Below are 57,671 nucleotides of genomic sequence, written 5' to 3' on the forward strand. Positions count from 1 at the left end.
AAAAGAGGGTGGTTTTTTCGCTGCTTACTTCGAGCAGCCGATTATTTTGTTTCGGTGTCAGCGTCTGTATCTGCGTCCTCAGTGGAGCTAGAAGATTCGTCCTTTTTGTTATCTTCATCTGCTGCCTGCAGGTCGTCGATAATCACGATTTTTCCTTCTTCTTGCCAGTTTACATTGGCTTTCAGTTGCTCACTGATAAAGCGCAGTGGAAGGAAAACGCGGCCATTTTTCAAGACCGGTGCGATGTCCAGTGCCACAGTCTTGCCGTCTACGGTTGCTTCTTTTTTATCCAGGTACAGCGTAATGGACTGTTCGCCACGAATGATGACAACTGTGCGAGAGCCTGCATCCCATTTCACATCCGCTTTCAATGCAGCGCTAATGGCGCGTACAGGTACCAAAGCACGGCCGCCTTGGAGGAAAGGAGCTACATCCGTTTGCACCAAATTTCCATCAACAAAAGCTTTGATCTCTTTTTCGCCCGTAGCTTCCAGCAATTCGCCGAGCTTTTTGAACGGAGCATGATCACCTTTTTGATAGGTGCGCTGGAGAAGCTCCAATTGCACTTCCAGAGCTGAGTGCTTGTACGAAGTCTTTTCCAGATCGGCAACCAACTGCTCATACTCCGCTTTTTGCTCGTCCGTGATGTCCGGCGTATGCTTCAGCTCTTGGCGAAGGTCGATCAACTGCTTTTTCAGTTTCACGTCTTTAATGGCGATGTCTATCGCAGTGTCTTCGGAATCATCCGTTTGGGTGTCAGAGGATTCAGTTGTTTCAGAATCTGTAGTTGCCTTTGCTTCTGCTTTTACCTCTGCCTTGGTATGTCCTTTTCCTTTTGTCTCCGTGTCAGCTGCAAATGCAGCCGGGATGCTGGCAGCAAGAATAGTAGCGACCAGTGTAGTGGATACGAGCTTTTTCATCCCCGATTCCTCTCCTTCTAGGTGCGTATGTATGCGTTTTGTGCATATACCAGACGGGGGAAGAGAGGGAAAGGTTGCATCGGTGGTTGTCGAATTTGGAAGATTTTTTTCACCTGCTAATACTCGCAAACTTCCAGACGATTTCCGTCAAGGTCGTAGAAGGCAAAGTACTTGGCCCCGTATTCGCTGATCTCTTCTACTTTCACGCCATGAGAGACCAAGTGGCGATAGGAGGCTTCGGCACTCGGCGCGTAAAAGTTGAAGGAGCAATGTCTGGGCTGGTACTCATTTGGATCATGGGTCAAGAAAAGCGTGATGGACGTATCGGAAAAAGTAACGCTTTGATACTCGCCCTTTTCGCTTCGCCATCCCGGTGTACCTCCCAGAACGGTGATATACCAGTCTAGCGCTTTGTCGACATCGCGGGTAGGGACAAAAACCGTATCGATGCGTTTGAATAGAACAGACATTGCCATCGCTCCTTTCGTTGTTTGGGGAAGGTGATTTTTGCACAACCCTACTCTTCTATATACGGAGCAGTGAGGTAGTTTCCTTTTTTATGTGTTGTCACAATGGAAGTTTCTGTTAAAGTAAGACTGCTTGGGAAAATCGGTAAAGGAAAAGGAGAATTTCGATGCAGCTACATCCGCTGACAGAAGCAGAGGCGAAAGAAATCGTGACCTGGGTGTACCCCGAGCCGTATTCCTTTTACAATGTTGAAGAAAGCGAAGAAGTCATGCGGGAGTTCCTCGATGGTACGTATTTTTCGCTGCGGGACGGGGAGGATCAGCTGATGGGCTTTTTCTGTTATGGAAAAAACGCGCAGGTACCGGCGGGGAGAACGGCAGGCATGTACGAAGGGGAAGACGTGTGGGACATTGGTCTCGGGATGAAGCCGGAATTAACAGGCCGAGGCTTTGGCCGGTCCTTTCTGCAGAAGGGGATCGAGTTTGCCGTGCAGAGATACTCGCCGAGACAGCTGCGGCTAAGTATAGCGTCGTTCAATAAAAGGGCGATCAAACTGTACGAAAACATGGGCTTTCGGGAAGTGGGGTCATTTCCGAGCAAAGAGGTCACGTTTCGGGTGATGACAAAGGATGTGTAGCTTGGGGGAAATCTATCAAAAGAGCCAATCCGACTCGATTATTGGCCTTTCGACTCATAGGGTTTCCCCATGCTCTTCATGTATGATGGTGATATGGTACCATTTGGCAAGCGAAACGGGTCGAATGGGGGAGAAAGAGGAGGGTAAGGGGTCACAAGCATGCGCGCGAAAACGAACAACAAAAACAAAATCACGATGCTCATCATCGCTCTAGTCGTGCTGGCAGCCGCTGGATTTATCGGGAGCCGGCTGTTTGGAGGGGTGTCCGTCGCAGAAGGTTACTTGTATGAAGAAGAGAACCGCATGATCTTTGCTACGGTAACACCAGGACAGGATCAGACAAAGGTAGAGGTCATCGACACATACGTAGAGACAGATGACAGCGTCCCGGTCCTCAAAACCGATACATATGCGTACACAGGAGCAATAGACGGTGAAAAGCTGGCGCTCCGTACGCAGTCCAAGGAAACGGTAACCGCCACGGTCAGTGCGAAGGAACTGGTTTTCCAAAGCCCCTTGAAGGAGGGCGGACAAGCTGCGCCCACTCTCGCAGCAAGCCAGAAAGCCATCTACCAGACGCAGCTTGCGGCTATGACGAAGCGCATCAATGAACTGGCAGAGGTGAAGAAAAAAGAGGTTGCCGAGAAACGCGCAAAGGAAGAAGCGAGGGTCCAATTCGCCAAGAAAGTGGAAAAGACGGACAGACTCGGAGCCGACCTCGTAGAAAATGCGCAATATTTGACAGATCTGCAGTTCTCCGATGAGGCTTCGGTGTACCAAGACCATGCCACCGAGCTCCAGGGGCTCTTGGAGGAGATCAAGCTGTACGCGGGTCAGCCGGCGTTGCAAAAAACAGAGTATGAGCTCATGAAAGAAACCGTCGGGGCGATGAAGGTTCTCGTTGATGGCGTGAGCGCGATGGACGCGAGCATCAGCGACAAGAAAAAGCGCATGACGGACATCATGGGCGTGCTGGAAACAGACGTGGCGGATGCAAAAGCGACCTGGGAGGAGATCAAGGCGAGCGCCCCCAAATCCGATGAGCGCCAAAAGGCGTTTGATGCAGCCGTGAAAGCGGCCACAGATGCCATGGAGCAGGCGAAAAAACGGATGTCCGCCATCGAAAGCGAAAAGGCCGCGGCTGCGCAAAAAGCCGCGAAGCTTTACGGAGAGGCAAGTGCACTGCTGAAGAAGGCAGCGCCGAAATAGGAGTGGGTACCCCTTTCTTGCAGCAGTTGATCAAGAAAGGGGTTTTTTCTTGCATTGATAGAGGGTTTTCAGATCAACTTACTTGTATTATCCTAAAGAGAGAACAATGAGTCTCAACCAGCGTCTTCCTAGGAGGTTCACAATGAGCGTCTATCAAAATATAACCGAGCTGATCGGAAATACCCCTCTTGTAAGGCTGAGCAGGATTGTTCCGTCTGGCGCAGCAAACGTATATGTAAAGCTGGAAAAGCTGAATCCTTCAGGCAGTGTAAAGGACCGCGCTGCCTACAATCTGATCCTGACGGCTGAGCAGGCAGGGCTGATCGAGCCGGGGGATACCATTATCGAGCCGACCAGTGGGAATACAGGCATCGGGCTGGCCATGAACGCAGCGGCGAAAGGCTATAAAGCGATTCTCGTTATGCCGGACAACATGTCCAAGGAGCGAATCAACCTGTTGAAAGCGTATGGGGCGCAGGTCGTACTGACTCCGAGTGAGCTGCGGATGCCAGGTGCGATCGCCAAGGCAGAGGAGCTGCAAAAGGAAATCCCGCGCAGCTTCATTCCCCAGCAATTTGAAAACAAAGCCAACCCCGATATACACCGCGTGACGACCGCAAAGGAAATCTATGCGCAGATGGATGGCCAATTGGATGCATTCGTTGCGACAGCGGGAACGGGAGGAACGATTACAGGCACGGGGGAAGCGCTCAGAGAAAAACTCCCGGATCTTTACATCGCCGTAGTCGAACCAAAAGGCTCTCCGGTCTTGTCGGGTGGCAAGCCGGGGCCGCACAAGCTGGTCGGCACCAGCCCGGGCTTTGTCCCTAAAATTCTCAACACCAGCATCTACGACGAAATCATGCAAATTGCCGACGAGGATGCGCTGGAGACCATGAAGCTGTTGGGGGCCAAAGAAGGCATCCTGGTAGGGCCGTCCTCGGGTGCGTCTGTATTCGCGGCTATTGAAGTGGCGAAGCGTTTGGGCGAGGGGAAACGAGTCGTGTGCATCGCCCCGGATTCGGGAGAGCGTTACTTGAGCATGAATTTCTTCTAACAAAAAGAACGGGCAGGGAGCCGCGAAGCTCTTTTGCCCGTTCTTCTTTTTCTTGTATCCGAAGGGAGCTGCGCCGAGGCGCACTCTTTTTTAATTCGTAACGACTGCTTCCTGATTGCGCTCCTGATAGGCGAGCAGAGCACCGATGAACAGTTGCCCGGTCTGCAGCATGGAGCGCTCATCCACATCGAATTTCGGATGGTGATGCGGATAGTTCGCTTGAATGTCCGGGTTGCGTCCTCCTACCATGAAGAAGGTAGCAGGTCGTTCCAGAGCAAAGTACGAGAAGTCTTCTCCCCCCATACCTGGAGGCATGTGGATGACGCCTTCTTCACCGAACAGTTTTTTCGCCTCGGACACCACATGAGCGGTTTCCGTCGGATCGTTGTAGGTCGCAGGATAGCCGCGCTGATAGTTGATTTCTGCGCGAGCCCCGACAGCCTGGCAGCTGGCTTCGACGATGCGGATGAGGGAGGCTTCGACTGCGTCGCGCACTTCTTCATCGTAGGTGCGGACCGTACCTTTGAGCCGTACCTGATCGGGAATGACGTTGAACGCTTCTCCGCCACCGACGAAGGAGCAGACCGACAGGACCACCTGCTTCAGCGGATCGACCTGGCGGCTGGCGACTTGCTGGAGGTTCATGACCACCTGACTGCCGAGAACGATTGGATCGATGGAGGTATGCGGGTAAGCACCATGGCCGCCTTTTCCATAGAGGGTGATCTCAAAACCGTCAGCGGCTGCCGTCACATGTCCGGTACCGATGCCGACCTGTCCCACAGGCAGATCGGAGGCGACGTGTGCACCGTACACGACATCGACACCTTCGAGGCAGCCTGCCGCGACCATGGCTTTGGCACCGCCAGGAGGGAGCTCTTCGGCAAACTGATGGAGGAACACGACGTTGCCAGGCAGCTCGTCGCGAATCTCGCTCAGGACCTGCGCCACACCCAAAAGTCCGGCGGTATGAATGTCGTGTCCGCACGCGTGCATGACACCTGGGATGCGGGACTTGTACTCCACTTCTTTCTCGTCCTGGATAGGCAGAGCGTCAAAATCGGCACGTAGAGCAACCGTTTTCCCAGGCTTGCCGCCGCGAAGCAATCCGACGACACCCATGCCACCTACGCCGGTCTTGACTTCAAGGCCAAACGATGCCAGCTTGTCAGCCACTTTTTTCGCCGTGTTTTCCTCTTGAAAGGAAAGCTCCGGGTACATGTGCAAATCACGTCTGAATTGAACGAGCTCGGGATAAATCTCCTGCAATCGGGCAAAAAGCTTTTCACGCACGCTACCCACTCCTTTTGGCAGAAAAAGATTTATGTAACGCCTCCATTATAGGAATATTCAGAAATGGTTTTCAATCTATATTTGTTGTGCATAGACTTGTCCATATCGCGGTGCAAACGCAATTGCTGTCGAAGTAAACAGATAATTGCAAAAGTTGCACGATAGATGGGGAAACGAGCATCATCGGGGTCATGTCACTCGCGGTGGCAAAGGGACAGTCCGTCACCCTGACGGCAGACGGGGCGGATGCGGCGGAGGCCTTGGATGCGCTGGAGCAAGTCTTGGCGGCCGCAGAATAGGGCTGGAGGTAGCCGGTTCTCCTCAAAGTGGACATATTCAAAACAGATAGACTAGAATGGAGTGGTGCCGATTTTAGAAGAAAGGCAATGGTCGAGGAGAACATGGTTACTTCCTGTAAGAAAAACAATCGGGTTCTGATTATCTTGCTAGTGTCTGGAATGCTGATCTTTACGATGACGTGTGTGAGCATTGCAGCATCCTACTACAATACGATTCAATCCGTCCGCCTTTCCGTTGCTAACCAGAGCATGAAGGCGGCTTCTTTTGTGGCGAGTCGTCTGGATACAGGTGCCTATCAATCCTTTCTCAAAAAACCTGTGAAGGATACCGAAGCATTTAGGCGGCTGGAGCAACAGCTGGCAGAGGCGAGAGAGCAATTCGGGGCACTGTACATTTACATCTCAAAGATCGATGCAGATCTCCAAGGCGGGCGAGTCATGGCGGCGGCACTGCCCCCAGGGCAAATCTTGCAAATCGGCGAGCCCTGCTACATCAACGCGCAGCAAATCAGCTTGATCAAGAGCGGGCAAACCTACTATTCTGACATCATTTCCGATCCTGTCTACGGAGAATACATGTCCGCAGGCGCACCTCTGCTGGGCGAACAAGGGCAGCTTCTAGGGATCGTAGGGGTGGACATGGACCTTCAATCCGTGAACAGCATCGGAAGTGATGTCGTGAAACGCAGTCTTCCCATTTTTCTATTTCAAGGATTGTTTGTCGCCGTGCTTGTATTTGTCATCTTGGGGCTGCAGCGTTGGTATCAACGTGAGCTGAAGGCGGCTGTAGGGGACGCGGAGCAGACGTACCAGGATGAACTGCGCTCCGTGATCGCGTCGATTCGCTCCATCCGCCACGACTTCGTGAATCACATGCAGGTGCTGTACGGGTTGATAGAATGCGGATATTTCGATAAGGCACGCGAGTACGTCCAGTCGCTCATCAAAGAGACAAAGGTGCTGGATATCACGGTCCGCGTTTCCCATCCAGCCTTGATGGTCTTGTTCCATACGAAATGGGAGCAGGCCAAGTCACGTCATATCGTCATGCAATTTGCCGAATGCCCGGATGCATTTGAGCAGATCCCGTCGATTGACCTGGTGAAAATCCTTTCCAACCTGATCGATAATGCAATGGAAGCGGCTGCTGGAGCGAGCCAGGAAAAATGGATTCGAATCAGCTGCAGGCAAGAGGAGAACGAGTACGTCTTTGAGGTCGAAAACACGGGGCCGGACATTTCACCAGAACAGATGGACAAGTTGTTTGAGTATGGCTTTTCCACCAAATCGGCTAGCAAAGGCACTACCCGAGGCGCTGGACTTTGCATCGTTTCGGGAGCGGTAAAAAAGCACAAAGGGACCATACAGGTGCAATCAAACGCAGGGATCACGAAGTTTACGGTACGCTTGCCGATCCGTTACAGTTAGATCAGCGACGTGATTCGATAAGTGGAATAGTTCGAACGAATGGGATATTCGTGCTAACACGACTTGTTTCGACAATAACGAGCTAGGACTTTTGGGGGGAACGCCCTGAAAGGATTTGTCAGACCCGTTTCTGGTCTGCTCGTCGAGATAGGTCGTGTTTCACATGGATAAAAATCGTTCTAGTTGAGAAGTGTTTTTTGTCGAATAAAAAAATTTGGTAATATTCATGTATCATGTGATAATTGTGAATAGTCGGACTGGGGGAACTTGAAATTCCGGCAAATCACTAGATAGAGAAGAGGGTGAACGCAGTGAAGAAAGGCAAGAAGCTATTATCCATCCTATTTTCTTCCTCACTGGTCCTGAGCGGCATTGCGGCGGTTCCAGCGACAGGGATGGCCAAGTCAAAGGACAAGCCGCCGCTTGAAGTGGATTTGTCCACAGTGAACATGGATCGTTTGGTTAAAGCCTTGATCGACCAAGGTGAAATCGACGAGGACGCCGACCAGGAAGAGATCAACAAAGCTGTGGAGAAGTTTTTGAGAGACAAGAAAGTTCCCCACGGCATTGATGACTCCAGCTCCTTCGGGAAAAAAGCAAGCAAAACCCAGCTTTCGGCAGTATCAAAGGCAGCAAGCAAAGTATCCAAGCTCAAAGATGACAAGCAAGTGCGCGCTTCCAAGCGGGTACATACGGATAATCTGGTGATTGCCCTGGTCGAGTTCAATGATCTGGAGCACAACCAGGTGCCAAAACAAAGCGATTCCTTGTGGACGGCAGACTTCGACCAAAAGCACTACGAGGAAATGCTGTTCGATCGTAAAGGCTATACGACTCCTGAAGGGATAAGCATGACCACGATGGCCAAGTACTACTACGAGCAATCGGGTGAGACATGGACCGTGGATGGGGTTGTCACTCCGTGGTTGACTGCCGAAAAAGATAAGAAATTCTACGGTGGAAACGATGAAAACGGCAACGATGCCAACCCACGCGATCTGGTCGTCGAGACACTGGAATCTGTAGGGGATGCCATCAAGGGTCATGAAGAAGAATACGACCAACGCGACCCGTATGACTTGGATGGAGACAGCGATCTGATGGAGCCGGATGGCATGCTGGACAACCTGATGCTGGTTCACTCCGGTATTGGTGAAGAGACTGGGGAAGATGCGGATGCGATCTGGTCTCACCGCTGGACTCTGAAAAAGCCGACAGAAATTCCAGGCACCAGCCTGAAAGCTTACGACTACATGATTCAGCCTGAAGATGGCGCACCCGGCGTATTCGCACATGAATACGGACACAACCTGGGACTGCCAGATCTGTATGACACGACAAGACTGGGACATGATTCGCCGGTTGGCGCATGGTCGCTGATGTCTTCCGGAAGCCATACAGGTAAGATCTTCCAAACCCAACCAACCGGATTTGATCCTTGGTCCAAAATGATGCTGCAGGAAATGTATGGGGGCAAGTGGATTGAGCCGCAAGTCATCAATTACGGAGACCTGAAAAAACGGAAAAAGCAGGCTTCGCTCTACGATGGCAGCAGCCTCGATGAAGATGGCAAAGTCATCAAGCTGAATATGCCGCAAGTAGAGAAGACACCGCCGGTTCAACCGAAAGACGGCGATTATTCTTACTTCTCCGATGAGGGCGACAATCTGAACACGAAGATGACTTCGGAAGTGATCGACCTGACAGGCGCCAGCTCCGCATCGATGAGCTTCGACTCCTGGAGAGCGATCGAGACCGGGTACGACTACCTGTACGTGAACGTGATTGATGTCGACTCAGGTGAGAGCACAACAGTAAAAGAGTACGATGACGAAACCAAAGGCTGGGATAAGGAAGAAATCAGCCTGAACGATTTCGCTGGCAAAAAGATTCAAGTCGAGTTCAACTACGTGACGGATGGCGGCTTGGCGATGTCCGGCTTCTATCTGGATAATTTTGCAGTCACAGCAGACGGCGAAGTAGTCTTCTCGGATGATGCAGAAGGCGACCAGGGATCCGATTATCGCGAGAAGTTCCTATACTTTCTAGAGAATAGGAACTTCGGAATAGGAACTTCGATATCAAAGGGCGAATTCCAGCACACTGGCGGCCGTTACTAGTGGCGTAGTCGATGCGCATCAGGAAGTTCGTTACTGGAATAACGATGAGGGCAACGAGGAGGCCATTGCCGACTCCCGTTACCAAGTGAACGATGCGGCATTCAGCCCGAACAAAACCTCCGGCATGGATCTCGACTACATTCTCGGCACGATGGATTACGAGCCGCTGAAAGGCATTACCGTATTCAAAGACAGTGATGATTACACGATGCCGGAAGTTCCGGAAATCGGAAAAATCCTGCCGAAGATCGGTCTGCAAATCAAATTAATTCGTGTGTCCAAGAAATTCACGAACGCACAGGTCGAGTTCTCCATCAAAAAATAAGAGGTCAATCGCAGAGGAGGATACAGCGCCCATCCGCGGGCTTGTATCCTCTTTTGCATTTCTTTACGAATCGCTTTTACGAATCTAGCAGCCTTTCCGCATCCTGCTCCAATTGATAGGTAACAGCTTGTTTTTTTGATAGCCTATGGCATGTCTTCCTTTCTCTCATATAATACAGCATCCAAAGAGAAGACATGTTTCGCAGTCTGCCTAGTAAATAGATGGAATGGCACCAAAAAATAAGATGAAATGTTCCCCCCTGCTGCGGCAGGGGGTTTTTGCTGAGAGTGATTGGCCAAAATCAACTGAGCGAAGGGCTTGGTCATTGGTCTAAGCCCGGATTTTTCGCAATAGGTTATATCAATGAACGACAAGCTGCCAAAAGGAATCGCGTGAAAAGGAGACAACCATTTGAACGAGCACAAACGAGCCTTCGCGACTCGGCGGCTGGGGGGGAATGGTACATGCTGCACATTGTCGCTTGTATTAAACAAGTGCCGGACACGAAGATCATCAAAATGAATCCGAAGACCAACACGATGGATCGTGCAAGTGCACCCGCGATCCTAAACCCGTATGATGCGCATGCGGTCGAGGAAGCAGTGAGGCTGAAGCATAGGTATGGCGGTGTGGTCTCCGTCGTGACGATGGGACCGCCGCCAGCAGTCAAGGCGATACGGAAGTGCATCGAGATCGGGGCTGATGCCGGCTACCTGATCACCGACAGGGCTTTTGCCGGGGCGGATACACTCGCTACGAGCTATGCAATCACCAAGGCGATTGAAAAGATATCTGAGACGCAGCCTGTAGACCTGGTGATTTGCGGCAAGATGACGATCGACGGAGACACAGGGCAGGTAGGCCCGGGCATCGCGAGGAGACTTGATATTCCCCCGCTGACCAGTGTCAAAAAAGTCGTGGAAGTGAACAAGGCGGAAGGATACGCGATCGTCCACCGCAAGCTGGAGGATGGCTACGAAGTCATTCAATCCTCTTTGCCGTGTCTCTTTTCCGTGGAAAAGGAAATCAACGAAGTCCCGTATTCGCCATTGCCCAATATGCTCAGGGCTGCTCGCTACAACCCCGTCATATGGGCAGTGGATGATCTGGGGGAAATCGACCGGACCCTTCTCGGCCTAAAAGGCTCGCCAACGATTGTGGCAAAGGTATGGCCGCCAGAAAAGCCAAAAGGGGGAGAGATGCTGGACGGTTTGCCGAAGGAGCAGGTGTCGCGCCTCATGGAGATCCTGCAGGAGAAACAACGATTGTTCCGTGTTAAGGAGGGGCAGGTATGAATCTGGAGGAATATTGCGGCATCTGGGTGTACTTGGAGGTGAACGATGGGAGGATTGCGCCAGTATCCCTTGAGCTTTTGGGGGCAGGGCGCCAGATGGCAGACAAAAGGGGCGTGCCTCTCGCCGGCCTCTTGATCGGTGATGGCGTGAGGGAGCTTGCCAAGACTGTCTTTCCTTATGGCGCAGACCAGGTCTACGTGTACGATGAGCCGATTTTTCACGATTACCGGACAGAATCCTACATGCGTGCCGTCATTGAATGCGTGAACAAGCACAAACCGGAAATCATTCTGTACGGAGCGACTTCTACAGGAAAGGACCTGGCGAGCGCAGTCGCTACAGACCTCGAGACAGGACTCACAGCAGATACGACGATGCTCGATGTCAATGCAGAAACAGGTCTTTTGGAAGCCAGCCGACCTGCGTTTGGCGGCAATATCATGGCGACCATCCTATGCAAGAAGCATCGTCCGCAGATGGCGACGGTCCGTCCAAAAGTGATGAAGGCATTGGAAGCGGATCCTTCCCGAACGGGGGAAATCTTCGAAGAAAGGATCTCGCTGAAGGAAGATGACATCCGTACGAAAGTGCTGAAGATCGTCCGAGAGACCAAGGAGAAAGTGCGGCTGGATGAGGCGGATGTGATCGTTGCTGGCGGAAAAGGACTCGGCAGCAAGGAAGGCTTTGCCCTGATCCACCGCTTTGCAGAGAAGATCGGGGCCACGGTGGGGGCCAGCCGGGATGCCGTCGAAGCCGGATGGATCGACCATGCGCATCAGGTTGGGCAGACGGGAGTGACCGTCACGCCGAAAATTTATTTCGCCATCGGAATATCGGGAGCGATTCAACATTTGGTCGGGATGCGAAATTCCGGACTGATCATTGCAATCAATAAAGATCCAGACGCGCTCATTTTCCAATCGTGCCACTACGGAATTGTAGGCGATGCTTTTGAAATCGTGCCTTTATTAATGGAAGCGTTTCAAACGGAGCCGGACAGGGAGGTACAATATGGCGGAAAAGTTTGATGTGATTGTGGTCGGAGCAGGTCCGGCGGGCACAGCATGCGCTTACACATTGGCCAAAAAGGGCGTGAATGTTCTGCTGATGGAGCGGGGAGAATACCCAGGCTCCAAAAACGTGATGGGAGGCGTTTTGTACCGCAAGACGATGGAGGATATCATCCCGGGTTTTTACAAGGAAGCGCCTGTAGAGCGGCCCATCGTCGAGCAGCGGTTCATGATGCTGGATAAAGAATCGGCGGTCAATTTCAGCTACAAAGGGATGGAATGGGCGCAGGAGCCGTACAACAACTTCACCGTGCTCCGCGCAAAATTCGATCAATGGTTTGCCGATAAAGCAGTGCAGGAGGGAGCTCTGCTCCTCAATGAGACGGTTGCGCTCGAATGCATCATCGAAAATGGCAAAGTCGTAGGGATCCGCACTGACCGACCGGATGGGGATGTGTATGCGGATGTAGTCGTCCTGGCTGACGGCGTCAATTCGCTCCTCGCCAAGTCGCTTGGCTTTCACAAGGAGTTCCGCCCAGACGAGGTTGCCCTCGCGGTAATGGAGGTACTGAAGCTGGACCGGAAAATCATCGAGGACCGCTTCAATCTGGAGGGTGACCATGGCTGTACGATCGAGATTTTTGGCGACTCGACCAAAGGAATCCTCGGTACGGCCTGGCTGTATACCAACAAGGACAGTTTGAATATCGGCGTCGGGACGATGCTCTCCGGGCTGATCAAAAACAAGATCAAGCCGTATGAGCTCTTGGATTACGTGAAAAATCACCCGATGATTCGTCCGTACATTCAAGGGTGCGAGCAACAGGAATACTTGGCGCATCTCATCCCCGAGGGCGGCTATCGCTCGATGCCCAAAGTGGTGGGGAACGGGGTGATCGTGGTAGGTGACGCCGCTCAATTGGTCAATGCGATTCACAGGGAAGGCTCCAACATGGCGATGGCTTCTGGCGTTATGGCCGCAGAAACGATCATGCAGGCGCGTGAGGCCGGAGATTTTTCAGAGCGCATGCTTGATTCCTACCGCACGAATCTGTTGAATAGCTTCGTGGGGCAGGACCTTAAAAAATACAAGGATGCCACTCATCACTTCGAGAAGTTCCCGCAGTACTTCGAGCAGTACATTCCCATGGTGAACAAGGCAGCCAGCCAGATGTTCACCGTGGACGGCACTTCCAAATGGACCAAGCAGAAAAAGATCTGGAGCGAGCTTGGGACTGCCAAGGAAAAATGGAAAATGGCTCGCGATCTGATGAATGCATGGAGGGTGATGAAGTGATGTCAGATATCCCCAAAGGGCAGTCGATCGAAGAAAAACAATACCTGGTCCGTTTCAAGGCCGATACGCAGTCACATCTGCACGTACTCAGTGCAGATGTTTGTGCAACCCAATGTCCCGATAAGCTATGTACCATTTTTTGCCCGGCTGAAGTATACAAATGGGAAGAGGTGCGGATGCATGTGGGATACGAAGGGTGTCACGAATGCGGAAGCTGCCGGATTGGCTGTCCCTATGAAAACATCAAGTGGGAGTACCCAAAAGGCGGTCACGGAATTATCTTCAGACTCGGTTAATGGGCGGGGATGTGCCATGATCCAGGAGGGCGACAAAGTCGTTTTTCTCAAAGATGGAGTTCGGGGAATTGTCATCCGTGTCGAAGAAGACCGTTGCCATGTTTTATGGGAGGATGAGTTTGTCAGCTGGGAGAAGAAAGAGTGGCTGCGACTGGAGCCGATGGAAAAGAAAGAACAGCGGGAGTAGTTCGCCCGCTGTTCTTCAGATTCGAGAGGTCACCGAAGCTCGTAAGGCAATGGCAGCGCCTTTTGCCCCGTGATTCGGTAACAGCCCAGGATCGGCTGTGGTGATGCGAGGGATAAGATGAGGTATGCTGCATCTGTATAATAGGCGTACGCTATGTCCTCAAGGGAAGGAACGGGAGGCGCTGTGGGATGAGAGTGATAGATCCCCACCAGCGTCTCGCCTTTTAGCGCCATCCTTTGAAAAACCTTTTGAATGTGACGAGGGTCCATAGCAAAGGCTACGGGGCTCTTTTCAATGTTTTCCATTCGCCAGATGGTTTCCGCACAACCGCTTCTCCCGGAAAGAAGTCCACAGGCTTCTGCGGGGCGTTCTTCCATACAGTGTCTGACCATCTCCTGCCAGATTGAATGGGAAATCAGGAATGAGCTACTGTGATGATTAGCCTTGCCAGCGCCTGCCGCAGCATCCCCCGGAAGTTCTGGGTTGCACGTAAGGCTGGACATTTTGGACTGGGCTGTTTTTTGGCAGCGGAGTCATGGGACGCGGCTGTTGAGCCATGGGTCTTGTCGTGGGTTGCTGTATGGGGCGGACTGGCATTTGCTGACGATATTGCTGATAGTAAGCGCGTAGTTGTTCGGGTGTCATGGTATTCCCTCCCTTTTGTACTGTACTATGTTTTATTCATGGAGCAGTCTCATGGGAACGGCATTCGCACATCGGCTGCACATCACCGAAACGGATTGAATGTATTTCCGTTATTCGCGTGAGGTGGCAATGGAAAGTTCGCAGGGATGGAGTTCGAAGTTTGCTGGATCGGTTTCGCAGTCTGCTGGATCGGTTTCGCAGGTAGCGCCTGCTGAGTATTGACTGGGGTTCCCTGAGGAGAATAGGAACTTGGCATCTGGCTCAGCATTTTGTTCGCTCGGGCTTCTTTATGCGTGAAATCTTTGATGGCCTGTTTGTATTTCTCCTCCTTGTCTTGCAGCTCTTTTACCAGCTGCTTGAGTCCATCCACCGTCTTTCTAAGGACCTTCTCCTGTGTTGCTACCTGCTCCAGCTCTTTTTCTTTGGCACGCATTTGCTGCTGATGCTGCTGCTCTTTTGCACTTGTTTGGCCGAGCAATTTCTGATAACGATCCTCTGCCTCCTGCGCATTCGAGAGAGCCTCAGACAGGTGCTTGATTTTTCGCTCGTATTCATCTGATTTGTGCTGCTCTTCTTCCAGTTGTTTTTGGATCGTCACCATTTTTTCGTTCCATTCGGACTGTGCTGTCAAGGCGAGCTGCAGTTCTTCATCACGTTTGTCGAGGGCGAGTTTCCACTCCTGAGCCTTGTTTTCCCACTGTGAAGCGGCTTCGAGCTGCAGAGTAATCGCTGCAAGCTGCTGGGAAGTCGTTTCGAGCTCTTGATGCAGATGCGTTTCTCGCTGTTGGGCAGCTTCAAGCTGTTCCACAGTCGAATCGAGTTGTTTGGAAGCATCCTCCAGCTCCTGGAGCAGCTGCGCTTCACGTTGCTCGGCCGCGTTGAGCTGTTCCGTAGCCGCATCGAGCTGTTGGGAAGCATCTTCCAGCTTCTGGAGCAGCTGCGCTTCACGTTGCTCGGCCGCGTTGAGCTGTTCCGTAGCTGCATCGAGCTGTTGGGAAGCAGCCTCCAGCTCCTGAAGCAGTTGCGTTTTTTGTTGCTCGGCAGCATCGAGCTGTTCCAAAGTCGCTTCAAGCTGCTGAGAAGCAGCCTCTCGCTCTTGGATGAGTTGCGTTCCGCGTTGCTCCGCCGCCTCAAGCTCTTGAGAAGCAACTTCGAGGTCTTGGAACAGCGCCGCTTCACGCTGTTGAGATGCTTCGAGCTGTTCAGCGTTCGCTTCGAGTTCTTGGGAGGCTGCTTCGAGGTCTTGGAGCAGCGCCGCTTCACGCTGTTGTGATGCTTCGAGCTGTTCCGAAATCGCTTCGAGCTCTTGGGAGGCGGCTTCGAGGTCTTGGAGCAGCGCCGCTTTACGCTGCTCGGCTGCATCGAGCAGTTCCGAAATCACTTCGAGCTGTTGGGAAGCAGCCTCCAGCTCTTGATTGAGTTGCGTTTTTTGTTGCTCGGAAGCCTCGAGCTCTTGGGAGGCGGCTTCCAGGTCTTGGAGCAGCGCCGTTTCACGCTGTTGTGATGCTTCGAGCTGTTCCGAAATCGCATCGAGCTGTCGGGAAGCAGCCTCCAGCTGGTGGATGAGTTGCGTTTCACGTTGCACCGCCGCCTCGAGCTGCTCGGAAATCACCTCTGACTGCTGGGAGGCAGCTTCGAGGTCTTGGAGCAGCTCACTCTCACGCTGTTGAGCAGCTTCGATTTGTTTAGAAGCAGTCTCGAGCTCCTGAAGCAGCTTGGCTTCACGGTTATGAGCGGCTTCTAGCTCAAGCGACACTGCTTTCAGGTTGATTTCTTGTTGTTCCTTCCAGTCCGTCTGAGAGGAGCGGGCCTCTTGAAGTTCCTCTTCCCGTTGATCGTAAGCGAGCTTCCACTCCAAAGCTTGCTGTTTCCAAGACAAACCGGCTTCCTCTAATTCGGAAAGCTCTTGAAGCAGCTGTGCATCTCGCTGGCCAGCAGCCGAAATCTGGTGTTGAGCTGCTTCGAACTTGCTCTTCCAATGATTCTCCTGTTCTTGTAGCTCGTTGATCATGATCTCTTGATCCGCTACCAGCTGGATGAGTGCTGATTCTCGTATCGTGGCGTTCTCTAGTTTCCCATGAGCTTCATCGAGCTGTTCATGAATCGCTTCAGCAGCGGGGGCGTTCTGTTCCAGCTGTCTCTGCAAGGAATGGATGATGTCCTGCCACTCAGCTTCTTTTTGCTCGTATTGCTCCAATCTGTGACGAAGGGTTTCTAGGCCTTGGTGGAGAACCGTTTCTTGCTCCTGATAACGAGTGATGACGTTATCCTTTTGTTTGTTGGCGAGCTCAATTTCGGCAGCCTGCTTCTCGTAGGCGGCAAGCTTAGCTTCCAGCTGCGTCGTCAGATTCTGATACCTTGCTTCCAGGGCCGAGAGTTGAGCCAGATGCTCTTCGTTTTGCGCCTGAAGGGCTTCTTCGTCCATTTTTGGCGTGTCCCTGGCTTCAAGCAGTTCTGCTTTGAGCTCCTCGGTAGCCTGCTTCCATCTGACTTCCCGCTCCTTGTAGGTAGCGATCGTTTTATCTCGCTGTTCCAACAGGTTTTGATGCTTTTCTACCTTATCTTTAAGCTGTTCCAGCTGGCTTTCCGTCCGGGACAGTTTTTGCTTCCATTCCTGCTCATTCACTTGCAAGGTCAGGATGGCATCGTCGTATCGATCGGCAAGCTCTTGGTGGGCTTGCTCTCTTTCCAGCAAGGCTTGCAGCTGCTCTTGCAGCTGAGCAATTTCCAAACTGTACTGGTTTGCTTTGGCTTCATAGTAGTACGCTTGTTTTTTCAACAACAGCAGTTTTTCATTTCCGCTTTTCCCTTTGCGGGTACTGCTCGCGACACTGCTGCCAGTGCTGGAGGTCCTTTTTTTGAGCACGTGTTGTCCTCCTTTTTTCATATAGGTATCCACTATAGACATATGTAACGGATCGGGATTGGTGCCTGTATGGCTCGAGGGTACTGCGCAGAGAGGAAAAGAAAAAGAAAAGACGGGAGAAGCCATGGCCTTCTCCCGCCAGAACGCATTTTGTCATGCTGATTTTGGAAATGGAATTAAGGAGTGGTGATGACGATATCTCCGAAGGTGACGCAATCGGCAACCAGAAGTTGTTCGTCCGGAACGACTGTGACCGTTGCGGAGAACACGAGAACGCCGGAGGCATCGGTCAGGGTCAGGATGATGACGTCTGGCAGTCCGAGAGCTGTTTCGGCTACTGTCAGCGAATACGTCAGTGTATCTTGAACGCCAGTGGAGGTGAACGTTCTGACACCTGTACCCGATACGGTGAGCCCTGTCAGGATCGCGATACCTGGCAGGACGGTGATGCACGTAGGCGAGCTGATGGACGTCGGCGAGAAGCTGAAACTTTGATCGCCAGGGAGTACATCAGGCAGAATATTATCAAAGAAGTTAAAGGTAAACGAGCTGCTGGACGGATCGCAAACAGGGCAGATATCTGCGATGAGCTGGATGGTTCCGACTGCGAGAGTAAGAGGAATACCGATGGATACGGAGATGTTTGGTACCAGAGCGTTCACGGATGCCTGGCAATCGCAGTTCGCTACAGGGAAGATCGGCGGGCATTGTGGCGGGAATACGAACGGCGGGCAACGGAAGGAAGGGGTTGGAGATGGAACAGGAATGCTGTTTGGACGAGGAGAGCAGAACTTGGCGAGAACTTCCAGTTTCACTTCCATTTCTACCTGGATCTCTACGCACACGATGACGTCGAGTTGGACCATGCCGCCCAGGAGGACATTTCCGGTTGGGTTGCACTCGATCGCGCTGATGCGGCAAACGATGTTGTTCTCGTCGAGTGGTTCAGGCAGGCACAACACAACTTCCTGGTCGAACTGAACGGTTGTCGTAAAATCGCACAGAGGAGTACTGTCCGCAAAAATACGAACAAGTACGTCTGCACCGAAAATGAATCGAACGACACCTACGCGAACGGTGGTTCCACTGACGACGATATTTTCGCGGCGAATGTTGACGATGTTGCAGCTAGGACCGGGCGATACCGGCTCAACGCAGGAAATGGTGATGTCTTGACCTGCACGAATGGCTGCGTCTACCAGAGCTCGACAATCGTCGGGAATGGCAACCTTGTTACGGTAGCTATTGGCGAGAACGACCCAGTCATACACCTTGTTGACGCGAATGCACTCTGGCTGCAGGTTGTTGGAAATCGGAGGAGTGGCGGTGGGCGTCGGTGTAGGGAGCTGGCGACCCTTGATGGGCTTCACTTGATTCACCGTATGAATCCTTCCTTTCCTAGGGGATTTGCTTTGCAGTTACATACTATGTGGGCAATAGGAAATTTGCTTGTCATCAAATGCCTATTTTTAGGTGATTCCCATGCTAAAACGGAATGTGGAACCGCTGGAAGAACCAGCTGTCGTCGAATTTTCTCTGGGCGAGGTAACGAATGCGCTGAGCGGCTGCTCCATGAGTCAACACGTCGTCATCGATCTCGGAGGCTTTCGCGTAGACGATGAGTTTTTTCGTAGCTGCAATCCGTGACTCGCTGAAATGACTGTAGGCCATTCTCAGCATATTGTAATAAACGTGCTCGTGTACGACGGTGTAGGGATGCGATTGTCGAAACAGATGCAAGATTTTTACGGATGGCTGTACCATGCAGGTGTAGCCAAAGAGCCACATCTTGATGGAAAACTCGATATCCTCAAATCCCCAGACACGAAAGCCCCGATCAAATCCCCCTACTTTTTGGAACACTTCCTTGGACACGAGAAAGCAGCCGCCTGGCAAGATAGCCACGGGCGAAGGCTTGTGAGGATTCGGATTCCATTTGACTCCGAGCCGCTGATCAAGGCTCTGTCCGTACCCGATCTTGTGGGGTTCAGTCATGGAGGCGATGCCTGGAGCCACCCCATCGGCTTTTTTCGTCAGGATCAGCTCCATCATGCGGTCAATCCAAAAGTTTTCGAAAGTCAAATGAGCATCGCAAAAAATGAAGTACGAGCCTCTTGCTTTATCCGCGCCGAGATTCCGTGCCGCTGCTGCGCCGATTCCCTCCGTTGTCACGAGTGTGATTTGCGGAGAATGCGGCGGCTGGGTCAGGAAATGACAGCAGTGATCAGTAGAGGCATCATCGACCACGATGACTTCATAGGCAACATTGGTTCTGCTATTGAAAAGGGAAGTTATCGTGGAGCGCACGTTGTCTCCCTCATTTTTCACCGGAATGATGATGGAGACTAGCGGTGTTTGTTGGACAGACATAGTACCACTCCTTTCTCCTTGCCATGGTATGCCGTAGGCGAAACGGTGGAACGCCAAGAACCCAAATTGGCATATCCAGCCTTTCACTCTTGCACATGGGCATTCATACAATGTGGCTGATACCGTAAGTGCCGTGAAGGAGTGACTGGGATGGAAGTCGAGGTATACTACGGTGGGCAACGTGGCGGAAGTATGCCGTACACTGCTCTGCCTGCCTTTCGTTTATTTTGCAAGCAAAATGGATTTCAGCTGAAATGGGATCCCAAAAACAAGCGGGTCGATCTGGACTCGGGCTTAAAGGGGAAAGTGTGTGTCCTTTACGCAGGAACTGCGGCAGGCGAGCAGCACCCCTATGAAAGAGAAATCGTGGAGAAGGTGCAGCGGTTTGTGTCCGAGTATGGGATGGAGATCATCGTGGGACGAAAAAACGATACCGCGGCCAACCAATCCGATGTAGCGATTCGGATCAGTATGAAAGAGATGCGCTCGCTCGAAAAAGCGAAAATCGTCTTATTCCAGCCGGAAGACAGCCGAGACCTGACCAAGTCATTGCATTCAGAATTGAAGCAGACAGGAATGACGTGTCTCATTAAAGGAAGCAAAGCGACAAAGTCAGGGGCATCGATCGTCCACCTGCAAGTACAAATTCCACAGTTTACGGAGATCTACAAGCGTAAGACCTATGGAGAGAAGATTGCCTTTTACCTCGCTTCGGGCATCTTGAATTACTTTCAGGAAGATCTCCGAATTCAGCCATTTGCCTATTTGCCGCCGAATCTGCTGAAGGTTTTCTTCGACAGTGTCTTGCTGGGACAATCGCTCACTTCTGCTCTTGGCACCAAAAACGGTCAAGAGGATCCGCGTGAGATTCTGCCAGCCGATTCATACACGAATGACATTCAGGTGCAAGAACAAGAGCTTTTGGATGCCGAGGAGTTCACTGGAGTTCTAAGGCTGGAGGAACAAACAGAGCTGGAGGAGTTAGGAGAAGAACAACTGGAGCTATCGATCCATGGTAGCCAGCCAGTCGCTGTGGATGAGGAACAGGAGACGGCGGCAAGCAGAACGCTTGATTCTCTCTTGGAGATGGACGCTGAGTGGTTCGAAGAGCAAGAAGCAGCAGAGGCCTTAGCGGATTCCGAGCCCGTCGCAGCAGAAGAGTCGTCCGAGGCTTTGGAGCCAGTGGCAGCAGAAGAGTCGCCCGAGGCTTTGGAGCCAGTCGCAGCGGAAGAGTCGTCCGAGGCTTTGGAGCCAGTGGCAGCGGAAGAGTCGTCCGAGGCTTTGGAGCCAGTCGCAGTGGAAGAGTCGCCGGAGGTTTTGGAGCCCGTCGCAGCGGAAGAGTCGTCCGAGGCTTTGGAGCCAGTGGCAGCAGAAGAATCTTCCGAGGCATTGGAGCCAGTCGCAGCAGCTGTAATGTCGCCGGAAGCTTTGGAGCCGATTGTCGCTGCAGAACCAGCCATAGCGACTGAGTCGACCTTAGCTCCCGAACCAGTCGCATCTCCCGAACCAGTCGCATCTCCCGAACCAGCCATAGCTCCCGAACCAGCCATAGCATCAGAGCCCGCCGAATTTACAGCAGCATCCGCACCGCATGCCGTGCACGCCGTTCAGGTAGAAAAAAGAATGGAAGCCGAAGTGTTTTTTGACTATACGCTGATCCACTCGGATACACCTGAGAGACCTTTCCTGCTGATCGGGACGCTGCAAGTCAAAAATACGGGAACGGAAGACCTGTACAATCCAATCGTTTGCTTGCGGGTCACGCCGCCTGACTCCATCAAAATGGGGGGGCAGATTCTCCCGCCAAAGCTCATCGAGACGTTGGCTCTTCAGGACTCGGGAGGGATGAAGGGATGGAGGTATTTGAATGACGATTGGTTCATCCATGCCCAGGAGCGCGGCGAGTATTGGATCGCGCCGATACAGCCGGTCTTGATTGCGCCGAATTCGACGGAAGCCTTTCAAAACTTCCAGATTTCCTTTTTGAAGCAGGCCGCCGGGAAGGCAGTCATGGTCGAAGGAGTCGTGCTTTGCAACGATCAGGAGGTGCACTTTTCGTCAAATAACCGGATTGCGATTTCCTTTTAAGCAAAAAACCCACCATTTCGAAAGGAAATGATGGGCTGATCTTCGCATATTATTTTTTCAGGAACATTTGTACAAACGTTTTCCCGTACGGTCCGCCATGGACGACAGCGATACCGACATAGTCATAAGAGGCGCTCATGATGTTGGCCTTGTGTCCCGAAGAATTCATAAACATCTGATGGGCGCCGCTAACGGAAGGGTTCTGCGCGATGTTTTCGGCAGCAGCCAAATAGTTGATGCCAAAGCTTTCCATCATTTGAAATGGCGAACCGTACGTAGGGGACGTGTGGCTGAAATAACCTTTATCCACCATCTCCTGCGCTTTCACACGAGCCGCCTTCGTCAGCTGCATGTCTACCTGATAAGGAGCCAGTCCTTTACTGGTGCGTTCCTTGTTGACGAGCTGCACCATCTCTTTTTCATCTGCTGTCAGTTCAGATGGCAATGGAACCTCTGCACTTGGGGGTTGGACCGATCCAGAGTTTTGACCCCCATTGTTTTGCGATGGAGGAGTGGATGGCTTGGACGGAGTTGTGCCTGAGTTCGATTGATCTTTATTGTTTTTGTACTGTTCTGATATCGTACTGTATGTCTTGCTGTCGGCTTCCCCAGTCAACGTTTGCTTATTGCGGGATTGGAACAGCATCACGGCAAATCGGGTGGATTCATCGTACGATCCGGTAGAAGTCACCTTATAGCCGAGAGCAGCGAGCATTTTTTGCAATTCCTTGACACGTTCGCCAGTGGAGCCGAGCTTCAGTGTGGCTGTTTGGGTTTGATCACTTGGCTTGGGGGAGGTGTCAGGTTTGGTTACAGGCTTTTTGGAAGCATCGTAGACCTGCTTCAGCTTGTTGTACGTAGCGAGATTCACCACGCCCGTTTGCTTCAGCTTGTACTTTTTCTGGAATTTTTTTACGTTGGAGGCGGTATAGCTGTTATACAGCTTGTCCACTTTCAGCTTGTAGTCAAATTTCAATGCATCGAGCATTTTTTCTACTTCCAACACCCGTGTATTGTTCATGCCCTTTTTCAGAGGAGTAAATGCAGTCGTTGCGGCATATGCTGATTGTCCGATCATGGTGAAAGTGACGGACAGGGAAAGGATTGCTGCAATCTTCGTAACATTGCGATTCATGACATCACGCCTTTCACTGGTTTGTCGTGACCAATGGTAGCAAAGGATGGCGGCGAATGGAAAGGGATAAATATTGGAAAGGGATGGAGAGCAGATGTTTGACCTCACATGGATTGACTTGACCATACTGGTGCTGGCTTGCTTCCGTCTCACCCATTTGATCGTGTTTGACGAAATTACAGCCTTCCTGCGCGATCCCTTTATTTCGGTGACGTATGAGACAGATGCATCCGGGCAGCTAGTGCGTCAAGTTGATTTTAAAGGAGGAGCAATTCGCAGCTGGATCGGCAGGCTGCTCAGTTGTTATTGGTGCGTGGGTATATGGGTGGCATTGGCCATCGTCCTCTTGTATTTGTATGTACCGGCCGCGTATCCGATCATCCTTTTGCTCGCGATCGCAGGAGCAGCGGCCGTCATCGAAACCAGACTGTACATGGGCTGACGATCAATTGCGAAAGGCTCGATAAACGATAGCTTCTTCGTGACTGAGGGGCAGCACGTCTTCGGCCATATAGCCGCCAACACGCATGTTATCGATTTGGGGCAAGGCAGGCGTGTTCGTACTGGTGGAAGAAATATCGATTCGGTGCGTCAAGCTACGGGGATCGAGCGGGATTTCCAGGGCAAAGAGGGCTTTTGAGACGGTAAACGACTTCGCCATCATCCCGTTCACCAGCGCGGTGAGCGTAAACGCCTTTGGCAACTGCATGGGGACACCGGGAATCTTGCCTTTCACCAGCAGGAATTGTGCCGGAGCGGCAGGATCCGACTCCATGGTAATTCGCAGGATAGGGGGAGCCCAAAGATCCCTGTACCGATTCATTCCGGTGATGCGGGATGAGTTGGAACGGAGAGTCTTGAGCTGCCTCAGCAAATCGATGACACCCATGCCTCGGTATTGCGGGAGGTAGGACACCCAGCCTGGGGGAATCGAAGAGTAATTCTTTGCGAGAGATTTCAGCACTTCGGGTACTCCGACCGAGTGCCACTGCGTAGCCGATTTGCAGGCGCCGTGGATGCGGGCACTCGCCAAGAACTCTGCGACAAATCCGATTGGGTACGCCTTGGAGATTCGCATCCATAGTTCATAGTCCATGCAAAACTGGAGTCTTTCATCGACGCCTCCCATTTGGCGAAACACATGCGTGCGGATGAAGGCGGTTGGCTGGCAGATCACGCAGGATTGATACAAGGATCTTGCATCGGCTTTTTCAGACGGGTAAGCACTGTAGGCTGTACCGGACTCATCGATAACCTGACCGCGGCCGTGAAGCATGCCCCAGGCAGGATGCTGCTGGAAGGCATGGACAGCTTTGCGAATGGCCCCAGGCAAATACGTATCGTCCGAGTTGAGCCAGCCGATGATTTCCCCCCTCGCCATGGAAAGCCCTTTGTTGATGGCATGAGACTGCCCGTTATCTGGTTCCGATATAAAACGAAAACGTGGGTCTCGCTGCGCATACTCTTGTAAAATAGAAAGGGTCTGATCAGTGGACCCCCCGTCTACGACAATGTGTTCGAGATGGGGATAGTCTTGGCTCAAGATGCTATCTATCGTTTCGCGGATGAACTTTCCTTGATTGTAGGAGGGCGTAATTACGCTCACTAAAGGCAGCGGTGAAAGAGACAACGGAAACACTCCCTTACGTGAAGTCAACACGAGCATAAACGTGCTACCTACAGATTATGTACAAGGGCTCCATTCTGCATCGGGGTGGTCGCCCGATTTTCCAGCAACGATCCAGAGGAAAGGGAAAAGAGAAAGGTGCACAGGCAGTCGAAAGCTGTGTGCACCTTTTTCGTATGTCCGGCTATAAATAATCCGGAACCAATCCTGGGTTGCGGTAAATTCTCAGCAGCTCCGCATAGGCCTCCGGATCCATTTCACTAGCTGGAATGGCTCGTGCCACCAGGCTGATCCGTCCACCTTCATAGCCGCCAAGCGATCCGGACGGAATGGTGCGGATCGATTCGGGGATGGGCTCAAACATGGTGCCGCTCAGCATTTCCATCAGGCAAGGAACGGTCGGCAGCCACCAGGTGGTGATGTCCGGATAAAGTCGATTCTGTTTGCCGGGGGGGCCGTTGTACACCATCATGGACTGGTTCATGTCCAAAATGCAGGCGGTCTCCAGCAGCAAATGCCCGCCTGTTTTCAAGACGCTCCTGCTTTGGGACAAGGTCCACATCGGATCGCGCAGGTGGTACAGCAGCCCGAGATGCTGAACGATGTCAAACTTGTTGTTGTAAATCTGATGGGGAAAAGGCAAGGGTACGGTGATGTCGTCCATCAGGAGGACCTGCAGCCCTTCCCAGAGCTTGTAGGGAGTGATGTTGTAAAAAGGCACGACCTTGCTCTGCAAAATGTTTTTGCAGAATTCGAAATTCGAATAAAGCAGATGCAGGCAATCCGTCGCCACTACCAAGCTTGCGCCGAGCCGCTCGGCCTCAAAGGACCACATGCCATCAAAGCTGGCGAGGTCCAGCACTCGTTTTCCCGCGTAGGAGAGATGTCCCCGAGATTGGCGAGTCATGTTCCACAAATCGGATAACTGCTCGATCCCTGGAGTCACAATGCCTGGCCGCAGCTGAATTTTATGATACCAGGCGCGTTTTTTGATCTCCTGGAGTATTTCTTCATTTGTCCAGTACCTTCCCAATTTCTCGTTGCCCCCTCGGTTTCGGCGATGTTGAAAATCGTGAGAATTTGTTGCCCTATACCATATGTACAAGGTCTTCTCAGGGAAACGGTATAGAAACATTATTTTTGTCCCATTTATGTACATGCCGGAAAACCTCTCATGCATGCTGACAATTGTCCGGTTCTCCTTGCCAGCAAAAGACATAGAGTAATGCGAGGAAAGAGGAAAGTGTCGGGAGGCGTATTCAGATGTCTTTACCCATTGTTTTCATTCATCGGGGGGATGATGATTATCTTGCCTATGCTTTGGCGCAGGCTAGGTCGAGCAATCCTCATTCTCCGATTTTTTTACTAGGAAAGCCGATCAATCAGCCGTTCGCGCAGAATGGGGTCATTCATGTCATGATGGACGACTACATGGAGCCGGCAGCGAATTTTGCAAAAGTATACAAGCATATTCACTACATGCCGTACGAGTACAATTTGTTCTGCTTTCAGAGGTGGTTTGTTCTCCGTGATTTCATGCGGAAGCATAACTTGCCGAAATGCTGTTATCTCGATTCAGATGTCATGCTATACACCGACGTGAACCAACCGCATTTTGAGTCATTCTCCATGGAGTTCGTCTGGACCAATTTCATCGAGTTGCAGCGTCTTGAGCGTTTTTGCGCATATGTCACAGCCCATTTCGAAGACTTGGGGTTGTTTGGGCAGGTTGTGTCATTTGCCCATAAAAGCAAGGATCATGTCAGGTTCGGCATGCCGCTTATCACGGACATGGTGCTTAGTGTGATGTACCTGAGGCAATTCCGGGGATATCGATGGACGCACGGTCTGTATCATGACGGCTTCTTTGACGGAAACATCCAGCAGCCATTTATGACGGAGAGTCACGACGGAAACAAGAAAGTCTATTTGAAGGATGGCGCCCTCTATTGCAAAGACAGACAGTCCAGCCGTGATCTGAAGCTCTATACGCTGCACTTTCAAGGGGATATCATGAAAAACTATATGAAATTTTTCTACTCTCCCTCCTTTGCGCAAAGTGGAGTCTTTTACTTTGATTACCAAAGGGCGAAATGGGTACCCGTAAACTAGATTGGAAAGGAGTCTGGTGCCTTTTGCACCGGGCTTTTTGCTGTGGGCATCTATCATCCCTACCCTAGTGAATCGACCATTTTAGTGGGACAGTAGAGCATCCATTCACGATACGCATATGATGAGGGAAGCAACGAGATTAATGGACTGAGGTGGCCTGAGTGAAACTGATATTACTATCGGGTGGTTCAGGAAAAAGGCTGTGGCCGCTCTCCAATGATGTCAGATCCAAGCAGTTTCTAAAAGTGCTCCACAATCCGCAGGGGGAACAAGAAGCGATGGTCCAGCGAGTCTGGAGGCAGCTGGCTGAGACGAATTGGCCTTCGCCTGTGTACATTTCCTCTAGCGATGCACATGTGGATCTGATTCACAGTCAACTGGGGGAAGACGTTTCGCTCATCATCGAACCAGAGAAGCGAGATACGTTCCCCGCTATCTCCTTAGCTGCTTCCTTTTTGCATACATGCGAAGGCGCCAGCCTTGATGAGATAGTCATCATCATGCCAGTGGATGCGTACGTGGAGCTGTCTTTTATGGAAAAAATGAAGGAGCTGGAGAATGTACTGCGTCTATCAGGAGCAGACCTAGCATTGATCGGGGTTACCCCTACCTACCCTTCTACCAAGTACGGCTACATTGTCCCTCGCAAAGCAAAGGAAGAGCGCAAGGAAAGCCCGCTTTACTACGAAGTGCACTCCTTCAAGGAAAAACCGTCAACAGAGAAGGCCAAAGATTTGCTCGAACGGCAGGCATTCTGGAACTGCGGGGTGTTTGCTTTCCGGCTCGGTTATCTGATACGGGAGCTAGCCGAAAAAAATTGGCCGACGGATTATCACGTGCTTTTGCAGCAATACGGAAAGCTTCCCAAAATCAGCTTTGATTACGAGATCGTAGAGAAAGCAGAAAAGGTAGTAGTCGTTCCCTATTCTGAGAACTGGAAGGACTTGGGCACGTGGAACACATTAACCGAAGAAATGAACGTGGAAGCAGTCGGGCGAGTGCACCTCGATGAAAGCTGCTCCAACACGCATGTTTTGAGCGAGCTGGACATTCCTGTCGTCACGATCGGTCTCGCGAATACGGTAGTCGCAGCCAGTCCGGACGGGATTCTCGTAGCCGCAAAAGAAAAGAGTCATCTGGTCAAGGATATCGCAATGGACTGGAATCACCGACCGATGTATGAAGAAAAGCGATGGGGCTGGTATCACGTCCTCCACTTCCAAAAAACGGAAGAAAAGGGAGAAGTGCTCACGAAGCGTCTGCACATTCATGCGGGGAAAAATCTCAGCTACCAATACCATCACAAGCGCAGCGAGGTATGGATGGTCGTCAGCGGAGAGGGAGAATTCATTCTCGATGATCAGCTGCGATTCGTGGGACCCGGCGATGTTTTGGAAATTCCCGTGGGGGCCAAGCACTCCATCCGAGCCTTGAAAGATTTGGAATTCATCGAGGTGCAGATGGGAAGTCAGCTCATCGAAGAGGATATCGTTCGACTCGGGATGACTTGGCGGGAAATCATAGAGCAAGTTGCGAATCCGTACCAGCCAAAACGTGATGCCCATGATTGATGCGAGCTTTTGGAAAAACAAAAAAGTGCTGATCACAGGGCACACAGGGTTTAAAGGATCGTGGCTGTGCCTGTGGCTTCATGCACTGGGAGCAAATGTCACAGGATTTTCATTAGCGCCTCCGACGACACCTAGCCTTTTTGAATGCGCTGGCGTCGAGAAGCTCGTGCATTCCATCATCGGTGACGTCCGCTCGCAGGAACGGGTGCAAGAGGCGATTTTTCAAGCGAGACCGGATATCGTCATCCACATGGCGGCTCAGCCACTCGTGAGGTATTCGTATGCACATCCCGTGGAGACTTTTTCGGTGAATGTGCTGGGAACCGTCCACGTATTGGAGGCCGTGCGCGAAGCCGTCGACAGCGGGATTGCGATCCGGGCAGTGATCAACGTAACGACGGATAAATGCTATGAGAACAAGGAATGGAGCTGGGGGTACCGGGAGAATGATCGGCTTGGGGGTTTTGACCCTTATTCGAACAGCAAAGCGTGCAGCGAGTTGGTGACCATGAGCTACCGCCATTCTTTTTTTCCTGCCGGCTCCTACACAAGTCACCGGGTAGCACTCGCCTCAGCCAGGGCGGGCAATGTCATCGGAGGCGGAGATTGGGCGCAGGATCGGTTAATCCCTGATTGCATTCGAGCCATAAAAGAAGGCCGGAAAATCAAGATTCGCAATCCAGGTGCAATCCGACCCTGGCAGCATGTGCTGGAGCCGCTCCGAGGCTATCTGATGCTCGCCCAAAAAATGTGGGAGGAAGGCAGTGCGTTTGCACAGAGCTGGAACTTCGGCCCAGAGGATGGCGATGCAAAGCCGGTCGAATGGTTGGTTGAAAAGCTGTGCGCAAGCTGGGGAGAAAGTCCAGGCTGCGAGAGGGACACGGATTCCACCTGGCATGAAGCCCATTACTTGAAGCTGGATTGTTCGCTGGCCAAAAGCCTGCTGGGATGGAAGCCTCTATGGTCGATCGAGCAGGCACTAGACAGGGTCGTGGAGTGGAATCAGGCGTACCTGCGGGGAGCGGATATGCGGGCGGTTAGCCTCACCCAAATCGAGCGGTTCATGCGAGAGGCAGCCGGGTAACGGCGGAGACAAGGAAGGAGTGAAGGACGAATGAAGGTGGTCATACTTGCCGGAGGGTATGGCACGAGAATCGGGGAGGAGACCCACATCAGGCCAAAGCCCCTGATCGAGATCGGCGACAGGCCGATCATCTGTCACATCATGTCCCACTACTCGAGGTACGGCTACAATGATTTCATTATTTGCCTGGGATACAAGGGGTACATGATCAAAGAGTACTTTGCCCATTACTTTCTCCACCACTCCGATGTGACGTTCGATTTTCGCCATGACAACCAGGTTCTCTATCACCATCATACGACTGAGCCTTGGAAAGTGACCTTGATCGATACGGGGAAAGATACGGCAACTGGAGGCAGGGTCAAACAAATCCAAAAGTACATCGGGAACGAACCGTTCATGCTCACATACGGGGATGGCGTCTCCAATGTGAACATAGAGAAACTGGTGGAGTTTCACCGAAGCCATAAAAAGCTGGCGACTATCACTTCGACGCAGCCCCCGGGCAGGTTCGGGGCGCTCGAAATGACAGGTGATGGCGCAGTGACGGGTTTTCACGAGAAGCCGAGAGGAGACGGGGGCTGGATCAACGCTGGCTTCTTTGTGCTGGAGCCAGGCGTGTTTGATTACATTTCAGGCAATGACACCGTACTGGAGAAGGAGCCGCTGGAAGGGCTGGCTCGGTCCTCGCAGCTGATGGCCTACAAGCATACCGGATTCTGGCACCCGATGGACACTTTGCGGGACAAAAATTACCTGGAAGAGCTGTGGAAATCCGGTAAGGCCGAGTGGAAGCACGGATCGTAACGCATACAGGCATATTGAGGGGGGAATGCTGCGGTGTTGAACGAAAACAGCGAGGAATTGTTTGCTTCCATTCGTCCGGGGGATATCGCGATCGACTGCGGAGCAAACGTGGGAGAAGTCACGCAGAAGCTGGCGGATAAGGGAGCGTTTGTCTTTGCCTTTGAGCCGAATCCGTTTGTATATCAGACCTTGTGGGAGCGATTCAAGGGCTACCCCAATGTGGTATGCATCAACAAAGGGGTCTGGCATGAAAATTATCAGCTGCGCCTCTACTTGCATCAAAATTACCAGCTCGATCCTGTGGGGTCAGCGTATGCGTCCTCCATTCTGGCGCAGCATCCCGTCACGGACACAAGCAAATTTGTCGTTGCGGAGATCATTGACCTGACGCAATTTATCGACAGCTTGAATCGCGATATCAAGCTGGTCAAGATCGATATCGAAGGTGCCGAATTCGAGCTGCTGGAGAAAATGGTGGCCAAGGGGCAGCACCTCCGGATCGAGAAAATCGTCGTGGAAAATCATGAATGGCTGATCGAGCATCTCAGGCCGATCGCAGCCAATTTCCGCAAGCTTATGGCAGAGCAGCAGATTCACAATATCGACCTGAACTGGGTGTAAACCGTGATCGTGCTCATGACAGGAGCGACAGGTTTCTTGGGGAGTCATCTTGCCAAGGCGCTGCTGTGGGACGGTCACAAAGTCGTGATCCTGAAGAGGAGCAGCTCCGACTGCTCGCGGATTTCCGAGATATTGCCGCAGCTCCATACATGCGATGTGGACAACGACACATGGATAGAGCAGCTCGAGGCATACGGAGCCTTCGATGCGATCATTCACACGGCAACGAGTTACGGCCGCCAGGGCGAGAGCTTCGCCGAGCTGGTCCAAGCGAATGTGGTGTTTCCGTTGCGGCTTCTTGAGTTGGCGCCTCGTCTTGGGGTCTCCCTATTCCTGAATACCGACACTTTTTCTCGTGCTCCTTCCGTGCTCCCCTCCCATCTGTCAGGCTACAATCTCACCAAGAAGCAGTTTCTCGATTGGGGAAAGATGCTGGCGCAATCGTCTCCTCTACGTTTTCGCAACATGCGTCTGGAGCATGTGTACGGTCCCTTTGACAGAGAGAACAAATTTGTTCCGTTCGTCATCCGAAGCTGTCTTCGTCAGGATGGAGAGCTCGCGCTTACAGCTGGGGAGCAAAGACGTGATTTTATTTACGTGGATGATGTGGTCTCGGCTTTTCGGACTGTGCTGACAAGAACGGTTGACGAAGAACCTTTTGCAGAGTATGAGGTAGGGACCGGGGTGGCGACCTCCGTCCGTGATTTCGTCATGCTGGTTCACAAGCAGACAGCATCCCGAACGAAGCTGTGCTTTGGAGCGCTTCCTTACGCTGACCATGAAATCATGCTGTCCCAGGCGAGTACGTCCCCTTTGGAGAAGCTGGGCTGGTCCCCACAGGTGGGGCTAGCGGAAGGAATCCGCAAGATCATGGAGCAGGAAAAAACGAGCCGGTAGGAGAGAAGCGCTCTTTACCGGCTTTTTCCTTTTGCGCGCGGGTATGCAACAAATAAAAAAGCACAGCCCAAAAGAGGCCATGCGGTGTCACGTTCAGACGAGAAATGTTTTGTTGGTGCAAAACAAGTCAGCGTGGAAAGGCTTCATTTCATCCAGCAGCTGATTGTAGTTGTTGATTTTCACAATCGTGTCGTCTCTTTTCAAAATGTAGATGTGCGAAAACAGTTTTTCCAACAGGACGTACAGAACCAGCGGGTGCCGGTTGAAATTGTCTTGTATGCTTTCGGGGTTAAACTCAATGATCAAGTCGGGATTCCATTTTCGAAGCGTGTTCAAGGCGCTTTCCAAGACGGTGTATTCAGAGCCCTCCACGTCCAGTTTAATCAAGTCGACGCGAGGGATCAGGTTTTGATCCATCCAGTCGTCCAGACGCACGCAGCTGATATGCTGGTTGGACCGGGCAGCCATATTCGTATCTTGGGGAATGAAGGACCAGCCGCCCCCGCGGGCATCCTCGTGGAAGTGGATGGTTCCATTCCGGTCGAACACCCCGAGATGGAGAGGCTCGATATTGTTGATCTGGTTTTCTGCGATGTTCTTCACCAAATACGCATAATTGATGTCGGATGGTTCAAATGCGTATACCTTTCCTTCACGTGCCAAATAGCTGAGCGCGAGTGAAATGGTCCCGATGTTCGCGCCAATATCCAGGCAGATGAAATCAGGCTGGACGATATTTTTCAGTGGGTGAAGAACGTAATGCTCGTAATACCCTTTTTCCGTTTCGATGAAGTGCAGGACACTTTGGTCTGATTCGCTTCCATAAACGGTAAATGACTTCTCGTCAAAGGGCAGGAGAAATTCTACTTTTTTCAAAGAGCTTGCCGCTCCTTCCGCAGGTTTGCAAATGCGGATGATGTCGTTCATCACATGGAACGACATGTCGGGGCGCAGCTGATGAACAAATTCTTTCAGCTGTGCAATGGTCGGATAGTCCTTCAGGAAGGAATTCGGGCCGATAAAGCACCGTGCATCATCGATGAGGATGACATGATTGTCAACAGGGTGCCGCAGGATCGCTTGCAGCTCCTGCAGGATGGGGGTATCGACATCTCCACGCGCTGATTCGGGCGACAGCGGAACGTAGTGCCCATCCAACCAAAAAAGGCAAGGCTCCGTTATGGATTCCAACATACTCGGCAATACACGTCCGCTGTCTCCTTGGAGAATGGTGATTTGGGCATCAGAAGCGAAGCGGTTTTTGGCAGCCTGGTACAGCTTCGGATCCAGCTCGATCGAGGTCAGCTTGTCAAATGAGGGCTTCATCCGGTGGACCATATCTCCCTTGAATGTCCCGGTCTCGATAAAATGGCGTACGTTGCGACCTTTGGCGTAAAACTGAATCGTCGATGCTTTCAGCTGCACGGTGGACATCTCATGCATCCAGAAGTCCCAGGTCTCCTGATCAGTCAGTGCATAGGGCACTTTCAGCTCCGATCTCCACGACTTCACAATCTCTTTCATCCGTGACATGGTAGATCCTCCTCCTTTCAAAGTTATCTTCGTACGACGGAGCGAAACACGGCGAGCGTCTCCCTCGCGCATTTTTCCCAGGAAAATCTTCTTGCCTGCATGCTGCCTTTTGCGATGAGGTCATTTCTGATTTCGGGAAGCTGGATCGCGGCAAGCTTCACGGCAATGTCTTCGGGCATGATCGGGTCGAACAGGAGCGAAGCGTCACCCGCCACTTCCGGTATGCTTCCGCAATTGGAGCTCATGATGGGAATTTGTGAGCGCATGGCTTCGACCAGCGGGATGCCGAACCCTTCGAAAAGGGAAGGAAAGCACAGGAAGCCCGCGTTTCTGTACAAATAAGGCATCTCACCCTGCGGGACGTAATTCAGCCATTTGATCTGGTCCCACAGCTGGTTTTGGGAAATGAAGTTGACGACGGATTGATTGGCCTCCTGAGCGAAGCCGGTAAAGACCATCGGAATGCGCAGGTCGTACTTCTGCCGCAGGATGACGAGCGCTTTCAGCAAATTCAAATGGTTCTTGTGGTGCCAGGTGTTGGCGGGGAAAAAACCGTAGCCAGGGCTTAGCTGATATTTTTGGATGACATGCGAATTGAGATTTTCGTCAAATGGAAGGGAGAATTCCTTGGAGGCATCCAAGTGAATGGCGTGCACCTTGTGTGCAGGAAGCCCGTATTTTTGGAGGATCGTCTGTCTGGAAAATTCGGAGAGCGTCAGGACGGCACTGCAGCGTAGGGCAGAAGATCTGTAGTTTTCCAGTCTCCATCTCAGGGCATGATTCTCAAAAAATTGCGGGTAGTATTCGTGCTGGATATCCGGGATGTTGATGACGCTCGGGATCGTGACGTCCGCCGGGTTGAGGACAAGCAAAGGACAAAACCACAATTCAAGCTTCAGCGTTCGAATCCAGTGGTGAAAGAGCAGGTGTGCGTTCGCATTTTCCGGAATCATGATTTTATGGACGTTGCTCTGTGCTTCAAAGGTATGAAAATTATGGTTGGTCAGGAATAGAAACCACGTATTGCCATCCGCAGCATTCATCGAGTAAGAGAGCAAGTTTCGCACATATTGCTCCATGCCTCCGATTTTTCCGGGGATGACAGAAAACAGGTTGATGCCAATTCTCAATCCGAACCCCCCTTTTGCTGCTGAATGAGATTGCGATACCAATCGATCGTTCGCGTAAGGCCCGCGAGCAAGGAGGTTTTGGCTTCAAATCCAAAGTACTCCTTCGCTTTGCTGACGTCGAGCAGCCGTCTTGGCTGTCCGTCTGGCCTGCTCGAGTCCCAGACGATTTCCCCCTGAAAGCCGGATAGAGATTTGATGACCTTTGCCAGCTCTCGGATGGACATCTCCTCGCCAGAGCCGATATTGACCGGTTCGGATTGATTGTACGAGCGAGTGGCTGCTAGAATCGCTTCTGCGGCATCTTCTACATAGATGAATTCGCGGGTCACTTCTCCCGTTCCCCAGAGAACGATTGATTTTTCCCGGTTTTGCTCCGCTTCCACGCATTTTCGGATGATGGCCGGGATGACGTGGGAGGTCTCCAGGTCAAAATTGTCCCAAGGGCCAAACAGATTGACGGGAAGTAAAAAAATGGAATTGAAGCCGTATTGTTCGCGGTAGGCCTGCGATTGGACGAGCATCATCTTCTTGGCCAACCCGTAGGGAGCATTTGTCTCTTCAGGATAACCGTCCCACAAATGGGTTTCGCGAAAGGGGACAGGAGTGAATTTGGGATAAGAGCAGATCGTACCGATGGCCACGAATTTCTCGACGCCAAACAGCCGCGACTGCTCGATGAGCTGTGTCCCCATGATCAGGTTGTCGTAAAAGTACTTCCCGGGATTCTTTTGGTTCGCTCCGATTCCACCTACCACTGCGGCAAGATGGATGATGATATCCGGATGAAAGTCGTGCAGCATGTTTTGAATGTCAGGTTCCTTGCGCAAATCGTAATCGCGGCTTCTGGGAATGAAAACGTGCTCACAGGATGCGCGATGCAGCTGCTCCACGACATGCCTTCCTAAAAAACCCGCCCCGCCGGTGACGACGATTCGCTTTTCCGCCAGATTCAGCATGGTATCCACCTTCCTTTCCGAATGTCAGTAGTGTAATGGGGTTGGCCTGCGGTTATTGACCCAATTCTGAATGTGGGCAGGGCCTTTGGTGAACTCTTCGTAAAAATCGTATTCCTCGGAAGATAGAGGGATGATCTCCAGTGCGTGATAGCTGACCGATCGAGAGCTTCCGTCCGGTTGGGAGAGCAGTGTCTGCCGATTGCAGATGATGCTCACGTCACAGCAGGGACCGCTTGAATGGAGAGGAATGGCAATATCAAATATGGGCTGGGTCACTTTGAAGCTGTGCGCGAGGGCGCCATTTACCATGACGTGAAAATGCAGCAGAGGGTCCATCATGGTGTTGCGGCCCTTGAGGAGCAACGCCTGCATGGGAAGGGTTGGCGAAATCTGGATCGACAGGCGCAAATACTGGGGAGCCCATAGGTCCGCGTAACGATTGGAAGTGAGCAGCTGCGGTCCTTTGCCAAAGGCATGATAATGCTTGAGCTTGTTCAGGAACCAGTGGGCTCCCTTGTGGTAGTGATGGGTGGTGTAGTGGTAGAGCCATTCATTTGAGACCGTCCCGTAATGCTTGACACTCGTTTTCAAGATTTCCGAAAAGCCCGGTTCCAGCTCATTGACAACCGTTTTGCAGGCTGCGTATAACCGGGAATTCGCCAAAAACTCCGGTACCCAACCGATGGGGTAATGCAGCGAAATCCGATTCCATAAATCGTAATCCATGCACCAGTCATGTTCCTCATCTACACCGCCTACACTCTCGAACGCATGCTTCCGCAGAAATGCTGTGGGCTGGCAAATGAGATTTAGATGAAACAGCTTTTTCCGATCGAATTCCATCCACACATAGGGATATTTGACTTTGTTGTTTTCGTCGATGTGCATGCCCTTGCCGTACACGACTCCCCAATCGGGATGAGCGAGGAGTGCCGCTACCGCTTTTGTGACGGCTCCGGGATAATAGGTGTCATCCGAATTGAGCCAGCCGATGATTTCTCCCCGCGCCATCTTCAGTCCTTTGTTGATGGCATGAGATTGACCTCGATCGGGTTCGGAAACATAGCGAAAACGATCACCCAGATGGCTGTACTGCTGCAAAATAGCGACGGTGCCGTCATTGGAGCCACCGTCTACGACGATATGCTCAATGTGGGGATAATCCTGCATCAAAATGCTGTCGATGGTCTGCTTGATGAAGGCGGCTTGGTTGTAGGAAGGCGTGATGATGCTGACGAGCGGCAAAGACTGAGTCATCCTCGATCACCTCCCGCAAGTTTTTGCTGCTGAATCACGCCGCGCCAGTAATTCAGCAGATCCTCCATCGACTGCTCGAACGATATTTCCGGAGCCCATCCTGTAACGGAACGGAAAAGGGAGGAATCGCCGAGCACGATATCCACATCAGATGGACGGAGACGTTTTTGATCTACGTGAATATCTACATGGACATTCGCTTTGGACAGCAGGGTTTGCAGCATCTCTTCGATCGTAATGCTCGTGCCGGAAGAGATGTTGTAGACTTCACCAGGTACTCCCGATTCGAGGGACAGCCAGTACGCCCGGACGATATCGCGCACGTCCGTAAAATCACGGATGGCAGAGAGATTCCCGACATAGACGTTTGGAGACTGCAAGCCTTCTTCAATCAAAGCGATTTGCTTGGCAAAATTGGAGGTCACGTAACACTCTTCTCTGCGCGGGCCCGTGTGATGGAAGGCGCGCGTTCGCACTATATTCAGCCCGTAGCTTTGGTGGTATTGATAGCCGAGGAAGTCTTGGGCTATTTTGCTGACGGCGTACGGATTGAGCGGGCGAAAAGGATTGCTTTCCTTGATCGGCGTCTCATTTGGATAAACCATTCCGTATTCCTCACTGGAGCATGCAATCTGTATCTTGCAGTCCACTTCCAAGTGACGGACGGCCTCGAGCATGTTCAGCTGCCCTACCAGGTTGTTCACCAAAGTGTCTGCAGGAGAATGCAAAGAGGTAGGGACGAAGCTCTGTGCGGCGAGGTGGAAGATCAGGTCGGGCTGGGTCTGCCGAATAAGTCGATTCACGGATTCTGCATCCGTCAGTTCACAATTCACGAGCTGCGCGTTCTGCAATAGCGTCCCGAGCGACTCCAAACGGCCAGGCGAGCGAAAGGTTCCGATCACTTCGACATCACCGCGCGATAGGAGATACTCAGCCAGGTGACTTCCGGCAAATCCGCTTATTCCGGTAATCAGAGCCTTCATGGGGAGAAAACCTCCTACAGGAACAAAGATCGTCATCGGATGGCAAACAGCTTAACATAGTATGGATATGAGCCAGTACGAGAGGACGTCACGGCAGTTGCCTCCCACTGGGTCCCGAATGGCAGATCTTTACGATGGGGCACAGACCCATTGATAAGTGGCGTAATCAAAGTAAGAGAGGTCGCCTTGGCTAGGCAGCTTGGCGGAGAGAAAAGAGGAGATGTATTGCTTGGTCGCCCCTTGGAAATGCAGTGAGTTGACCTTGAGGAACCCCTCTTTTTCAGTAAATTTGCATAGGAGCTTGCCTTCTTTGAGATATATTTTTTTCTTCCCGTTCAAGCTTTCGATTTGCGGGCAAGGGGGAGCGAGCGGGCAGCTTAGATTATGATCGAAGAACGAGTCGCCAATGACGCCGTAGGTGCTGTTTCTGCGCAGAAAATAATTGTGGAAGTGGATGCAGGTGACCATGTCGGAGAGCGGGGCATCTCCAATCTCGCGACAGAAGTCTAGCACCTTTTGCAGCAGGTGCGGCTCTCTGAAATAAGAAATGAGGTATGCACAATAGCGCTCCATCGTGGGAAGATCGCAAAAAGTTGTCCAAGAATACTCCAAGGTAAAATGCTTGAATTCAGGCGCGTTGATATCCGTGTGCAGCATCACATCCGAATCGAGATACAGAACGGCCTGCAGCTTGTTTGCCCTCATGAAATCTCGCAAAATGAACCAGCGCTGAAAGCAGAACAGATTGTAGACGTAGTCGTTGGGAGAGAGGTGGCGGTAGTGGGTTGAGAAGACCATGGCGCTCTGGTAATAGTCGCTGATCAGGTGATGCTCCGTCTCTTCTGGAGCTCGCTTTTTATTTTCAGGGTTCCCGATGAGAATGACGCGTGACTTAGGGTTGCTAGCAATGGCTTGCTGCATGCAGAATCCGAGGTGCTCTTCATCCGCACGGTGTATGAAAATCACAGGCAGGCCCATCCGTTTCAGCTCCTTTGTCGCGAAGAAAATACGCGCTGGCAAAAATTCCTTGTTAGCATATGTACTGAAAAAGAAGAAAGCAACGGCGGCAGCCTTTGTGTTGGACATTTCCTACGGTTGAATCAAAAGAGGTGCCTATTTTTCTCCCGGAGGTTGGAACGACCAAGCTTTTTTCTTGCTGAAACATAAGCTATCCGTGAAAGAGTAGGAATTCAACGATAAAGGAGTGAAAAGAGATGGAGTCCCTGCATTTCTATGAAAAACAAATCTTTTCACAAAACGGGGAAGACGGCATGATTGAAGAGGTGTTTGCCCGCATCCAGACGACGAATAAAATTTTTGTGGAATTTGGCGTCTCTGACGGGGTGGAATGCATGACTCGCTATCTCTTGGCTCATCACGGTTGGTCAGGCTTGATGATCGAAGCCGACCCGTTTCAATTCCGGCAGCTTGCGGCGAATTATGCGCAAGCGACGGGACTTTCCCTCCACCATGAACGTGTGACGAGGGAAAACATCGCTGGCATATTCCGGGCCAATCACGTTCCGGCTGAGTTTGATTTTCTCGCGATCGACATTGACGGGAACGACTATTGGGTATGGCAAGCCCTGGCAGAATGGCAGCCGCGGCTCGTCGTGATCGAATACAATGCATCTTTTCCGCCACCTCAAAAAATGGTCGTTGTCTACGATCCGAACTTTTCTTGGGACGGCACGACGCATTTTGGGGCGAGTCTGACTTCTTTGGCTGGGCTTGGCAAGCAGCTTGGATATGCATTGATCGGGACAGATACACGAGGGGTTAACGCCTTTTTCATTCGCCGCGATTTGCTTCCTGCAAGTCGATTCGAGGAAAAAACGCCTGAGCAAGCCTACCATCCACCTGCCTACGGACCGGACGAGGGAGGGCACCCTCGCCGCAGTGGTCCGCATTTGCAAATCTAAGTCATGAGAGATCGAGATGACGCAGGACGGACTCCGTCAAAAGGGACAGCTTTCGCTCGCTGTCACGCGGAGAATCTCCTTTCACCCCAAAATAAATTTTGATTTTGGGTTCGGTTCCCGATGGCCGAACGCAAAACCAGGATGCATCGTCCAGAATGTACTTGATCGCATCGGATGAAGGCAGCTTCAGTGGAGTCAGCGCTTGGCTGCCGACATCGCTGCGCGTCTGCTGCAGGTAATCCTCAATCGCCAGAATCGTTCCAGAGGGGAGCTGTCGGATGGGGTGACTGCGCAGCTCACACAGGATAGACGCCATCTTTTCCATCCCGTCCTTGCCCCGCAGCGTCACGGAATACAAGCTTTCCTGATAATAGCCATAGCGAGTCCAGATGGATTCCAGCGCGTCGAGCAGGCTTCTGCCGCACTGCTTGTGATAGGCGCACAAATCTGCCAAAAGCAGCGCCGTTTGCACCGCGTCCTTATCACGGACAAAATCACCAATCAAAAACCCGAAGCTTTCCTCGTACCCGAATTGGAAGACGTATTCGCCTGTCTGTTCATAGTCCGTCATTTTTTCTCCGATGTATTTGAACCCTGTCAACGTATCTTCGGTGGCGATGCCATAATGCGACGCGATCTCCCTGCCCAGCTCGGAGGTCACGATCGTTTTCATGACGATGCCATTGGGGGGGAGCGTACCTTTCTGCTGTTTTTGGGAGAGCAGGTCGTCGAGCAGAAGTGCCCCCACCTGATTGCCTGTCAGGGCGACATATTCGTTCTGGCTGTTTTTCGCCACGACACCGAGTCGGTCACCGTCTGGATCTGTGCCGATGATCACATCCGCGTCATGCTGGGTGGCGTAATGGATGGCGAGAGCAAAGGCAGCGGTTTCTTCAGGATTGGGAGAGCTGACGGTCGAAAAGTCGGGATCGGGCAGAGCCTGCTCAGGAACAAGGGTGACTTGAGAGTATCCGAATGTCTCGAGACCTCTTGAGATCGACTCCCCCGTCGTTCCATGAAGCGGGGTGAAGACGATTCGTACGTTGTCTTTGGCGTCTTTGCTGAGATCTTGGTGGATGCGCAGCTTTTGCACCTCGTCTAGGTACGTCCGTAATACGTCATCCCCGATGAGCTGGATCGTTCCCTGCATCTGCAGGCTTTGAAAGTCGGCGGATGGGATCAATAATTCGTCTCCAGCACTCTGGATGCAAGCCAGAAGCTTTTCAGCTGATTGAGGAGTGATTTGCCCGCCATCGCTTCCATAGACCTTGTAGCCGTTATACGCGGGGGGATTGTGGCTCGCGGTGATTACGATGCCGGAGAACGCTCCCAGCCTGCGTACAGCATAGGAGAGCAGCGGAGTGGGCATCAGTCGGTCAAACAAATAGACGCGAATGCCGTGCCTTCCGAGGACTGCTGCAGTCTCTCGCGCGAATTCAGGTGACTTGTGACGTGAGTCGTACGCAATTGCCACACCTCTTTGCTTGGCGCTGTCTCCGTGCTCGGATACGTACAGGGCGAGCCCTTCCGTTGCCTTGCGCACCGTATAGAGATTCATCCGGTTCGTGCCTGGTCCCAGTTCTCCGCGCATCCCTCCCGTGCCGAATTCGATGGTTTTGTAAAAGTGATCCTCCAGAGCCTTTTCATCGAGCAGGAGCGAATCGAGCTGTTGTCGCAGCTCCTCATCCAGGTCAGGACATCCCAGCCATCGCGCAAATGCCGTTTTCCAATCGTTCATTTTTCATCTCCCTCCTTAAGCGAAAAGAGTTTCGTCATGTGCCAACCCTTACTGATACCTTATTGGCGTCAAACGGGATTCGTGCGAAACCAACGATGCCCGGAAAGTCAGATCGGGGAACCATCTTTCCCACCTGAAAATATAAAGAGGAGAGAATGTATTTTGATGCCTCAAAGGTGGTGGATAGGTCGTGAAGACAGCTTTCCTGACGGGAATCACCGGACAAGACGGTGCCTATCTGGCGAAATTCCTGCTGGAAAAGGGGTATCGGGTGGCAGGACTTGTGCCGCGCCGCAGTACCGTAGACAGATGGCGGTTGGAATACCTGAACATTGCGGAGGAGGTAGAATACAAGGACGGAGATTTGCTCGATTTGTCGTCGTTGGTTCGAGCAATCAAGGAGAGCAAGGCGCAGGAGGTCTATCATTTGGGGGCACAGAGCTTCGTCGGCTCTTCGTGGGAGCAGCCGATTCTGACCGCTCATGTGACCGGGATGGGAGTTCTCCATGTGCTGGAGGCGATCCGAGAAGTAGATCCTGGCATCAAAATGTACCAGGCATCCTCCAGTGAGCTGTACGGTTTGATCCAGGAGCCGCGTCAGTCAGAGGAGACTCCCTTCTATCCACGGAGCCCGTACGCCGTTTCCAAGCTGTTTGGATATTGGATGACCAAAAATTACAGAGAGAGCTTTCAGATGCATGCCTGTAATGGAATCCTCTTTAATCATGAATCTCCTTTGCGGGGGATGGAGTTTGTGACGCGAAAGGTAACCCATGCCGTCGCAAGGATCGTTCATAAAAAACAACAGGAATTGCGGCTGGGAAACATTCAGGCGAAGCGCGACTGGGGCTTTGCTGGCGACTATGTGGAGGCGATGTGGCTGATGCTCCAGCAGGAGGTGCCGGACGATTTTGTCATCGCCACTGGCAAGACCTCGACGGTTGAGGAAATGTGCAGGATCGCATTTGACTACGTCGGTTTGAATTATCAGGATTACGTCGTCATCGATCCGGCGCTCTACAGACCGGCAGAGGTAGATGTTTTGCTGGGCAACCCGGAAAAGGCGAAGCGAGAGCTGGGATGGACGCCAAAGACCAAGCTCGAGCAGCTCATCCACATGATGGTCGAAGCGGATCTACAGCGGGTAGCCAAGATGGGGTGAGCAAAGAAAAACGAGGCTGCACAGAGGCAACCTCGTTTTTTTGTGTTTAAAAAGCCGCCTTACCAGCAAACCAAGCGATCATGCGCTTGTTGATGTCTTCCTCGGAGAGTTCCTCGAACAGTCGAGCTTCCACGATCATGTCATACAGGCGCTCCATCGGTTCGCGGCCATCCGCTTTCTTCGCTTTGGCATCGTTTTTCAAGAGCTCCCACGTGTGTACCACAAAGTCGCGGCGGTCGACCTCTTGCTTGTGGAAGAAGAACTCCATTCTCTCGACGTGATCGAGGAAATCACTGCCGAAGCGGTCTTCTGCTTTGCCGCGCAGCAAGGCGATTTCAGCCTCATACATCGGGCGCTCATTGCCTTTTTCCTTGGAGATCCAAGGGGTTTCCAAGATGAGTGGCAGGTGGCGGAGCTTTTCGTGCTCCACGATGTACTTCATGGCGTCAAAGCCGATGAGGCCTGCCCCTACAGGAGCGTGACGGTCTTTCCCTGCTCCGCGGAAATTTTTACTGTCGTTCAAGTGGACAACCGCGAGCCGATCCAGTCCAATCACACGGTCAAACTGGTCGAGAACCCCATCGAAATCGTGCACAACATCGTAGCCGGCATCATGGATGTGGCAGGTGTCCATGCATACGGTGAGTCGGCGGTTATCTTCTACCTTTTCGATGATAGCGGCCAGCTCCTCAAAAGTGCGGCCGATTTCGGTCCCTTTGCCTGCCATCGTTTCTAGCGCGATGTTGACATCGGTATCCTTGACGCCGCTGAGGACTTCATTCAGGCCTTCCGCGATGCGCGCGATTCCGTATTCCGCATCCTTATCCGTATATGCTCCCGGATGGAGTACGATGTTTTTTACACCGAGATAATTCGTGCGGCGGATTTCCTCCTGCAAGAAGTTTACGGCCAGCTCGTAGGTGTCATCCTTGTACGAACCCAGATTGATGATGTAAGGCGCGTGGACGACGATCTCTTCCATGCCGTGCTTGTCCATTACGGCTTTGCCTTCCTCGATGAACTGATCTTCAATGGGTTTGCGCCGCGTGTTTTGCGGGGCTCCTGTATACACCATGAACGTGCTCGAGCCGTAAGCGACAGCTTCTTCCGCTGCATTCAGCAGTCCTTTGCCAGAGAACGATACGTGCGAACCGATCTTTACCATCCAGCATTCATTCCTCTCTTTTCGGGCAGAGCGCAAAGCTACTAGTGCCTCTTTTCATAAAATAGCGCAAGATGCCCAATTCGTCCATCCGGAAGGTATGTGCAGACGTGCGCAGCTGACTTCACTATCTTGCTTATCTATTCGAAAATGCGTACAGAACCCCTTCCTAGCGGGTATACTGACGTTGGAGGTGAAGGGAAATGGAAACAGCAGGGACCAATCTGGAACAGCTGACGGATGAAAAATGGCAGGCCATTGTCGGCAACGACGCCACCTTTGATGGAAGCTTCTTCTACGCAGTGAAGACGACGCGCATTTTTTGCCGGCCATCCTGCAAGTCCAAACCGCCGAACAAAGAAAATGTACGCATCTTTGAAAATGCGCAGCAAGCCCTGTCCGCCAAATTCCGCCCCTGCAAACGGTGCAAGCCGACGGGTCAGCGTTTGCCCGACAGGGAGTGGGTGGAGCAAATCACGCAGTACATCGATGAGCATTTCCAGGAGAAGCTGACCCTGGAAAGCCTGGCGGAGGAGTGCCATGGCAGTCCATACCATTTGCATCGCACCTTCAAACGGATTCAAGGCATCACGGTGGTAGAGTACGTGCAGCAGACGCGAATCCAGGCTGCCAAAGAAATGCTATTGGATACCGATCGCTCGATTGCGAAGATCGCCTCGGCGGTAGGAATGCAAAACACGCCATACTTCATGACCCTATTCAAAAAACTGACAGGGCGTACACCTACAGAGTATCGCCAAATTCACCATAAACAACCGTCGTTGGAGGGATTTATTCATGAAAACGGAAAAGAAACCGGAAGTGTACTGGACATTGCTGAACCATGAAGGCTGGAGTCTTTATCTGGCAGCCACCGAGCAAGGCTTGTGCTTCGTTGGATCACAGGATCAGCCGTGGGAAGAATTGTCCGAGTGGGCGAGCCAGCGTATGCCGGGCAGCAGTCTTATTCAGGATGATGCGAGATTGCAGCCGTATGTCACGGAACTGATCGCGTACTTCGACGGGGCGAAAGATCGCTTTTCGATTCCTCTCGATGTTCGCGGCACACCCTTTCAGCTCGCGGTCTGGGATGCTCTTTGCCAGATTCCGCTTGGGCAGACGCGGACGTACTCGGATATCGCCGAGCAGATTCAAAAGCCGGCTGCGGTCCGCGCGGTAGGAGCTGCGATTGGAGCTAATCCTGTATTGATTGCCGTTCCTTGTCACCGGGTGATTGGAAAAAATGGGGCATTGACTGGCTATCGAGGCGGGATGGAAATGAAAGAAGTACTTCTATCGCACGAGGGCGTCGAGTCCCCAGCCGGGAGGAGAGCGCTGCGTGCCTGAGCAAATGAAACAACGGATTGCAGACCTCGCATGGGAGAGCTTGCAGCAATCGCTGGACGAACAAGGTTATGCCGTGCTGCCGCCCTTGCTCACCGAAACGGAATGCCAGAGAATGATAGAGACGTACGAACAGCCCTCGCATTTTCGCAGCACGATTGATATGGCTCGTTATCGCTTTGGCATCGGCGAGTATAAATACTATCAGTCTCCATTGCCAGATCTGGTGCAGGAGCTGCGCGAAGGATTCTACCCGGAGCTGGCCAAAGCGGCGAATCGCTGGCTAACGCAGCTCGGACGTGAGGCAATCTACCCTGCTGCTCTGCCTGAATTTCTCGATCATTGCCACCAGGCGGGACAATCGCGTCCGACTCCGCTGATCTTGAAGTACGGAGCGGGCGGCTACAATTGCCTGCATCAGGATTTGTACGGCGATGTATTCTTTCCCTTTCAGGTCGTTTTCGTGTTGAATCAAAAAGAGCGGGATTACACGGGAGGCGAATTTTTACTGGTCGAACAGAGACCCCGTGCCCAAAGCAGAGGCCATGCCGTATCGCTCGAACAGGGGGCGGGGCTGATTTTTCCGACCCAGCACAGACCGGTGGCAGGGTCGCGCGGTTTTTACAGGACGACGCTTCGCCATGGCGTCAGTACGATCACGTCGGGGACAAGGCATAGCCTGGGGATTATTTTTCACGACGCCAAATAGATATGCTTTTCTCGCGTATGAAAGGAACGGTATGACATGAACGTGGAGATTGGGGAAAAGTACCCGAAGACGCTTTTGAACAAAGGAACCGGTTTTCTTGCCGACTACAGCCATTCATTGAATCCTTATACCGGCTGTTCCTTTGGCTGCTCGTACTGCTATGTCCGTCAGATGCCCGTTTCGCTTTTTCGATCGCAGGAGTGGGGCACATGGGTGGATATCAAGAAAGAAGCAGCGAATCTTCTGCGCAAAGAACTGTCCAGAGCCAAAGCCAAGGGGAAAGTCACCATTTTCATGTCTTCGAGCACGGACCCGTACCAGCCTGTCGAATTCAAGGAACAAGTCACCAGGGCGCTGCTTGAGGTGATGGTTGAGGATCCGCCTGATTTCTTGTTCGTGCAGACGCGAAGCCCCCTCGTCACACGCGATATCGATTGGCTGCAGCGACTGGGGGAGCGGGTCCGGGTCAGCATGACCGTAGAAACGGACCTAGAGGACATTCGCAGAGCCTTCTCGCCCATGGCTCCGCCAATCCAGGCTAGGCTAAAGGCACTCGAGCAGCTAAAAGAAGCAGGCGTTCCTGCGCAAGCGACGATAGCCCCGCTGCTGCCGAGCAGTGAGGCGTTTCCGCGATTGCTGGCACCGCTCGTCGATCGCGTCTGTGTGGACGATTACTTCATGGGAGATGGCAGCGGAGGAAAAAGGACGCGGAGCCTTGGTATCTCCAAACGATACGAGGAGCTGGGGCTGCAGGAATGGTACCATCCAGAGGCGTACAAAATCGTCTTGGAACGGATGAGGCGTATTTTCTCCGACGATCAGCTCTATGTGAGTCAAAATGGATTTGCTCCCTAACGCATGCAAAGCAAATATGAGCCATTAACGCGACACCCTATTTCCTGAAAGATCGGGAAAGACGGGTGTTTTTTTGTTCAGTGATGGAAATGTCACCCTGTTGGCGAAAGATACGAACCTATTTTTGCAAATAGGGGAACCTATTTCGGTTCTGGTGATAGAAACAGGCTGTCTCGGCTTATTGGAAAGAGTGGAACGATTGGCAGTTTGCGATCATGTTCCGACTTTGGCACGCGACTTGCTTAGTGGGAAAAGTACAAACATTCAAACTATCGCAGTCAAAGGAGACTTGTTATGAACGTGGTAGCCAACGTATACCGGGGCGAGAAGGTGGAAAGCTCCCATCTCGGCCATATCGCTGTCGTGCATCCTGATGGAACCCTGCTTTACTCCTATGGCGATCCATTCCGACTCACGTACGCGAGGTCCAGCCTGAAGCCGCTGCAGGCGATTCCCATCGTGGAGACAGGCACAGCGGATCGTTTTCAGCTGGAGCCAGCCGATCTGTCACTCTGCTGTGCCTCCCACAGCGGCGAGCAGCGTCATCGCTCTCGTGCCATGGGCATACTGGAGCGCGCTGGCCAGCCGGAAGCCGTGCTGCAGTGCGGGACACATGTTCCGCGCGACGAGGAGAGCTACAAGCAGCTGATCCGCGAAGGAAAGCCGCTCACGCCCGTCTTCAGCAACTGCTCCGGCAAGCATTCCGGGATGATCGCCACCGCGACGCATATGGGAGAGGATGTCGCCACCTATCACTTGCCCGACCACCCGGTGCAGCAGCGAATTCTCGAGGTAGTGGAAGACATCGCGGGCTATCCCAAAGAAAAGATCTACATGGGAACAGACGGCTGTGGGGTGCCTGTGCACGAACTGCCTCTCGCCCATTTCGCCTGGGCATTCGCCAAACTGGCGAAGCCTGAAGTCGTTGCTAACCCTGACCGCCAGAAAGCCATTCAACGGATCACCGATGCCATGACCTCCCATCCTGAAATGGTAGGCGGAAACAACCGATACTGCACGGACCTGATGACCGCGTTCAAAGGAAGAATTGTCGGGAAGGCAGGCGCTGAATCCGTCTATTGCCTGGGCGATCGTCAAACGGGTCTGGGTGTCGCCGTGAAAATCGAGGATGGAGGCGCTCGGGCGATCAACCCTGTCGTAAATGAAGTGCTTCGTCAGCTCGGCATCGGAGTGGATGGGCCGCTCGAAGAACTCGGTGCTTACACCAACCCGCTAATCAAAAACATGAGCCAAGCGACGGTGGGACGCATCGAGACCGCGTTTGCACTCGAGTCTGTCAAGCAATCTCTGCGTGCATAAACGGCATCCATCTTTGGGGCTGTTTATCCATATACCATTCTTGTGGCAAAAAAGAGGGGGTCTTTCGCAATGAACAGGCAAAAAGGATGGAAGGTTCTCAGCACGGCAGCTCTTCTGGCTGTGCTGGCGGTCACCGGCTGCAGCCAATCGGCAGCACCGCCGCAGCAAGGCGAACAGGCGGGCAAAGCGCCAGGCGGGGCCGCACAAGATACGGGCGGACAAGCCGATGTGACGGCCAAGCTTCGATTGAATCTGAAGACGGAGCCGCCTTCGCTCGATCCGCCGAAAGGATTCGACAGCACTTCCAATGAGGTGCTGAATGCCACCATGGAGGGCTTGGTCCGACTGGACAAGGATCACAAGCCGCAGCCAGCAATGGCGGAGAAATGGACAGTCAGCGAAGATGGGAAAACGTACACCTTTACCTTGCGCGACAGCAAATGGTCCAATGGCGACCCGGTGACTGCCCAAGACTTCGAATATGCCTTCAAGCGTATTCTCGACCCGAAGAATGCGTTCCCGTCTGCTTTCCTGGCGTACTACATCGATGGCGGCGAAGCGTTCAACAAAGGGGAGGGCACAGCGGACGGCGTGAAAGTGAAAGCGCTGGACGACAAGACCTTCGAAGTCCACCTCAAAGCACCGGCTGCCTACTTCCTGCACATCATCACCCAGCCGACCTTCTTCCCTGTAAACAAGAAGGTAGTCGAGAGCAATCCGAAATGGGCGGAGAACGCATCCAGCCTCGTGACCAATGGTCCTTTCAAAATGGAGGATTGGGTGCATGATCAATCCGTGAAGGTAGCCAAAAATGACGGGTACTGGGACAAAGACGCTGTGAAGTTCGCGGGAATCGACTGGGTCATGGTCAACGATGAAAACACTCAGTATCAAATGTACAAGACTGGTCAGCTGGACATGGTACAGACCGTTCCGATCGATATGAAAAAGCAATTGATCGATTCGGGCGAGGCAAAGGTAGAGCCGGAAGCGTCGATCTACTACTACCGCATGAACACCACGATGCCGCCGTTTACCAACGCGAATGTGCGCAAGGCATTTGCACTGGCAATCGACCGCAAGACTTTGATCGAAAACGTCGTACAAGGCAAGCAGCCAGCCGCGCTCGCTCACGTGCCTCTCGGCTTCCCAGAGCCGGAGGGAGGAGACTTCCGCGAGAAGGGCGGAGACTTCTTCAAAGATAATGATGTCGAGCAAGCGAAAGCGCTGCTCAAAAAGGGAATGGAGGAAGAGGGCTGGACGACTCTGCCGCCAGTGACGATGACCTTCAATACGAGCGACACCCATAAAGCCATCGCTCAGGTGCTGCAGGAAATGTACAAGAAAAACCTCGGCGTCGATGTGAAGCTGGAAAACAAGGAATGGAACGTATTCCTGGCTGATCAGCGGGCGCGCAAGCTGCAATTCTCCCGTTCCACCATCCCTGCAGACTACGGCGATCCTGTGAATTACCTGGAGCTGTTCGTGACGGACCACCCGGGAAACCGCATCAATTACAGCAACAAGGACTATGATGCGCTCGTGGAAAAAATCCGCAATACGGCGAATGAGACAGAACGCTTCAAGCTGATGCACGATGCGGAGAAGATTTTCATGGATGACATGCCGCTGGTGCCGATTTATTTCGGAACTAAAGTGTACATGGATCAGTCTAATATTAAAGGAATCATCCGCCACCCTGTAGGGACTCTTGATTTCAAATGGGTGGAAATCGGGAAGAAGTAAGGTAGAAGGAAGACTAGGGCTGCCAGGTCACGGGCTCTGGTCTTCCCTTTCCCTTTCCATCAAAATCTTGCACTTTTCGGCGTGACGATCACCTAAGAAGAGTATGGAGCGAATGCTATGGAGAAAAAAACAGTCACGTTTGTAGCCAAAATGGATGAGTTTTTGCAATCCGTCGTCAGTCAGTGCCATGAGCTGGGAATCTCCGAGGACATCCACATCGAGGCCATTCGCGTCGATCAGCTGCCGTTTCGTCCGATTGCGCCAGGGTCGTTGGTCGTACTGTCGACCAAAAGCATCGTTGCCCAAGTAGAGTCGTACGTGCCTCCTGGATCCAAATTGATCGTTGCCAAGCGGATGCTGCCCTATCACAATCTTCGCGAGATGCTGGAAATTCCGAAAGGGGTCAAGGTGCTGCTGGTGAGCGATACAGCCGAGACTGCCCAGGAAAACGTAGAGCTATTGCGTGCATCCGGCATGGACTTCGAGGTGTATCCGTACTCGCCGGGCGCAGATTACCCGCCTGACGTCGAGATTGCAGTGACGCCAGGGGAAGCCGAGCATGTTCCTCCGCATATCCGCAAGGTGGTGGACATCGGCTTTCGCGTCATCGATTTGTCCACGCTGCTCGCGATCTACGCCCATTTCAACAGCGACAATTTTCAAAAGGTGACGGCAAGGGCCATGCAGTCCTTGATCTACATCACGAAGGAACTGAACAAGGAAATTCAGCATGCCCACCTGTTGAGCAAATATTTGGAAGCCATCGTCAACCGCATCGAGGACGCCGTCATCGCCTTCGATGAGAGCGGGATCGTCCGGTTTGTCAATCAAAAGGCAGTGGACTCACTCAATTTGCACGGCGTTCATGTAGCAGGAGAAAAGTCAGCGGACTGCCTGCCGCAGGATTTCTATGAAGCGATCCAGCAATGTGAGGAAAATGAGGATGTATTGGTAGATTGGGCGAACAAAACCTACTTTTTTCGCAAGATGCACATCGTGATGGAAGGAAGCTTTCTCGGCAGTTTGATCCTGTTTCGCAAAGCGGCTGATATTGAAAAGCTGGAGCACGACTATCGGATACGTCTTTACAGCAAAGGCCTCGTAGCCAAATACCAGTTTGACGACATCTACGGGGAAAGCGCCGCGTTTTCGCAGGTGATCCAGATTGCCAGAAAGATTGCGCGGAGCAACTCGACCGTCCTGCTGCTGGGAGAAACGGGGACGGGAAAGGAATTGCTCGCCCAGGCTATCCACAATGCTTCACCTCGCCGCAGGGAGCCTTTTGTCGGGGTGAACTTCGCTGCCATTTCCGAATCCCTCTTGGAGAGCGAACTGTTCGGATACGAGGAAGGAGCTTTTACCGGTGCTCGAAAAGGCGGACACATCGGCTGGTTCGAGCTGGCCCACAAGGGAACCATTTTCCTGGATGAGATCGGGGATGCCAGCGGCGCGATTCAGAACAGGCTCCTGCGCGTCCTCCAAGAGCGCCAGATCATGCGCGTCGGCGGCAGCAAGGTCATACCCACCGATATACGTGTCATCGCGGCGACGAACCAGGACTTGCAGCGAATGGTGCAGGAGGGAACCTTTCGTGCGGATCTGTACTACCGCCTGAACATTTTGCCGATCCATCTGCCTCCTCTGCGCAAGCGACGTGAGGACATCCCTTGGCTGGTCGACCATTTCGTGAAAAAGTACTCGTTTGATCTGCGGCGTCCTCCTTTCACGCTGTCAGCAGAAGCGATGAAAGCCCTGCTCGAGTACGATTGGCCAGGCAACATTCGCGAGCTGGAAAATGTCGTGGAGTATTTGGCGCACATCGTAGACGACGAGGCGTACGCCTGTCACCTTCCCTTTTTGCGCGAGGTCTCAGAGGCCCCGTTGACATCCGCCGTGATGGATCTGGAATGCGAAGCGGTGATCGCGGAATACGCCAAGCGTGGGTTTCTGGAGGAAATGACGGCGATCTTGCACGAGCTGAGTCAAGGTGGGCAAGGGCGGTACAATCTTGTGGAGCATTTGCAAGCAAAAGGCCTGCAGGTATCCTCGCAGCAGCTGCGATATCGACTGAAGCTGCTCCAGCAGGACGAGCTGATTCACGTCGGCAAAGGCAGGCAGGGCAGTCAGATTTCCTCCAAGGGAGAAGCATTGCTCGCCTTTTTGCAATCGTCGAAATCATGAGGAATGGAGGCTGAACATGAGGGATTACTGGAACCAACAGGTACAGCTGCGGCGAGATGGGTTCATGAACGATTTGCTCTCCTTTTTGTCTATCAACAGCATCGAGGACATGGGCACAGCTACCGAAGGAAAGCCGTTCGGAGAAGGAGTCGCCGCGGCGCTGGAATTCTTGCTTGCCCGCGGTGAGTCCGATGGCTTTCGCACGAGAAATGTGGACGGCTATGCAGGTGTCATTGAATACGGAGAGGGAGAAGAAGAGATCGGGGTGCTTGTACATGTCGATGTCGTCACAGTCGGTGAGGGCTGGACGACCCCTCCCTTTCAACCGGATATCCGAAACGGAAGGTTCTATGCCCGAGGTGCCATCGATGACAAAGGACCGGCGCTTGCTGCCTACTACGCCCTGAAGATGGTAAAGGACTCGGGGCTGCCGGTAAACAAAAAGGTGCGGCTGATCATCGGCACGGATGAAGAGAGCGGCTGGCTTTGCATGAAGCATTTTGCCGAGCATGACAAAGTCCCGCAAGTCGGGTTTTCTCCGGATTCGTCCTTTCCCATGACGTACGCCGAAAAAGGTCAGATCAATCCGACCTTGGCGCTGCCCGTCCAGGTGCCGTCCGCAGGAGATGCTCCCTATCAGCTGCTGTCTTTTCGATCCGGCGATCAGGGAAACAGCGTCCCTGACATGGCGACGGCTGTAGTGAGAGCGCAGCATATGCGGAGCACTGAAAGTCAACGGGAAGTTATGAGCGGCTGGGAGGAGTTTCTTTTGGCGCAAGCGGCAACCGGGCAGCTCGATGTTTCCGAAGCAGGAGATATAACCTTCGTTCTCCACGGAAAGCCTGCGCATGGAATGGTGCCCCAGCAAGGAGTCAATGCAGGTACACTGCTTGCCCGTTTCTTGCTTTCTATGTCGTTCGAAGCTTCTGATTATTCGTTCTTATCGCTGCTTGGCGAAGTGCTGCACGAGGATTACTACGGAGAACGCCTGCATATCGACTGTGAGGACGAGGTGTCAGGGAAGCTTTCAGTCAATGCAGGTATCCTGAGGTATGACCGTATGGAGGGAGGAAGCGTCCGTCTCAATATCCGATATCCCGCCACGGTGTCCTGTGAGGAGTACGTGGAAAAGCTGCGGAAAAGAGCGGATGAGCTCGGCTGGACGATTTCCAACCTGCGCACCTCCAAATCGCACTATGTGCCGAAAGACCGGCCCGTCATCCAGACGCTGTCACGCGTCTATGAGGAGCATACAGGCTTGCCGGCCCACCTGCTGTCATCGGGCGGGGCCACCTACGCCAAGATCATGAGCGAGGGAGTCGCGTTCGGCCCGCTCTTTCCAGGCAACGAATCCATGGCACATCTGACGGACGAATATGCCGACATCGACGACTTGCTGCGAGCGATGGCGATCTACGCGCACGCCATCTGCGAGCTTGCGAAATAAACAAGGAGGCGCTATCTGTGTCCAACTATCTGGTCAAACGCGTGCTGATGATGCTGGTCACCCTGTGGATCATCGTGACGCTGACATTTTCCCTGATGCATGCCATTCCCGGCAATCCGTTTGCCTCCGAGTCCGATCAGCTGCCGGAGCAAATTCTCGCCAATCTGCGAGCCAAGTACCATTTGGACGAGCCATTGCCTGTCCAGTATCTGCTGTATCTGAAAAACCTGGTCATGCTCGATCTCGGTCCCTCGATCAAATCCGATTCCCGCGGGGTCAATGACATGATTGCAGACGGTTTTGGCGCCTCCGCCTGGCTTGGGGCACAGGCGATCGTCATCGCGTTGGTTTTTGGCATCACGTTCGGGATCATCGCGGCTCTCAACCGCAACAAATCACTGGATTACATCGCCATGGCCCTTGCCGTGCTGGGGGTAGCCGTACCGAGCTTCATCATGGCACCGCTTTTGATCAATTTCTTTGCCATCAAGCTGACGATTTTCCCCGTCGCAACCTGGGGCACGTGGATGCATACCGTACTTCCCTCGCTGGCCCTCGCTTTTGGACCGGTCGCTGTCATCACCCGCTATATGCGCGCAAGCATGATTGAAGTGATGAATCAGAACTACATCCGAACGGCGGAGGCAAAAGGGATTCCTACCTTCCTCATCGTCATACGGCACGGTATCCGCAATGCGATTCTGCCAGTCGTCACTTTTTTGGGACCGCTGATCGCTTCTCTCATCACAGGGACGTTCGTCGTGGAAAAGATTTTTGCCATTCCCGGCATCGGTAAGTATTTCGTTGATGGCATTTTCAACCGGGACTATCCGGTCATTCTGGGGACGACGATTTTTTACAGCGCGATACTGATCGTCACGATCTTTTTGATCGATATCGCGTATACGCTGATTGACCCGCGGATCAAGTTGACCAACAAGGAGAGATAGACAGTGGCGATGGAACAAAGAATAGACCCGTTATTTCGCCCGTTGACCAAGAACGCGCAGGCCCAGGTCATTTCGAGGCCGAGTCTTTCATTTGGGCAGCAAGTCATCCGAAAGCTGGTTAAAAACAAGCTGGCGATGCTGGGACTGGTCATCATCGTTGCACTGGTGGCGATGGCCATCATCGGGCCCAACCTAGTGCCATACAGCTATTCGGATCAGAGCCTTTTGACGAAAAATCAGGAGCTCTCCTCTGAGCATTGGTTTGGTACGGACGAGCTCGGTCGCGATATGTTCGCGCGCACCTGGTACGGGGCACGCATTTCGTTGACGATTGGAGTGGTTGCTGCCCTCATCGACTTGATCATCGGTGTCGCGGTAGGTGGCATCGCAGGCTATATGGCTGGACGCGGCAAGCGCGGAGAGCGGATCGACACTATCATCATGCGGGTGATCGAGATTTTGTACGGCTTGCCGTATCTGCTTGTCGTGATCCTGCTCATGGTCGTGATGGAGCCGGGGCTATTGACGATCATCATCGCGCTTTCCGCGACAGGCTGGGTCGGCATGGCGAGGCTCGTGCGCGGGCAGATCCTGCAGCTGAAAAATCAGGAGTTCATCCTGGCTGCGCAAGTCCTGGGTGCCAAATTTTCGCGCATTTTGCTGAAGCATTTGATCCCGAATACATTCGGTGTCATCATCGTGAATCTGACCTTTACCATTCCCTCCGCTATTTTTGCAGAATCGTTCCTGAGCTTTTTGGGGCTTGGCGTTCAAGCTCCGGTTGCGAGCTGGGGGACGATGACAAACGACGGATTGGGCGTCATCTTGACCGGAGATTGGTGGCGGCTGTTCTTCCCGGCACTGATGATCTCGCTGACGATGTTCGCCTTCAACGTTTTCGGGGACGGCTTGCAGGACGCGCTCGATCCACGTCTGCGCGATTAGGAATGGGGGGCCTTTGTGATGACCAAGCATTTGCTGGAGATTGAGGATTTGAAAGTCAATTTTAAAACATATGGCGGCGAAGTGCAGGCGGTTCGCGGCGTCTCGTTCCATGTCGATAAAGGCGAGACGGTCGCGATCGTAGGGGAGAGCGGCTGCGGCAAAAGCGTGACCGCACAAGCGATCATGGGGCTGATCCCGAATCCGCCAGGGAAGATCGTCGGCGGAAAGGTCGTTTTTGAAGGGAGGGAAATCAGCCAGCTGCCGAAAAACGAGCTGCTCGCGATTCGCGGCACCGAAATCGGCATGGTGTTCCAGGACCCGATGACGGCACTGAATCCGACGATGAAGGTGGGGACCCAGATTGTAGAAGGGTTTGTCCGCAGTCAAAAGGTAACGCGCGAGGAGGCACGGAAGCGGGCCATCGAAATGCTGCGACTCGTCGGCATTCCCGATCCGGAGCAGCGAGTCGACCAATATCCGCACCAGTTCAGCGGCGGTATGCGCCAGCGGGTCGTCATCGCCATCGCGCTCGCCTGCCAGCCCAAGCTCGTGATCGCCGATGAGCCGACCACCGCACTCGATGTGACGATCCAGGCGCAAATTCTGGATTTGCTGAGACGTCTGCAGGAGGAGCAAGAGCTGTCCGTCGTCATCATCACGCATGACTTGGGTGTCGTGGCAGAAATTGCGCATCGCATGGTGGTCATGTACGCGGGCATCGTGGTGGAGACAGGCTCGGTCGAAGATGTATTTGCCAATCCGCGTCATCCATACACGTGGGGATTGATGCGATCGCTGCCTCGCCTGGATGAAGGGGAGAAGCAGCGGTTGGTCCCGATTGACGGCACGCCGCCAGACCTGTTCCATCCTCCAAAAGGGTGTCCCTTTGCGGCTCGCTGCGAATTCGCGATGGAAATCTGCGATCGGCAAATGCCGGCGGCGACCGAGTTTGGTGGAGATCACAGAGCGGCTTGCTGGCTGCATGATTCACGCGCACCACGCATCGACGAGCTGGTTGCAGCAGGGAGGCAAGGAGTATGACAGACGCATTGCTTGAAGTTCGCGATTTGAAAAAGTACTTTTCCACCGGCGGGGATTTTGAGCTGAAAGCTGTAGATGGGGTTTCCTTCACCATTCAAAGGGGGGAGACGCTGGGGCTGGTGGGAGAGAGCGGCTGCGGCAAGTCGACCCTCGGGCGCACGATCATCCGCCTCTATGAAAATACCGGCGGTGAAGTGATTTTCAAAGGAAAGAACGTACATCAGCTGCGCGGCAAGGACGCAGGGCAGTTCAACCGGGACGTCCAGATGATCTTTCAGGATCCGCAGGCCAGCCTGAATCCGCGCATGACCGTAGAAGACATCATCGCAGAGGGGCTGGACATCCATGGGCTTTCCAAAGGCATGCGCCGGGAGCGGGTAGCCGAGCTTTTATCACTCGTCGGCTTGCACAAGGATCATGCGCAGCGGTTCCCCCATGAATTCAGCGGCGGGCAGCGTCAGCGAATCGGAATCGCCAGGGCTCTCGCGGTAGAGCCCGAATTCATCATCGCGGACGAGCCCATTTCCGCGCTCGACGTTTCCATCCAGGCGCAGGTCGTCAATTTGCTTGAAGATCTGCAGCGGGACAAAGGGTTGACGTATTTGTTCATCGCCCATGATCTGTCGATGGTAAAACATATCTCCAACCGGATCGGCGTCATGTATTTGGGGAAAATGGTCGAGCTCGCTGCCAGCCATGCTTTGTACGCGAGACCGCTTCATCCTTATACGAAAGCGCTGCTCTCCTCCGTTCCGGTGCCTGACCCCACCATGAAGCGGGAGCGCATCGTTTTGCAAGGAGATCTGCCGAGTCCGGCCAACAAGCCGAGCGGATGCGGGTTTCGGACGAGATGTCCTGCTGCGATGGAGCGATGCGCACAGGTGGAGCCGATTTGGAAGGAAGCGGAAGCGGGCCACTGGGTGGCTTGTCATTTATTCGAGGACTAACAGATCAATAGGGAAAAGAGACGTTCGCATCAGAACGTCTCTTTGTGTTTTCGTTTTTGATTTTAGGAAACTCTCACCCTTCACGACGCTATTCCCCGCATCGAAAAGGCAGCAAAGATGTGAGAGCGGCAGCTTCTTTACGCGTAATAGAAGCAGGTGAGGACAAGGGAAAACAAGATCATGCCGAAACCGGATACGAGGAATAGAGACGTTCCGGTACGCAGGATCGCCTCTTTTTTTCGCTGAAAGGAAGGGTCGTCAGCCGAATAAAGATCACTGTCCAGGACGCGTGGCTTGCGGAAAAAAAGTTCCTTCAATTGCTGGAGGCCTCGCGCGAACGCGGTGAAGAACCCGGATCGGATGACGAGAGCGATGCAGCCGAAGATCACGAAAAAGAGCCCGAAAAGAAAGCTCTGGTTAATGAGTGGAAGCAAGGCCGATGTCTGGGCGATGAGCCCTAGCGCGACGCTGCTTGCCATGACCAACGCGAGAAGAGAGTACGTCCATTTTTTCAAGGTAAGTGCACGTCCTTTACTTCGATGTGAATGTGGAAAAAAATCGCTCCGCTTCCCGCAAAAATGCCAAGATGGATGGCGAGCATTCGTGGAGGGAACGGACGACGAGCCCGATCTGCCGATAGACAGGGGGCGAAAGCTCTATCGCTTTTACTTGGGGAAGT

54 protein-coding genes (1 of these 54 running past the window's edge) are annotated in these 57,671 nt (G+C 52.7%); 34 read left to right on the forward strand and 20 right to left on the reverse strand.

Annotated features, from left to right (window positions below; all coding sequences use genetic code 11):
• Positions 1-41: 41 nt before the first annotated feature.
• Positions 42-920, reverse strand: a complete 879-nt coding sequence (locus JNE38_RS09360; protein WP_203356306.1) for a copper amine oxidase N-terminal domain-containing protein — start codon at positions 918-920, stop codon at positions 42-44.
• A gap of 116 nt (positions 921-1,036) precedes the next feature.
• Positions 1,037-1,390 carry a VOC family protein gene (locus tag JNE38_RS09365; RefSeq protein ID WP_203356307.1) on the reverse strand — a complete coding sequence of 118 codons (354 nt, stop codon included), beginning with the start codon at positions 1,388-1,390 and terminating at the stop codon, positions 1,037-1,039.
• 164 nt (positions 1,391-1,554) lie between these two features.
• Between JNE38_RS09365 and JNE38_RS09370 the strand changes: the two genes are divergently transcribed.
• The 3 genes from JNE38_RS09370 to cysK all read left to right on the forward strand — a co-directional run bounded on the left by JNE38_RS09370 (position 1,555) and on the right by cysK (position 4,291).
• Positions 1,555-2,025, forward strand: coding sequence for a GNAT family N-acetyltransferase (locus tag JNE38_RS09370; protein ID WP_203356308.1), 471 nt, complete (start codon positions 1,555-1,557; stop codon positions 2,023-2,025).
• A gap of 159 nt (positions 2,026-2,184) precedes the next feature.
• A complete protein-coding gene (locus tag JNE38_RS09375) occupies positions 2,185-3,234 on the forward strand; it encodes a hypothetical protein (protein ID WP_203356309.1) in 1,050 nt (349 codons plus the stop codon).
• 142 nt (positions 3,235-3,376) lie between these two features.
• Positions 3,377-4,291, forward strand: coding sequence for a cysteine synthase A (gene cysK / locus JNE38_RS09380; protein WP_203356310.1), 915 nt, complete (start codon positions 3,377-3,379; stop codon positions 4,289-4,291).
• A gap of 90 nt (positions 4,292-4,381) precedes the next feature.
• Here cysK and JNE38_RS09385 read toward each other — a convergent pair whose 3' ends face one another.
• Entirely contained in the window at positions 4,382-5,584 is a 1,203-nt protein-coding gene (locus JNE38_RS09385; protein ID WP_203356311.1) for an amidohydrolase, read from the reverse strand.
• 182 nt (positions 5,585-5,766) lie between these two features.
• On the opposite strand from JNE38_RS09385, the gene JNE38_RS09390 reads away from it, so the two are divergent.
• The 9 genes from JNE38_RS09390 to JNE38_RS09425 all read left to right on the forward strand — a co-directional run bounded on the left by JNE38_RS09390 (position 5,767) and on the right by JNE38_RS09425 (position 13,841).
• Positions 5,767-5,883 (forward strand): HPr family phosphocarrier protein, encoded by a 117-nt coding sequence (locus tag JNE38_RS09390; RefSeq protein WP_428993716.1) that lies wholly within the window; start codon positions 5,767-5,769, stop codon positions 5,881-5,883.
• An 87-nt stretch (positions 5,884-5,970) separates the two neighbouring features.
• Positions 5,971-7,311 (forward strand): ATP-binding protein, encoded by a 1,341-nt coding sequence (locus tag JNE38_RS09395; protein ID WP_238933601.1) that lies wholly within the window; start codon positions 5,971-5,973, stop codon positions 7,309-7,311.
• 311 nt (positions 7,312-7,622) lie between these two features.
• Positions 7,623-9,431 carry an immune inhibitor A domain-containing protein gene (locus JNE38_RS09400; protein ID WP_238933602.1) on the forward strand — a complete coding sequence of 603 codons (1,809 nt, stop codon included), beginning with the start codon at positions 7,623-7,625 and terminating at the stop codon, positions 9,429-9,431.
• On the forward strand, positions 9,415-9,756 hold the full coding sequence (locus tag JNE38_RS31130) for an immune inhibitor A domain-containing protein (RefSeq protein WP_238933711.1): 342 nt from the start codon (positions 9,415-9,417) through the stop codon (positions 9,754-9,756). Before JNE38_RS09400 ends, JNE38_RS31130 begins: the two co-directional genes overlap by 17 nt.
• Before the next feature lie 464 nt (positions 9,757-10,220).
• Positions 10,221-11,051 carry an electron transfer flavoprotein subunit beta/FixA family protein gene (locus tag JNE38_RS09405; RefSeq protein WP_203356313.1) on the forward strand — a complete coding sequence of 277 codons (831 nt, stop codon included), beginning with the start codon at positions 10,221-10,223 and terminating at the stop codon, positions 11,049-11,051.
• A complete protein-coding gene (locus JNE38_RS09410) occupies positions 11,048-12,079 on the forward strand; it encodes an electron transfer flavoprotein subunit alpha/FixB family protein (protein ID WP_203356314.1) in 1,032 nt (343 codons plus the stop codon). The genes JNE38_RS09405 and JNE38_RS09410 overlap by 4 nt, the downstream gene beginning before the upstream one ends.
• Complete coding sequence (locus JNE38_RS09415; protein ID WP_203356315.1) at positions 12,063-13,358, forward strand: FAD-dependent oxidoreductase; 1,296 nt, start codon at positions 12,063-12,065, stop codon at positions 13,356-13,358. The genes JNE38_RS09410 and JNE38_RS09415 overlap by 17 nt, the downstream gene beginning before the upstream one ends.
• Positions 13,358-13,654: a ferredoxin family protein gene (locus JNE38_RS09420; protein ID WP_203357483.1), complete on the forward strand. Its 297-nt coding sequence runs from the start codon at positions 13,358-13,360 to the stop codon at positions 13,652-13,654. Before JNE38_RS09415 ends, JNE38_RS09420 begins: the two co-directional genes overlap by 1 nt.
• Positions 13,539-13,841: a hypothetical protein gene (locus JNE38_RS09425; RefSeq protein WP_203357828.1), complete on the forward strand. Its 303-nt coding sequence runs from the start codon at positions 13,539-13,541 to the stop codon at positions 13,839-13,841. Before JNE38_RS09420 ends, JNE38_RS09425 begins: the two co-directional genes overlap by 116 nt.
• A gap of 29 nt (positions 13,842-13,870) precedes the next feature.
• Here the strand turns inward: JNE38_RS09425 and JNE38_RS09430 are convergent, their stop codons facing one another.
• The 4 genes from JNE38_RS09430 to JNE38_RS09445 form a co-directional block, all read right to left on the reverse strand.
• Positions 13,871-14,260 (reverse strand): M67 family metallopeptidase, encoded by a 390-nt coding sequence (locus JNE38_RS09430; RefSeq protein WP_343071692.1) that lies wholly within the window; start codon positions 14,258-14,260, stop codon positions 13,871-13,873.
• A gap of 308 nt (positions 14,261-14,568) precedes the next feature.
• Positions 14,569-17,352: a coiled-coil domain-containing protein gene (locus JNE38_RS09435; RefSeq protein WP_203356317.1), complete on the reverse strand. Its 2,784-nt coding sequence runs from the start codon at positions 17,350-17,352 to the stop codon at positions 14,569-14,571.
• Between the two features lie 176 nt (positions 17,353-17,528).
• Entirely contained in the window at positions 17,529-18,731 is a 1,203-nt protein-coding gene (locus tag JNE38_RS09440) for a BMQ_0737 family morphogenetic spore coat protein (protein ID WP_203356318.1), read from the reverse strand.
• A gap of 106 nt (positions 18,732-18,837) precedes the next feature.
• On the reverse strand, positions 18,838-19,722 hold the full coding sequence (locus JNE38_RS09445; RefSeq protein ID WP_203356319.1) for a glycosyltransferase family 2 protein: 885 nt from the start codon (positions 19,720-19,722) through the stop codon (positions 18,838-18,840).
• Between the two features lie 150 nt (positions 19,723-19,872).
• Between JNE38_RS09445 and JNE38_RS30580 the strand changes: the two genes are divergently transcribed.
• Positions 19,873-21,810, forward strand: coding sequence for a hypothetical protein (locus tag JNE38_RS30580; protein ID WP_238933604.1), 1,938 nt, complete (start codon positions 19,873-19,875; stop codon positions 21,808-21,810).
• 49 nt (positions 21,811-21,859) lie between these two features.
• Here JNE38_RS30580 and JNE38_RS09455 read toward each other — a convergent pair whose 3' ends face one another.
• On the reverse strand, positions 21,860-22,945 hold the full coding sequence (locus JNE38_RS09455) for a peptidoglycan-binding protein (RefSeq protein ID WP_203356320.1): 1,086 nt from the start codon (positions 22,943-22,945) through the stop codon (positions 21,860-21,862).
• A 94-nt stretch (positions 22,946-23,039) separates the two neighbouring features.
• Here JNE38_RS09455 and JNE38_RS09460 point away from each other — a divergent pair, with 94 nt between their 5' ends.
• A complete protein-coding gene (locus JNE38_RS09460; RefSeq protein ID WP_203356321.1) occupies positions 23,040-23,387 on the forward strand; it encodes a DUF1360 domain-containing protein in 348 nt (115 codons plus the stop codon).
• A 3-nt stretch (positions 23,388-23,390) separates the two neighbouring features.
• Here JNE38_RS09460 and JNE38_RS09465 read toward each other — a convergent pair whose 3' ends face one another.
• Both JNE38_RS09465 and JNE38_RS09470 read right to left on the reverse strand, forming a co-directional pair.
• Positions 23,391-24,584, reverse strand: a complete 1,194-nt coding sequence (locus tag JNE38_RS09465; protein WP_238933712.1) for a glycosyltransferase family 2 protein — start codon at positions 24,582-24,584, stop codon at positions 23,391-23,393.
• A 172-nt stretch (positions 24,585-24,756) separates the two neighbouring features.
• Complete coding sequence (locus JNE38_RS09470; RefSeq protein WP_203356323.1) at positions 24,757-25,605, reverse strand: DUF1698 domain-containing protein; 849 nt, start codon at positions 25,603-25,605, stop codon at positions 24,757-24,759.
• A gap of 230 nt (positions 25,606-25,835) precedes the next feature.
• Here JNE38_RS09470 and JNE38_RS09475 point away from each other — a divergent pair, with 230 nt between their 5' ends.
• The 6 genes from JNE38_RS09475 (at position 25,836) to JNE38_RS09500 (ending at position 31,664) form a co-directional block, all read left to right on the forward strand.
• A complete protein-coding gene (locus JNE38_RS09475) occupies positions 25,836-26,684 on the forward strand; it encodes a hypothetical protein (RefSeq protein ID WP_203356324.1) in 849 nt (282 codons plus the stop codon).
• A 161-nt stretch (positions 26,685-26,845) separates the two neighbouring features.
• Positions 26,846-28,255: a sugar phosphate nucleotidyltransferase gene (locus tag JNE38_RS09480; protein ID WP_203356325.1), complete on the forward strand. Its 1,410-nt coding sequence runs from the start codon at positions 26,846-26,848 to the stop codon at positions 28,253-28,255.
• On the forward strand, positions 28,248-29,339 hold the full coding sequence (gene rfbG / locus JNE38_RS09485; protein WP_203356326.1) for a CDP-glucose 4,6-dehydratase: 1,092 nt from the start codon (positions 28,248-28,250) through the stop codon (positions 29,337-29,339). The genes JNE38_RS09480 and rfbG overlap by 8 nt, the downstream gene beginning before the upstream one ends.
• A gap of 30 nt (positions 29,340-29,369) precedes the next feature.
• Positions 29,370-30,146 (forward strand): glucose-1-phosphate cytidylyltransferase, encoded by a 777-nt coding sequence (gene rfbF, locus JNE38_RS09490; protein ID WP_203356327.1) that lies wholly within the window; start codon positions 29,370-29,372, stop codon positions 30,144-30,146.
• A gap of 33 nt (positions 30,147-30,179) precedes the next feature.
• The gene (locus tag JNE38_RS09495) at positions 30,180-30,767 is read left to right on the forward strand and encodes an FkbM family methyltransferase (RefSeq protein WP_203356328.1); all 588 of its coding nucleotides are present in this window, start codon (positions 30,180-30,182) and stop codon (positions 30,765-30,767) included.
• 3 nt (positions 30,768-30,770) lie between these two features.
• On the forward strand, positions 30,771-31,664 hold the full coding sequence (locus tag JNE38_RS09500; protein WP_203356329.1) for an NAD-dependent epimerase/dehydratase family protein: 894 nt from the start codon (positions 30,771-30,773) through the stop codon (positions 31,662-31,664).
• 93 nt (positions 31,665-31,757) lie between these two features.
• Here JNE38_RS09500 and JNE38_RS09505 read toward each other — a convergent pair whose 3' ends face one another.
• From JNE38_RS09505 to JNE38_RS09530, 6 genes are all read right to left on the reverse strand, one after another.
• On the reverse strand, positions 31,758-33,197 hold the full coding sequence (locus tag JNE38_RS09505) for an FkbM family methyltransferase (RefSeq protein WP_203356330.1): 1,440 nt from the start codon (positions 33,195-33,197) through the stop codon (positions 31,758-31,760).
• 23 nt (positions 33,198-33,220) lie between these two features.
• Positions 33,221-34,327, reverse strand: a complete 1,107-nt coding sequence (locus JNE38_RS09510; protein WP_203356331.1) for a glycosyltransferase family 4 protein — start codon at positions 34,325-34,327, stop codon at positions 33,221-33,223.
• A complete protein-coding gene (locus JNE38_RS09515) occupies positions 34,324-35,283 on the reverse strand; it encodes a GDP-L-fucose synthase family protein (protein ID WP_238933605.1) in 960 nt (319 codons plus the stop codon). Before JNE38_RS09515 ends, JNE38_RS09510 begins: the two co-directional genes overlap by 4 nt.
• Positions 35,284-35,307: 24 nt before the next feature.
• Entirely contained in the window at positions 35,308-36,540 is a 1,233-nt protein-coding gene (locus tag JNE38_RS09520) for a glycosyltransferase family 2 protein (protein WP_203356332.1), read from the reverse strand.
• Positions 36,537-37,523, reverse strand: coding sequence for a GDP-mannose 4,6-dehydratase (locus JNE38_RS09525; protein WP_203356333.1), 987 nt, complete (start codon positions 37,521-37,523; stop codon positions 36,537-36,539). The genes JNE38_RS09520 and JNE38_RS09525 overlap by 4 nt, the downstream gene beginning before the upstream one ends.
• Before the next feature lie 129 nt (positions 37,524-37,652).
• Positions 37,653-38,501, reverse strand: a complete 849-nt coding sequence (locus JNE38_RS09530) for a hypothetical protein (RefSeq protein ID WP_203356334.1) — start codon at positions 38,499-38,501, stop codon at positions 37,653-37,655.
• A 236-nt stretch (positions 38,502-38,737) separates the two neighbouring features.
• On the opposite strand from JNE38_RS09530, the gene JNE38_RS09535 reads away from it, so the two are divergent.
• Complete coding sequence (locus tag JNE38_RS09535; protein WP_203356335.1) at positions 38,738-39,445, forward strand: FkbM family methyltransferase; 708 nt, start codon at positions 38,738-38,740, stop codon at positions 39,443-39,445.
• A 1-nt stretch (position 39,446) separates the two neighbouring features.
• Here the strand turns inward: JNE38_RS09535 and JNE38_RS09540 are convergent, their stop codons facing one another.
• The gene (locus JNE38_RS09540) at positions 39,447-41,183 is read right to left on the reverse strand and encodes a phospho-sugar mutase (RefSeq protein WP_203356336.1); all 1,737 of its coding nucleotides are present in this window, start codon (positions 41,181-41,183) and stop codon (positions 39,447-39,449) included.
• 190 nt (positions 41,184-41,373) lie between these two features.
• Between JNE38_RS09540 and JNE38_RS09545 the strand changes: the two genes are divergently transcribed.
• Entirely contained in the window at positions 41,374-42,345 is a 972-nt protein-coding gene (locus tag JNE38_RS09545; protein ID WP_203356337.1) for a GDP-mannose 4,6-dehydratase, read from the forward strand.
• 46 nt (positions 42,346-42,391) lie between these two features.
• On the opposite strand, the gene JNE38_RS09550 is transcribed toward JNE38_RS09545, so the two are convergent.
• The gene (locus tag JNE38_RS09550; protein WP_203356338.1) at positions 42,392-43,510 is read right to left on the reverse strand and encodes a deoxyribonuclease IV; all 1,119 of its coding nucleotides are present in this window, start codon (positions 43,508-43,510) and stop codon (positions 42,392-42,394) included.
• A gap of 200 nt (positions 43,511-43,710) precedes the next feature.
• Here JNE38_RS09550 and JNE38_RS09555 point away from each other — a divergent pair, with 200 nt between their 5' ends.
• From JNE38_RS09555 to JNE38_RS09610, 12 genes are all read left to right on the forward strand, one after another.
• Positions 43,711-44,355: a bifunctional transcriptional activator/DNA repair enzyme AdaA gene (locus JNE38_RS09555; RefSeq protein ID WP_203356339.1), complete on the forward strand. Its 645-nt coding sequence runs from the start codon at positions 43,711-43,713 to the stop codon at positions 44,353-44,355.
• Positions 44,306-44,854 (forward strand): methylated-DNA--[protein]-cysteine S-methyltransferase, encoded by a 549-nt coding sequence (locus JNE38_RS09560; RefSeq protein ID WP_203356340.1) that lies wholly within the window; start codon positions 44,306-44,308, stop codon positions 44,852-44,854. Before JNE38_RS09555 ends, JNE38_RS09560 begins: the two co-directional genes overlap by 50 nt.
• A gap of 4 nt (positions 44,855-44,858) precedes the next feature.
• Entirely contained in the window at positions 44,859-45,560 is a 702-nt protein-coding gene (locus JNE38_RS09565) for a 2OG-Fe(II) oxygenase (protein ID WP_428993717.1), read from the forward strand.
• A 36-nt stretch (positions 45,561-45,596) separates the two neighbouring features.
• Positions 45,597-46,415: an SPL family radical SAM protein gene (locus JNE38_RS09570; RefSeq protein WP_203356342.1), complete on the forward strand. Its 819-nt coding sequence runs from the start codon at positions 45,597-45,599 to the stop codon at positions 46,413-46,415.
• Positions 46,416-46,709: 294 nt separating this feature from the next.
• A complete protein-coding gene (locus JNE38_RS09575; RefSeq protein ID WP_203356343.1) occupies positions 46,710-47,735 on the forward strand; it encodes an asparaginase in 1,026 nt (341 codons plus the stop codon).
• Between the two features lie 69 nt (positions 47,736-47,804).
• Complete coding sequence (locus tag JNE38_RS09580; RefSeq protein ID WP_203356344.1) at positions 47,805-49,481, forward strand: peptide ABC transporter substrate-binding protein; 1,677 nt, start codon at positions 47,805-47,807, stop codon at positions 49,479-49,481.
• A gap of 117 nt (positions 49,482-49,598) precedes the next feature.
• Positions 49,599-51,662, forward strand: a complete 2,064-nt coding sequence (locus JNE38_RS09585) for a sigma-54 interaction domain-containing protein (protein ID WP_203356345.1) — start codon at positions 49,599-49,601, stop codon at positions 51,660-51,662.
• Between the two features lie 16 nt (positions 51,663-51,678).
• Positions 51,679-53,109 (forward strand): dipeptidase PepV, encoded by a 1,431-nt coding sequence (gene pepV / locus JNE38_RS09590; protein ID WP_203356346.1) that lies wholly within the window; start codon positions 51,679-51,681, stop codon positions 53,107-53,109.
• A 17-nt stretch (positions 53,110-53,126) separates the two neighbouring features.
• Positions 53,127-54,059, forward strand: coding sequence for an ABC transporter permease (locus tag JNE38_RS09595; RefSeq protein ID WP_203356347.1), 933 nt, complete (start codon positions 53,127-53,129; stop codon positions 54,057-54,059).
• Positions 54,060-54,068: 9 nt separating this feature from the next.
• A complete protein-coding gene (locus tag JNE38_RS09600) occupies positions 54,069-55,004 on the forward strand; it encodes an ABC transporter permease (RefSeq protein ID WP_203357485.1) in 936 nt (311 codons plus the stop codon).
• An 18-nt stretch (positions 55,005-55,022) separates the two neighbouring features.
• Complete coding sequence (locus tag JNE38_RS09605) at positions 55,023-56,045, forward strand: ABC transporter ATP-binding protein (protein WP_203356348.1); 1,023 nt, start codon at positions 55,023-55,025, stop codon at positions 56,043-56,045.
• Positions 56,042-56,992 carry an ABC transporter ATP-binding protein gene (locus JNE38_RS09610; protein ID WP_203356349.1) on the forward strand — a complete coding sequence of 317 codons (951 nt, stop codon included), beginning with the start codon at positions 56,042-56,044 and terminating at the stop codon, positions 56,990-56,992. Before JNE38_RS09605 ends, JNE38_RS09610 begins: the two co-directional genes overlap by 4 nt.
• Before the next feature lie 137 nt (positions 56,993-57,129).
• Here JNE38_RS09610 and JNE38_RS09615 read toward each other — a convergent pair whose 3' ends face one another.
• Together JNE38_RS09615 and JNE38_RS09620 are read right to left on the reverse strand one after the other, a co-directional pair.
• The gene (locus JNE38_RS09615) at positions 57,130-57,507 is read right to left on the reverse strand and encodes a DUF3899 domain-containing protein (protein ID WP_203356350.1); all 378 of its coding nucleotides are present in this window, start codon (positions 57,505-57,507) and stop codon (positions 57,130-57,132) included.
• 16 nt (positions 57,508-57,523) lie between these two features.
• Positions 57,524-57,671: the 3' end of a LysR family transcriptional regulator gene (locus JNE38_RS09620; RefSeq protein WP_203356351.1), read on the reverse strand. The gene runs 731 nt beyond the window's last position; the window shows 148 of its 879 coding nt (coding positions 732-879); its start codon lies beyond the right edge, outside the window; its stop codon occupies positions 57,524-57,526.

The organism is Brevibacillus choshinensis (assembly GCF_016811915.1).
Classification (GTDB): Bacteria; Bacillota; Bacilli; order Brevibacillales; family Brevibacillaceae; genus Brevibacillus; species Brevibacillus choshinensis_A.

Bases quoted from the DNA above. Each gene is read 5' to 3' on its own strand.
- JNE38_RS09360 (WP_203356306.1), bottom strand. From the start codon at position 920: ATGAAAAAGCTCGTATCCACTACACTGGTCGCTACTATTCTTGCTGCC.
- JNE38_RS09365 (WP_203356307.1), bottom strand. From the start codon at position 1,390: ATGTCTGTTCTATTCAAACGCATCGATACGGTTTTTGTCCCTACCCGC.
- JNE38_RS09370 (WP_203356308.1), top strand. From the start codon at position 1,555: ATGCAGCTACATCCGCTGACAGAAGCAGAGGCGAAAGAAATCGTGACC.
- JNE38_RS09375 (WP_203356309.1), top strand. From the start codon at position 2,185: ATGCGCGCGAAAACGAACAACAAAAACAAAATCACGATGCTCATCATC.
- cysK (WP_203356310.1), top strand. From the start codon at position 3,377: ATGAGCGTCTATCAAAATATAACCGAGCTGATCGGAAATACCCCTCTT.
- JNE38_RS09395 (WP_238933601.1), top strand. From the start codon at position 5,971: ATGGTCGAGGAGAACATGGTTACTTCCTGTAAGAAAAACAATCGGGTT.
- JNE38_RS09405 (WP_203356313.1), top strand. From the start codon at position 10,221: ATGCTGCACATTGTCGCTTGTATTAAACAAGTGCCGGACACGAAGATC.
- JNE38_RS09410 (WP_203356314.1), top strand. From the start codon at position 11,048: ATGAATCTGGAGGAATATTGCGGCATCTGGGTGTACTTGGAGGTGAAC.
- JNE38_RS09415 (WP_203356315.1), top strand. From the start codon at position 12,063: ATGGCGGAAAAGTTTGATGTGATTGTGGTCGGAGCAGGTCCGGCGGGC.
- JNE38_RS09420 (WP_203357483.1), top strand. From the start codon at position 13,358: ATGTCAGATATCCCCAAAGGGCAGTCGATCGAAGAAAAACAATACCTG.
- JNE38_RS09425 (WP_203357828.1), top strand. From the start codon at position 13,539: ATGTGGGATACGAAGGGTGTCACGAATGCGGAAGCTGCCGGATTGGCT.
- JNE38_RS09445 (WP_203356319.1), bottom strand. From the start codon at position 19,722: ATGTCTGTCCAACAAACACCGCTAGTCTCCATCATCATTCCGGTGAAA.
- JNE38_RS30580 (WP_238933604.1), top strand. From the start codon at position 19,873: ATGGAAGTCGAGGTATACTACGGTGGGCAACGTGGCGGAAGTATGCCG.
- JNE38_RS09455 (WP_203356320.1), bottom strand. From the start codon at position 22,945: ATGAATCGCAATGTTACGAAGATTGCAGCAATCCTTTCCCTGTCCGTC.
- JNE38_RS09460 (WP_203356321.1), top strand. From the start codon at position 23,040: ATGTTTGACCTCACATGGATTGACTTGACCATACTGGTGCTGGCTTGC.
- JNE38_RS09475 (WP_203356324.1), top strand. From the start codon at position 25,836: ATGTCTTTACCCATTGTTTTCATTCATCGGGGGGATGATGATTATCTT.
- rfbG (WP_203356326.1), top strand. From the start codon at position 28,248: ATGATTGATGCGAGCTTTTGGAAAAACAAAAAAGTGCTGATCACAGGG.
- rfbF (WP_203356327.1), top strand. From the start codon at position 29,370: ATGAAGGTGGTCATACTTGCCGGAGGGTATGGCACGAGAATCGGGGAG.
- JNE38_RS09505 (WP_203356330.1), bottom strand. From the start codon at position 33,197: ATGTCACGGATGAAAGAGATTGTGAAGTCGTGGAGATCGGAGCTGAAA.
- JNE38_RS09515 (WP_238933605.1), bottom strand. From the start codon at position 35,283: ATGCTGAATCTGGCGGAAAAGCGAATCGTCGTCACCGGCGGGGCGGGT.
- JNE38_RS09520 (WP_203356332.1), bottom strand. From the start codon at position 36,540: ATGACTCAGTCTTTGCCGCTCGTCAGCATCATCACGCCTTCCTACAAC.
- JNE38_RS09525 (WP_203356333.1), bottom strand. From the start codon at position 37,523: ATGAAGGCTCTGATTACCGGAATAAGCGGATTTGCCGGAAGTCACCTG.
- JNE38_RS09530 (WP_203356334.1), bottom strand. From the start codon at position 38,501: ATGGGCCTGCCTGTGATTTTCATACACCGTGCGGATGAAGAGCACCTC.
- JNE38_RS09535 (WP_203356335.1), top strand. From the start codon at position 38,738: ATGGAGTCCCTGCATTTCTATGAAAAACAAATCTTTTCACAAAACGGG.
- JNE38_RS09540 (WP_203356336.1), bottom strand. From the start codon at position 41,183: ATGAACGATTGGAAAACGGCATTTGCGCGATGGCTGGGATGTCCTGAC.
- JNE38_RS09550 (WP_203356338.1), bottom strand. From the start codon at position 43,510: ATGGTAAAGATCGGTTCGCACGTATCGTTCTCTGGCAAAGGACTGCTG.
- JNE38_RS09555 (WP_203356339.1), top strand. From the start codon at position 43,711: ATGGAAACAGCAGGGACCAATCTGGAACAGCTGACGGATGAAAAATGG.
- JNE38_RS09560 (WP_203356340.1), top strand. From the start codon at position 44,306: ATGAAAACGGAAAAGAAACCGGAAGTGTACTGGACATTGCTGAACCAT.
- JNE38_RS09565 (WP_428993717.1), top strand. From the start codon at position 44,859: ATGAAACAACGGATTGCAGACCTCGCATGGGAGAGCTTGCAGCAATCG.
- JNE38_RS09570 (WP_203356342.1), top strand. From the start codon at position 45,597: ATGAACGTGGAGATTGGGGAAAAGTACCCGAAGACGCTTTTGAACAAA.
- JNE38_RS09575 (WP_203356343.1), top strand. From the start codon at position 46,710: ATGAACGTGGTAGCCAACGTATACCGGGGCGAGAAGGTGGAAAGCTCC.
- JNE38_RS09580 (WP_203356344.1), top strand. From the start codon at position 47,805: ATGAACAGGCAAAAAGGATGGAAGGTTCTCAGCACGGCAGCTCTTCTG.
- JNE38_RS09585 (WP_203356345.1), top strand. From the start codon at position 49,599: ATGGAGAAAAAAACAGTCACGTTTGTAGCCAAAATGGATGAGTTTTTG.
- pepV (WP_203356346.1), top strand. From the start codon at position 51,679: ATGAGGGATTACTGGAACCAACAGGTACAGCTGCGGCGAGATGGGTTC.
- JNE38_RS09600 (WP_203357485.1), top strand. From the start codon at position 54,069: ATGGAACAAAGAATAGACCCGTTATTTCGCCCGTTGACCAAGAACGCG.
- JNE38_RS09605 (WP_203356348.1), top strand. From the start codon at position 55,023: ATGACCAAGCATTTGCTGGAGATTGAGGATTTGAAAGTCAATTTTAAA.
- JNE38_RS09610 (WP_203356349.1), top strand. From the start codon at position 56,042: ATGACAGACGCATTGCTTGAAGTTCGCGATTTGAAAAAGTACTTTTCC.